General features: G+C 63.7%; 45 protein-coding genes and 1 tRNA gene. 17 read left to right on the top strand and 29 right to left on the bottom strand.

Annotated features, from left to right (window positions below):
- From cas8c to BLEFHOIH_RS24685, 10 genes are all read right to left on the bottom strand, one after another.
- A partial coding sequence (gene cas8c, locus BLEFHOIH_RS24730; RefSeq protein WP_088348737.1) for a type I-C CRISPR-associated protein Cas8c/Csd1 occupies positions 1-1,243 on the bottom strand: 1,243 nt, incomplete at its 3' end.
- Positions 1,240-1,905, bottom strand: a complete 666-nt coding sequence (gene cas5c, locus BLEFHOIH_RS24725; protein WP_088348715.1) for a type I-C CRISPR-associated protein Cas5c — start codon at positions 1,903-1,905, stop codon at positions 1,240-1,242. The genes cas8c and cas5c, both read right to left, overlap by 4 nt.
- A 20-nt stretch (positions 1,906-1,925) precedes the next feature.
- On the bottom strand, positions 1,926-4,172 hold the full coding sequence (locus BLEFHOIH_RS24720) for a CRISPR-associated helicase/endonuclease Cas3 (protein ID WP_088348714.1): 2,247 nt from the start codon (positions 4,170-4,172) through the stop codon (positions 1,926-1,928).
- Positions 4,173-4,653: 481 nt separating this feature from the next.
- Positions 4,654-4,743: transfer RNA gene (locus BLEFHOIH_RS24715), tRNA-Ser, on the bottom strand.
- Between the two features lie 86 nt (positions 4,744-4,829).
- Complete coding sequence (rpe, locus tag BLEFHOIH_RS24710; protein WP_088348713.1) at positions 4,830-5,510, bottom strand: ribulose-phosphate 3-epimerase; 681 nt, start codon at positions 5,508-5,510, stop codon at positions 4,830-4,832.
- Positions 5,511-5,518: 8 nt separating this feature from the next.
- Positions 5,519-6,589 carry a class II fructose-bisphosphate aldolase gene (gene fba, locus BLEFHOIH_RS24705; protein ID WP_088348712.1) on the bottom strand — a complete coding sequence of 357 codons (1,071 nt, stop codon included), beginning with the start codon at positions 6,587-6,589 and terminating at the stop codon, positions 5,519-5,521.
- A gap of 11 nt (positions 6,590-6,600) precedes the next feature.
- Positions 6,601-7,833: a phosphoglycerate kinase gene (locus tag BLEFHOIH_RS24700; protein ID WP_088348711.1), complete on the bottom strand. Its 1,233-nt coding sequence runs from the start codon at positions 7,831-7,833 to the stop codon at positions 6,601-6,603.
- Between the two features lie 417 nt (positions 7,834-8,250).
- Positions 8,251-9,594, bottom strand: a complete 1,344-nt coding sequence (locus BLEFHOIH_RS24695; RefSeq protein WP_088348710.1) for a TRAP transporter large permease subunit — start codon at positions 9,592-9,594, stop codon at positions 8,251-8,253.
- Positions 9,594-10,133, bottom strand: a complete 540-nt coding sequence (locus BLEFHOIH_RS24690) for a TRAP transporter small permease subunit (RefSeq protein ID WP_088348709.1) — start codon at positions 10,131-10,133, stop codon at positions 9,594-9,596. Before BLEFHOIH_RS24690 ends, BLEFHOIH_RS24695 begins: the two co-directional genes overlap by 1 nt.
- A 141-nt stretch (positions 10,134-10,274) precedes the next feature.
- On the bottom strand, positions 10,275-11,351 hold the full coding sequence (locus BLEFHOIH_RS24685) for a TRAP transporter substrate-binding protein (protein ID WP_088348708.1): 1,077 nt from the start codon (positions 11,349-11,351) through the stop codon (positions 10,275-10,277).
- A 224-nt stretch (positions 11,352-11,575) separates the two neighbouring features.
- On the opposite strand from BLEFHOIH_RS24685, the gene BLEFHOIH_RS24680 reads away from it, so the two are divergent.
- Positions 11,576-12,196 carry a methyltransferase domain-containing protein gene (locus BLEFHOIH_RS24680; protein WP_088348707.1) on the top strand — a complete coding sequence of 207 codons (621 nt, stop codon included), beginning with the start codon at positions 11,576-11,578 and terminating at the stop codon, positions 12,194-12,196.
- Positions 12,197-12,875: 679 nt separating this feature from the next.
- Here the strand turns inward: BLEFHOIH_RS24680 and mltG are convergent.
- The 5 genes from mltG to fabD all read right to left on the bottom strand — a co-directional run bounded on the left by mltG (position 12,876) and on the right by fabD (position 17,902).
- Positions 12,876-14,216, bottom strand: coding sequence for an endolytic transglycosylase MltG (mltG, locus tag BLEFHOIH_RS24675; protein ID WP_088348706.1), 1,341 nt, complete (start codon positions 14,214-14,216; stop codon positions 12,876-12,878).
- 105 nt (positions 14,217-14,321) lie between these two features.
- Positions 14,322-15,587, bottom strand: a complete 1,266-nt coding sequence (gene fabF / locus BLEFHOIH_RS24670) for a beta-ketoacyl-ACP synthase II (RefSeq protein WP_088348736.1) — start codon at positions 15,585-15,587, stop codon at positions 14,322-14,324.
- Positions 15,588-15,707: 120 nt separating this feature from the next.
- Positions 15,708-15,950, bottom strand: coding sequence for an acyl carrier protein (locus tag BLEFHOIH_RS24665; RefSeq protein ID WP_088348705.1), 243 nt, complete (start codon positions 15,948-15,950; stop codon positions 15,708-15,710).
- A 230-nt stretch (positions 15,951-16,180) separates the two neighbouring features.
- Entirely contained in the window at positions 16,181-16,915 is a 735-nt protein-coding gene (gene fabG, locus BLEFHOIH_RS24660) for a 3-oxoacyl-[acyl-carrier-protein] reductase (protein WP_088348704.1), read from the bottom strand.
- Between the two features lie 30 nt (positions 16,916-16,945).
- Positions 16,946-17,902: an ACP S-malonyltransferase gene (gene fabD / locus BLEFHOIH_RS24655; RefSeq protein ID WP_088348703.1), complete on the bottom strand. Its 957-nt coding sequence runs from the start codon at positions 17,900-17,902 to the stop codon at positions 16,946-16,948.
- Positions 17,903-18,284: 382 nt separating this feature from the next.
- On the opposite strand from fabD, the gene rpsF reads away from it, so the two are divergent.
- The 4 genes from rpsF to rplI all read left to right on the top strand — a co-directional run bounded on the left by rpsF (position 18,285) and on the right by rplI (position 20,803).
- Positions 18,285-18,821 carry a 30S ribosomal protein S6 gene (rpsF, locus tag BLEFHOIH_RS24650; RefSeq protein ID WP_088348702.1) on the top strand — a complete coding sequence of 179 codons (537 nt, stop codon included), beginning with the start codon at positions 18,285-18,287 and terminating at the stop codon, positions 18,819-18,821.
- On the top strand, positions 18,818-19,066 hold the full coding sequence (gene rpsR, locus BLEFHOIH_RS24645) for a 30S ribosomal protein S18 (RefSeq protein ID WP_088348701.1): 249 nt from the start codon (positions 18,818-18,820) through the stop codon (positions 19,064-19,066). Before rpsF ends, rpsR begins: the two co-directional genes overlap by 4 nt.
- A 141-nt stretch (positions 19,067-19,207) precedes the next feature.
- Positions 19,208-20,212 (top strand): DUF2232 domain-containing protein, encoded by a 1,005-nt coding sequence (locus BLEFHOIH_RS24640; RefSeq protein WP_088348700.1) that lies wholly within the window; start codon positions 19,208-19,210, stop codon positions 20,210-20,212.
- 12 nt (positions 20,213-20,224) lie between these two features.
- Positions 20,225-20,803 carry a 50S ribosomal protein L9 gene (gene rplI / locus BLEFHOIH_RS24635; RefSeq protein WP_088348699.1) on the top strand — a complete coding sequence of 193 codons (579 nt, stop codon included), beginning with the start codon at positions 20,225-20,227 and terminating at the stop codon, positions 20,801-20,803.
- Between the two features lie 374 nt (positions 20,804-21,177).
- Here rplI and BLEFHOIH_RS24630 read toward each other — a convergent pair whose 3' ends face one another.
- The 6 genes from BLEFHOIH_RS24630 to BLEFHOIH_RS26960 all read right to left on the bottom strand — a co-directional run bounded on the left by BLEFHOIH_RS24630 (position 21,178) and on the right by BLEFHOIH_RS26960 (position 25,512).
- On the bottom strand, positions 21,178-22,749 hold the full coding sequence (locus BLEFHOIH_RS24630) for a GMC family oxidoreductase (protein WP_088348698.1): 1,572 nt from the start codon (positions 22,747-22,749) through the stop codon (positions 21,178-21,180).
- A gap of 23 nt (positions 22,750-22,772) precedes the next feature.
- Positions 22,773-23,306 carry a twin-arginine translocation signal domain-containing protein gene (locus BLEFHOIH_RS24625; RefSeq protein WP_088348697.1) on the bottom strand — a complete coding sequence of 178 codons (534 nt, stop codon included), beginning with the start codon at positions 23,304-23,306 and terminating at the stop codon, positions 22,773-22,775.
- A gap of 31 nt (positions 23,307-23,337) precedes the next feature.
- A complete protein-coding gene (locus tag BLEFHOIH_RS24620; protein ID WP_088348696.1) occupies positions 23,338-23,733 on the bottom strand; it encodes a VOC family protein in 396 nt (131 codons plus the stop codon).
- A gap of 27 nt (positions 23,734-23,760) precedes the next feature.
- Complete coding sequence (locus BLEFHOIH_RS24615) at positions 23,761-24,120, bottom strand: c-type cytochrome (RefSeq protein ID WP_088348695.1); 360 nt, start codon at positions 24,118-24,120, stop codon at positions 23,761-23,763.
- 197 nt (positions 24,121-24,317) lie between these two features.
- Positions 24,318-25,349: an SGNH/GDSL hydrolase family protein gene (locus BLEFHOIH_RS24610; protein ID WP_088348694.1), complete on the bottom strand. Its 1,032-nt coding sequence runs from the start codon at positions 25,347-25,349 to the stop codon at positions 24,318-24,320.
- Between the two features lie 13 nt (positions 25,350-25,362).
- Complete coding sequence (locus BLEFHOIH_RS26960; protein ID WP_088348693.1) at positions 25,363-25,512, bottom strand: DUF5989 family protein; 150 nt, start codon at positions 25,510-25,512, stop codon at positions 25,363-25,365.
- Between the two features lie 189 nt (positions 25,513-25,701).
- On the opposite strand from BLEFHOIH_RS26960, the gene BLEFHOIH_RS24600 reads away from it, so the two are divergent.
- The 7 genes from BLEFHOIH_RS24600 to BLEFHOIH_RS26955 all read left to right on the top strand — a co-directional run bounded on the left by BLEFHOIH_RS24600 (position 25,702) and on the right by BLEFHOIH_RS26955 (position 33,543).
- Positions 25,702-27,093 (top strand): glycosyltransferase family 87 protein, encoded by a 1,392-nt coding sequence (locus tag BLEFHOIH_RS24600; protein WP_170937366.1) that lies wholly within the window; start codon positions 25,702-25,704, stop codon positions 27,091-27,093.
- A gap of 14 nt (positions 27,094-27,107) precedes the next feature.
- Entirely contained in the window at positions 27,108-27,494 is a 387-nt protein-coding gene (locus BLEFHOIH_RS24595) for a hypothetical protein (protein ID WP_125461883.1), read from the top strand.
- 390 nt (positions 27,495-27,884) lie between these two features.
- Positions 27,885-29,834: a hypothetical protein gene (locus BLEFHOIH_RS24590; RefSeq protein ID WP_088348690.1), complete on the top strand. Its 1,950-nt coding sequence runs from the start codon at positions 27,885-27,887 to the stop codon at positions 29,832-29,834.
- Positions 29,835-29,839: 5 nt separating this feature from the next.
- Positions 29,840-30,406 carry a hypothetical protein gene (locus tag BLEFHOIH_RS24585; RefSeq protein ID WP_088348689.1) on the top strand — a complete coding sequence of 189 codons (567 nt, stop codon included), beginning with the start codon at positions 29,840-29,842 and terminating at the stop codon, positions 30,404-30,406.
- A gap of 13 nt (positions 30,407-30,419) precedes the next feature.
- Positions 30,420-31,802 (top strand): DUF1501 domain-containing protein, encoded by a 1,383-nt coding sequence (locus BLEFHOIH_RS24580; RefSeq protein WP_088348688.1) that lies wholly within the window; start codon positions 30,420-30,422, stop codon positions 31,800-31,802.
- A gap of 367 nt (positions 31,803-32,169) precedes the next feature.
- Positions 32,170-33,396, top strand: coding sequence for an MFS transporter (locus tag BLEFHOIH_RS24575; protein WP_088348687.1), 1,227 nt, complete (start codon positions 32,170-32,172; stop codon positions 33,394-33,396).
- A gap of 9 nt (positions 33,397-33,405) precedes the next feature.
- Complete coding sequence (locus BLEFHOIH_RS26955; protein WP_170937365.1) at positions 33,406-33,543, top strand: hypothetical protein; 138 nt, start codon at positions 33,406-33,408, stop codon at positions 33,541-33,543.
- A 67-nt stretch (positions 33,544-33,610) separates the two neighbouring features.
- Here BLEFHOIH_RS26955 and BLEFHOIH_RS24570 read toward each other — a convergent pair whose 3' ends face one another.
- Complete coding sequence (locus BLEFHOIH_RS24570) at positions 33,611-34,324, bottom strand: hypothetical protein (protein ID WP_088348686.1); 714 nt, start codon at positions 34,322-34,324, stop codon at positions 33,611-33,613.
- Positions 34,325-34,509: 185 nt separating this feature from the next.
- Positions 34,510-35,565 carry a MaoC family dehydratase gene (locus BLEFHOIH_RS24565; protein ID WP_088348685.1) on the bottom strand — a complete coding sequence of 352 codons (1,056 nt, stop codon included), beginning with the start codon at positions 35,563-35,565 and terminating at the stop codon, positions 34,510-34,512.
- A 144-nt stretch (positions 35,566-35,709) separates the two neighbouring features.
- On the opposite strand from BLEFHOIH_RS24565, the gene BLEFHOIH_RS24560 reads away from it, so the two are divergent.
- Complete coding sequence (locus BLEFHOIH_RS24560) at positions 35,710-36,426, top strand: GH25 family lysozyme (protein WP_170937364.1); 717 nt, start codon at positions 35,710-35,712, stop codon at positions 36,424-36,426.
- A 2-nt stretch (positions 36,427-36,428) separates the two neighbouring features.
- Here the strand turns inward: BLEFHOIH_RS24560 and BLEFHOIH_RS24555 are convergent, their stop codons facing one another.
- The 5 genes from BLEFHOIH_RS24555 to BLEFHOIH_RS24535 all read right to left on the bottom strand — a co-directional run bounded on the left by BLEFHOIH_RS24555 (position 36,429) and on the right by BLEFHOIH_RS24535 (position 42,424).
- On the bottom strand, positions 36,429-37,829 hold the full coding sequence (locus tag BLEFHOIH_RS24555) for an MATE family efflux transporter (RefSeq protein ID WP_088348683.1): 1,401 nt from the start codon (positions 37,827-37,829) through the stop codon (positions 36,429-36,431).
- Positions 37,830-38,032: 203 nt separating this feature from the next.
- Positions 38,033-39,286 (bottom strand): L,D-transpeptidase family protein, encoded by a 1,254-nt coding sequence (locus tag BLEFHOIH_RS24550; RefSeq protein WP_170937363.1) that lies wholly within the window; start codon positions 39,284-39,286, stop codon positions 38,033-38,035.
- Positions 39,287-39,761: 475 nt separating this feature from the next.
- Positions 39,762-40,214 (bottom strand): winged helix DNA-binding protein, encoded by a 453-nt coding sequence (locus BLEFHOIH_RS24545; RefSeq protein ID WP_245297183.1) that lies wholly within the window; start codon positions 40,212-40,214, stop codon positions 39,762-39,764.
- A gap of 168 nt (positions 40,215-40,382) precedes the next feature.
- Positions 40,383-41,285 carry a 3-hydroxyisobutyrate dehydrogenase gene (mmsB, locus tag BLEFHOIH_RS24540; protein ID WP_088348680.1) on the bottom strand — a complete coding sequence of 301 codons (903 nt, stop codon included), beginning with the start codon at positions 41,283-41,285 and terminating at the stop codon, positions 40,383-40,385.
- Positions 41,286-41,338: 53 nt separating this feature from the next.
- Positions 41,339-42,424: an enoyl-CoA hydratase/isomerase family protein gene (locus BLEFHOIH_RS24535; protein WP_088348679.1), complete on the bottom strand. Its 1,086-nt coding sequence runs from the start codon at positions 42,422-42,424 to the stop codon at positions 41,339-41,341.
- 151 nt (positions 42,425-42,575) lie between these two features.
- Here BLEFHOIH_RS24535 and BLEFHOIH_RS24530 point away from each other — a divergent pair, with 151 nt between their 5' ends.
- The 4 genes from BLEFHOIH_RS24530 to BLEFHOIH_RS24515 all read left to right on the top strand — a co-directional run bounded on the left by BLEFHOIH_RS24530 (position 42,576) and on the right by BLEFHOIH_RS24515 (position 47,278).
- On the top strand, positions 42,576-43,520 hold the full coding sequence (locus BLEFHOIH_RS24530; RefSeq protein WP_088348678.1) for an extensin family protein: 945 nt from the start codon (positions 42,576-42,578) through the stop codon (positions 43,518-43,520).
- 376 nt (positions 43,521-43,896) lie between these two features.
- Positions 43,897-44,898 carry a porphobilinogen synthase gene (gene hemB / locus BLEFHOIH_RS24525; protein ID WP_245297182.1) on the top strand — a complete coding sequence of 334 codons (1,002 nt, stop codon included), beginning with the start codon at positions 43,897-43,899 and terminating at the stop codon, positions 44,896-44,898.
- Positions 44,899-44,945: 47 nt separating this feature from the next.
- The gene (locus BLEFHOIH_RS24520; protein WP_088348735.1) at positions 44,946-46,187 is read left to right on the top strand and encodes a threonine ammonia-lyase; all 1,242 of its coding nucleotides are present in this window, start codon (positions 44,946-44,948) and stop codon (positions 46,185-46,187) included.
- Between the two features lie 308 nt (positions 46,188-46,495).
- Positions 46,496-47,278 (top strand): arginyltransferase, encoded by a 783-nt coding sequence (locus BLEFHOIH_RS24515; protein ID WP_088348676.1) that lies wholly within the window; start codon positions 46,496-46,498, stop codon positions 47,276-47,278.
- Positions 47,279-47,349: 71 nt separating this feature from the next.
- On the opposite strand, the gene BLEFHOIH_RS24510 is transcribed toward BLEFHOIH_RS24515, so the two are convergent.
- The gene (locus BLEFHOIH_RS24510) at positions 47,350-48,600 is read right to left on the bottom strand and encodes a glycosyltransferase family 61 protein (RefSeq protein ID WP_170937362.1); all 1,251 of its coding nucleotides are present in this window, start codon (positions 48,598-48,600) and stop codon (positions 47,350-47,352) included.
- Between the last annotated feature and the right edge of the window lie 332 nt (positions 48,601-48,932).

The raw sequence follows: 48,932 nt of genomic DNA, 5'->3' as shown, positions 1-48,932 counted from the left end.
GGCAGGCGAAAAAGCGCGCCGGGCAAGGGTCAATTTTGCACGCCGATTGGGGGTCAAAGTTCGGCGCCGATTGACAGGCAGTTTCAGCCAGGAAGCGCCACAGCGGAGGATTGCCGCCCCTCGGCGGCGGTTCGATCGTCATGTCGTCGGCGAAGCGGCGGTAATTCTCGGCGAGCCGGCCGAACTCGTCTTCGAGCCAGAAGCGGACCGAGAGGCGGGCTGCGTTAGGCGCGAGGCCTAGGACATGAAAGCGCACGCCTTTGGCGAGTCCTGGCGCGAAATCTTCGAGCCTCTCGCCGTTGCGAATCTTGGCAAGGATCGCGCCTACCTTTTGGCCGTCGGCGCTCTCGTCGATGCCGTTGAACATGGCGAGGAAGGCGTCTTCCGCGATGCTAGTCGGGTCGGCGTCGACGCACGATGCGTCGGCCCAGAACACCGTCGATGCGTCGCCGATCTGGATGCGATTCCGGCTGCCGGTTTCGAGGAACTTATTCAGCGCAGCTGTGTAGGCAAATGCCGCCGCTTCTGAGACTGGGGCATTGTCGCCCTGTACATGGCAGTAAGATTCAGACGCCTCCAGATTAAACGATACGATGGATGCGCCAGCTATCTGCGCACCCCAAACGCTCTTGATTGCGGGGTGCAAACGGGCAACGGGCGCATCGTCTCCCGAGATCATGCAGACCGCCTTGGACTTGTCGCCATCCGCTAGGAGGCGTGCCCAAAGCGACCGCGCCGCCGGACGGTCATGGATATTGATGCCGCTCAGCCGCTCGCTATTCAACGCGAAGACAACATTCAAGTCTTTCATTTCATCAGGCCAGCCGAGACGGAGGAAATCCTCTGGGCGCCAAGCCTCGATAAATCGAAGGAATGCCTTTAAGCCGGGGTCGTCGGCGTCTCGCAACGCTCGGGCATGCAACTCAAGAAAGGCCTGGAATCGAGAAGCGGCGTCCTTGCCTTCTTTTGCGCTTACGCCAAGCGCAAACGCTGTATTATCCCAGAGAAAAAAGGCTCTTGGTGTTATTCCTGGCCGCTTGAAGGAGGCAGGGACCGATAAACGTCGGCCTCTTAGTCTCTTTCCGGCGGTCGCGCGAACATCAATGGGTAGTCCCGCAGAGGTTCCGTCCTCATTAAGTGAGATCACGAATCCAATTTCTTCACTGGAATACCCAAACGGCGGCACTTCGTGGCGATCGGCCATGCGGTCATAGGCGCGCACGAGCGACGCGAGCACACTCATCGGCGGATCTCCGCAGAGTCGGGAGCGGGCACTCTCATAACGCCATTCTCGAGGCCAGCTCGAAAGAACATCGAAGCGCGGTCACCGGCATGGTCGATGTCCCAGAGCATGAACCCCAGATCGCGCGTCTCCGCGATGGATGCCGGCAAGGGCGCATCCGGCGACAGAAGCTCAAATCTGGCGGCGAATTCCCGCGTGCCAAGGCAAGGCTGCTGAAAGCATTGGCCTTTGGCGGCCCGGCGATTGAAGGTATCGAGATGCTTGCCCTCATTGTCGTCGGGGCCGGCCTTGGGCGTCAGCTTAAAATGCGCGGCGATGACATAGGCGACATCGATGAGCACGGTTGCCGCCCGCTGCTGCCGGTCTTCGTCTACGAGAAGCTGTAGTCCTTCAAGGCTGCCCGATCGCATAGCGGACTTAATCTTGCCGGCTGGAGCCTTATTGCCCACCTCATTTCGCCGGATCGACTGAAAGCGAATGGGCTTCAGCACATGGATTTCATCGATCACCCAGCGGATCGCCGGCTTCCAATGGATCGCCTCCAAAAGGCCCCGCGCCGCCGAAGGTGTCATCACATCGTATGAAACACGCTCGACCTTCATCTCCGGCCGAGTAAAGCAGGCGTAATCGCCCGAGACTTTCAGTCTGATGCCATAGGGCATGGCGGTTCGTTCCTTCGCAATCAGTAAATCGAATTTTCGATGTCAATATAATCAGCATTCTCCCAGAGGAGACCTTCCTCGGGTTTGTATAACCTCTCGGTCCGCAACACGGCGAACTGATCGCCGAACTCACGCTCCTGCGCAAAAGCCACGTGCCCGCATTTCCAGAGCAGCGCGCGGGCTTTGGGAGGCACTTGCACCACAAAGGTCTGAAGTTCACGCGCGACGGTGCCGGCGTGAACACCTTCCGATCCCAATCTCTCCAACGCGCGCCGCGCCGGTGGGTCCCTGGCGATGATCACCGGGGCCATGCCGCTGTTGATCATCCGGAAATCGTCGGCGGCGCTGCGATAGGCAAAGTTGGTCTCGCCGCCGCTGATCTTGAAGCGGCCAATGATGTCCCGCGCGTCGAGCCCTTCGCCCTTGCGCCAATAGACCTCGCGGAAATAATCCGTCATCGCCTCCGGCGAGAGCAGATCGTCATGTTTTCCCGCCGTCCGGGTGAAATCGCCTGCAAGCTGCGCGATCTCCCGAGGCGGCGGGTTATCCCGAGCCTTGAAGATCGTGACGATGCTGGCCTCCAACGACCGGTTGCCCTCGCGATTGCAGCGCCCCGCCGCCTGGGTAATCTGATCGAGTCCCGCCTCCGCCCGCCATAGCTTTGGGAAATCCAGATCGACGCCCGCTTCCACCAGAGATGTCGCGATCAGTCGGCAAGGGCGCCCATCCTTCAGCCTATGGCGAATCTCGGCCAATATGGTCCGTCGGTGAGCCGCATATTGGCGTGTCGTGAGGTGAACGGCGCCGTCGAGTCCAGCCGCCCTTACCTTGCGGAAAAGCGCCAGGGCATGGGCGCGACTGTTGACGATGATCAGCCCTTGGTCTTCGGCGGCAAGCGCATCCATCAGCTCGTCGTCGCCGGTCTCGCCGCGCCTATTGATCCGCACACGTTTCAGCTCACGCGCGAGGCGGGCCGGATCGGGTGCGAGTTCACGGCCCTCGAGCTTCAGTCCAATCAAATCGTCTCCTGCAAAATGCCGGGCATCCAGCGCTGGCTGCGTGGCGGTGCAAAGCACGATCGTTGTGCCATAGTTGCGGGCCAGTTCGTCGAGTGCTGCCGCACAGGGCCGGAGGAAGGCAAGCGGGATTGTCTGCGCCTCATCCAACACGATCACGCTGCGGGCGAGATTATGCAGCTTGCGGCAGCGTGAGGGGCGGGCGGCGAACAAGCTTTCGAAAAGCTGGACATTGGTAGTGACGACGATCGGGGCGGCCCAATCCTCCATTGCCAGTTTCAGCTTGTCGCGCCCGGTGCGTTCGCGGTTGTTTTCCTCCTCGATCGCCGAGTGATGTTCGAGCACGAACTGATCGCCCAGAACTTCGCGGAAAATGGCGGCCGTCTGATCGACGACGGAGGTGAACGGTATCGCATAAACGATCCGCTCCAGCCCATGCGCTTTGGCGTGGTCGAGCGCGAATGCCAGCGAGGCCAGCGTCTTGCCGCCGCCCGTTGGCACCGTAAGGGTGAACAGCCCGGGCTTCCGGGAGGACTGTCCACGCATATGGCTCAATATCTCGCGGCGCAGGCGATTCACCAGCGTGTCGCCGGCCGTCGCTTGCTTGCGAGCCATATAAGCGCCGAGACGCTGGATCAGCCCGTCCAAACTCGCTGACAGAGCTGGCCAGTCGCGATCGACCTCGGAGCCTTGCGCACGAGCGTAAAAGGCTTCGGTGTCGCGAAAATCGGCATCCACTAAGCAGGAGAAAATCATCCGGCCCAGGAAACCGAGCTGAAAGGCTGCCCGCTGTCGGTTTAATGAATCTGGTTGGATTTTGGGCCAAAGCCCAGTGGCATCGGGGGCCGTCGCGTCACGCCAACTGGGGGCAAGAGGCTCAAGCGGTTTCTTCAGCCGATCTGCTAGCGAACTCGGCCCCCCAATCTTGTCGGGCAGACCGGCATGATGCCCCGCGACGGCATAGGCGATTAATTCGGCTACGACTTTATCTCTCGGCGCGCATGGGAGGAGGCCAACTTCACGGGCTCCTGCTGTCGCGTGATCCACGGAGATACCATTCTTCATCAAGCGCGCCTGGAAGGTATCCGTGTATTTTCCGATGTCGTGCAATAATCCGGCTAATACGGCGGCACGCCGTCCACCGAAAATCTCGGCAAATTCGCCAGCTAACGTGGAAACTTGCTTTAAATGATCGTCAAGCGGCTGCCATTCTTGCTGCGGCCGATCTTGCAGTGAATGTGCGAAATACATACTCCACCCCTCACGCCGAGAGAAGCAGCAATTATTGGCACGAATCAAGGGCCGCGTTTGCCATCGGCCAGCGGACTGTGGAAAAGTGCCAAAGAGTTCGGCTCGCCAGGACAAGTATAGAGCGTCACTGTTGTCCAACCCGGCCCGATGTTATCGATGATAGGGCGCTCACAATTCTGGAAATGACCGAAGCGCCGGTTCGCCTTGCAAGAAGGCGCGGGCCTTCAGGCGTTCCCAACCCCCTGAGCGACAAACGCGGACATCAATAGCGCGGCATCAAGGGCTTGCTGCACAAACCAGAGCTTCTGAAGCAAACCCCTCGCGTAACGAACCCCGAAATCGAAAGTAGAACCCAAGCGGCCGAGCGCGGACAACTAAATGCGATACGGCTGTGCCACGAATTTAATCAATTTGAGAAAGTGAGTCCATTTGTGAGTCCGGGACAATATACCTCAAAAAACCATTGCTAGGCATAGCCATCTGGCGGAGAGGGAGGGATTCGAACCCTCGATACGCTTGCGCGTATTCCGGTTTTCGAGACCGGCCTATTCAACCACTCTAGCACCTCTCCGGAGCGGCTTATGTATCGCGGCAAGCCGCCGACTGCAAGCGTGGGAGCGAGCCAAATGCCCATCTCCACGCAATTTCTGCTGCCGCTCAGACCATGATGCCGAAGGCGTTCTCGGCGTTGCGGCGGATGGCGGCGATGTTGCCGGCATAGTCGCCGCCTTTGAACACACCGGAGCCGGCAACGATGGCGTTGGCGCCGGCGCGCGCGACCTGGTCGACCGTGTCGGCGTTGATGCCGCCGTCGACTTCGAGGTCGATGGGGCGGTTGCCGATCATCGCCCGGATGCGCCGGATCTTCTCGCATTGCGCCGGGATGAAGGCCTGGCCGCCGAAGCCGGGGTTGACCGTCATCACCAGGATCAGGTCGAGCCGGTCAAGAACGTATTCGATGGCGCTTTCGGGCGTCGAGGGCGTCAGCGCGACGCCCGCTTTCTTGCCAAGCGCGCGGATCGCCTGCAGCGAGCGGTCCAGATGCGGACTCGCCTCGGCGTGCACGGTGATGATATCAGCGCCCGCCTTGGCGAAGGCTTCCAGATAAGGATCGCAAGGCGCGATCATCAGATGCACGTCGAAGGGTTTGGGGCTGTGCGGCCGCAGCGCCTTCACCACATCGGGGCCGATGGTGATGTTCGGCACGAAATGGCCGTCCATCACATCGACATGCACCCAGTCGCAGCCCGCCGCGTCGATGGCGCGGACTTCCTCGCCGAGCCGGGCGAAATCGGCCGAGAGGATCGACGGGGCGATGACGACCTTGCGCTCGCTCATGGCTCCGCTCACGCTGCGCCGATGCGCGGGTCGAGCGCGCCGGAGGCATAGCGCTTGGCCATCTCGGCCAGCGGCATCACCTTGATCTTGGCGGCGCGCCCGGCGGTGCCGAACTGCTCGAAACGCTCCTCGCAGACCTTCTGCATCGCGGCGATGGCGGGTTTCAGATATTTGCGCGGGTCGAACTCGCCCTTGCTGCTGAACAGCACCTTGCGGATGGCGGCGGTCGCGGCGAGGCGCAGGTCGGTGTCGATATTGACCTTGCGAACGCCATGCCGGATGCCGCGCACGATCTCCTCGACCGGCACGCCGTAGGTCTCGCGTATCTCGCCGCCATTCTCATTGATGACGTCGAGCAGATCCTGCGGCACCGACGACGAGCCGTGCATCACCAGATGCGTGTTCGGGAGCCGGGCGTGGATCGCCTCGATGACGTTCATGGCGAGCACGTCGCCGGTCGGCTTGCGGGTGAATTTATAGGCGCCGTGCGAGGTGCCGATGGCGACGGCGAGCGCGTCGACCTTGGTCTCGGCGACGAACTCCGCTGCCTGCTGCGGGTCGGTCAGCAGCATCTCCTTGGAGAGCTTGCCTTCAAAACCGTGGCCGTCCTCCTTCTCGCCTTCGCCCGATTCCAGCGAGCCGAGACACCCCAGCTCGCCCTCGACCGAGACGCCGGCCCAATGCGCCATCTTGGTCACTTCGCGGGTGATGCCGACATTGTACTCGTAGGATGCCGGCGTCGAGCCGTCCGCCTCCAGCGAGCCGTCCATCATCACGGAATCGAAGCCGATGCGGATGGCCGAGGCGCAGGTCGCTTCATTGTTGCCGTGGTCCTGATGCAGGCAGATCGGGATGCCCGGATACTGGTCCTCGAGCCCTTCGACCAGCTTGGCCAGCAGCAAGTCGCCCGCATAGGAGCGCGCGCCGCGACTGGCCTGGATGATGACCGGCGAGTCGGTCTTCTTGGCCGCCTCCAGGATGGCGAGGCCCTGCTCCATATTGTTGATGTTGAAGGCCGGCACGCCATAGCCATGCTCGGCCGCGTCGTCCAGAAGCTGTCTGAGGGTAATCCTTGCCAACTCAAATCTCCTTATAGAGCCGGGGCCCGCGCCTGCGCCAGCGCGACGACGCCCGGCAATTCGCGCCCCTCGAGCCACTCCAAAAACGCGCCGCCTGCTGTGGAAACATAGCTGAAGCTTTCCGTAACGCCAGCTTTGTTCAGCGCCGCGACCGTGTCGCCGCCACCCGCGACGGTCACCAGATGGCCCGATTGCGTGCGCTCGGCGGCCAGCCGGGCCAGTGCGAAGGTACCTGCCTCAAAAGGCGGGGTTTCGAAAGCGCCGACCGGGCCATTCCACAGAAGAGTTTTCGCCGACCGGATGCGGTCGCCGAAATCGGCGATGGATTTGGGACCGATGTCGAGGATCATGCCGTCGGCCGGAATATCGGTCACCGCATAAACGGCGCTCGGCGCGTTCGGTTCAAATTTCGTGGCGACCACGGCGTCGGTCGGCAGCACGATGCGGCAGCCGGTTTCCGCCGCGCGCGACATGATCTCCTCGACCGTGTCGGCGAAGTCGGGTTCGCACAGCGACTTGCCGATCTTGTAACCTTGGGCGTGCAGGAAGGTGTTGGCCATGCCGCCGCCGATGATCAGCATGTCGACCTTGGGCGCTAGATTGGAGAGCAGCGGGATCTTGGTCGAGACCTTGGCGCCGCCGACGATGGCCGCGACCGGGCGCTTGGGCAATTCCAGCACCAGCTTGAAGGCTTCCAGCTCGGCCAGCATCTGCGGTCCGGCGAAGGCCGGGAGCTGATGTGCAATGCCATAGACCGAGGCGTGGGCGCGGTGCGAGACGGAGAAGGCGTCGTTGACAAAAATATCGCCGAGGCTTGACAGCTCGGCGACGAAATCGGCTTCGTTGCTCTCCTCACCGGGATAAAATCGTAGGTTCTCCAGGAGCACGATCTCGCCGGGCTGCATGGCGGCGACGGCGGATTTCGCCACCGGCCCGATGCTGTCCTCGACGAAATTCACGGCTTTGCCGCCCATGATCTCGCTCAGCTTGCCCGCGACGGGGCGCAGCGAATATTTCGCATTGCGCTGCCCTTCGGGGCGGCCGAGATGCGAGAACACGATCACCCGCGCGCCGCGCCGGGAGAGGTTTTCCAGTGTCGGAACAAGCCGTTCGATCCGCGTTGCGTCGCTCACCTGGCTGCCCGCCAGCGGCACGTTCAGATCGGCCCGGACGATCACGCGCCGGCCAGAAACGTCGACCTCATCGATACCTTTGTAACTTCCGTTGGAAATGATCGTCGGCATTGCTGCGTTCCAATTCTGTCTAAGGTCGGAGGCCGAGGCTTGGCGCGGCCCAGTTACAGGCTGTTTTCTGCTGAACTTGTCATAAGTCGCGAGCGGTGAGCTTCTATTCTACTTAAGCCATGTCCTATTTGGGAAGGGTTGACCATATGAAATGCAGTCGCGGCTCTATACTGCCTGCTTCCGCGCCAGTTTTCGACAGAAATAGAGATTCGCGAAAGCAGCCATTGAGTCGCAGGACAGCCGCCCGGGATCGCTCCAGCGGAGACGTCTAGGAATTTCGGATAATTCCTCCGTCGCCCCGGCCGTCGGAGCCGGGCCTACTCGCCACTCCGCTTGCCGCAGTGCCCGCGGGATCAGGGATTGGGTGCCGGCTTACCGTTGCGCGGTGGCCGGGATGACGAAGGTGGGTGACTGCGTCTAGAACCGCCCGAAGACCGCGACGCTGGTCGAGACCATGCCGGGGAAGAGGATCACCAAAAGCACCATCACCAGCATGATGAGCACCCAAGGGATCGAGCCGAGCAGGATGTCGGAGCTCTTGATCTCGGGCGGCGCGATCGATCGGAGATAGAACAGCGCGAAGCCGAAGGGCGGATGCATGAAAGAGGTCTGCATGTTGACGCCGATCAAGACGCCGAACCAGATCAGGTCGATGCCCATCTTCTCGGCGACCGGCGCCAAAAGCGGGATGATGATGAAGGCGATCTCGAAATAGTCGAGGAAGAAGGCCAGGAAGAAGATGAAGACGTTGACGAAAATCAGGAAGCCGATGACGCCGCCCGGCAGATTGCTGAGCATGCTCTCGACCCAGAGATCGCCGTCGACGCCGCGGAACACCAGCGTGAACACCGTCGAGCCGACCAGGATGAACATCACCATGGTGGTCAGCTTCAACGTCATGTCCATCGACTCTTTCAGCACGGACAGCTTCAGCCGGCCATGCGCGATGGCGAGGCCAAGCGCGCCGACAACGCCCATGGCGCCGCCTTCGGTTGGCGTCGCGAGCCCGACCAGGATCGTGCCGAGCACCAGGAAGATCAGCACCAGCGGCGGCACCATCGAGATCAGGCAGCGGACGAGAAGCTGGCCGGTGCTCATGGTGCGGGCCGACAGCGGCAGCGCCGGCACCCATTCCGGCTTCAGGATGCTGACGGCGAAGATGTAGAGGCAGAACAGCCCGACCAGGATGAAGCTCGGGATGAAGGCGCCGGCATACATATCGCCGACCGACTTGCCCATGGCGTCGGCGAGCACGATCAGCACCAGCGAGGGCGGGATGATCTGGGTGATGGTGCCCGACGCCGCGATGACGCCGGTCGCCAGCTTGGCGTCATAGCCGTAGCGCATCATCACGGGCAGCGAGATCAGCCCCATGGCGATGACCGAGGCCGCGACCGTGCCGGTGATGGCGCCGAGCAGCGCGCCGACGAAGATCACCGCATAGGCAAGGCCGCCGCGCACCGGGCCGAAAAGCTGGCCCATGGTGTCGAGCAGATCCTCGGCGAGTCCGCTCCGCTCCAGTATTGCGCCCATGAAGGTGAAGAACGGGATCGCCAGCAGGAGCTGGTTGGAGGCGATGCCGTAAATGCGCTCGGGCAGCGCCTGCAACAGCGTCGTCTCGAAATAGCCAAGCTCAATGGCGACGGCGCCGAAGAACAGGCCGACGGCGGAGAGCGAGAAGGCGACGGGATAGCCGAGCAGCAGGACGAGGATCAGCGCCGCGAACATCAGCGGCGCCATGAGTTCGAAGGAAAGTCCCATCACTGTACCGGCCGCTCATAATGTTTGACGGGCGTGCGCAGCCCTTTGACGATGGCGATCTTCTTGATCAGCTCGGCGACGGCCTGGATGGCCAGCAGAATGAAGCCCAGCGGGATCAGCAGCTTAACCGGCCAGCGCAGGAGGCCGCCGGGATCGGAGGACATTTCGTTGATCTTGATGGAGTTGACGATCATCGGGATCGACATGTCGGCGATGACGATCGCGGTCGGCAGCAGGAAGAAGATCAGGCCGAAAATGTCGACCATGGCCTTGCGGCGCACCGAGTAATTGGTGAAGAGCACGTCGACCCGCACATGCTCGTCATGCTTCAGCGCGTAGCCGGCCGCGAGCAGGAACATCGCCGCGAACATGTACCACTGCGCTTCCAGCCAGGCGTTCGAGCTCTGGTTGAAGCCGTAGCGGATCAGCGCATTGCCGGCGCTGACGAGGCTGGCGATCAGCACCAGCCATTTCAACACCTGGCCGATCCATTCGGTCACCGCATCGATTGCGTCCGCCAAAGCCAAGGCTCTGCGCATAAATCATCCCTTCCGCTGTCGGGGCCGGCATCGCGCCGGGTCGGACGCGGGTGTACGACAAGGCCGGCGATCCCGGCAACCGGGAGGCTTCGCGGCCGGATGCGGCCGAAAAGCGCTCCCCGCGCCTGGATCGCCGGAGTGCTACAGATTCTTGGAGTAGAATTCGGAGATGCCGAATTCGCTGAGCGCGAACCAGTCGGCCTCCTCCGCGCGGAAAACCTTCCAGACGTCGTAGATCTTCTTGAATTTGGCGTTCTTGGCCGCCTCCTCCTCGTAGAGCGCGGTCGATGCGGCGTAGGCGCCTTTCATGATCTCGTCGGAATATTTGTGCAGCTTGACGCCCGCCGCCAGCAGCCGGGTCAGCGCCAGCCGGTTCTTGGCGTCATATTCGGCGACCATGTCGATATTGGCTTCGCGCGAGGCGGAGATGATGGCTTCCTGATATTGCTTGGGGAGGCCGTTCCATTTCTCCAGGTTGACCATGATGTGGTACATGGAGCAGGGCTCCCACCAGCCCGGATAATAGTAGTTCTTGGCGATCTTGTAGAAGCCGAGCTTCTCGTCGTCATAGGGGCCGACCCATTCGGTGGCGTCGATGGTGCCGCGCTCCAGCGCCGGATAGATGTCGCCGCCGGGCAGCGCCTGCGGCACCGCGCCGAGCCGCGCCATGACCTGACCGCCAAGGCCCGGAATGCGCATCTTGAGACCCTTGAGGTCCTCGAGCGTGTTCACCTCGTTGCGGAACCAGCCGCCCATCTGCGCGCCGGTATTGCCGGCCGGGAAAGCGATGGCGTTGTAATCCTTGAAGAACTCGTTCATCAGGTCGATGCCGCCGCCATGATACATCCAGGCATTCTGCTGCCTTGTGTTCAGGCCGAAAGGCACCGCCGTGCCGAAGCCGAAGGTCAGATCCTTGCCGACATAATAATAGGCGGCGGTGTGGGTGACTTCGACCGTGCCTTGCTGCACGGCATCGAGTGCCTGAAAAGCGGGCACGAGGTCGCCGGCGGCGAAGGGGCGGATGATGAACTTGCCGTCCGTCAGCTTGGCCACGCGGTCGGCGAAGACTTCGGCCCCGCCATAGATGGTCTCGAGGCTTTTCGGGAAGCTCGAAGTCAGCCGCCAGCGAATCGTCGGGGCCGTCTGCGCAATGGCTGGGGCGGCGAGAGCGGTGGCTGCGGCGGCGATACCGGACGTCAGGACTGTGCGGCGTTTCATCGTTCTCCCCATGGCTGCCGAAGGCATTTTGCCTGCGAGATTGTATGCAAGGAGTATGCCATTGCATCCCGTGGCGGGGCCAGCGCTTCGGCTAAACCCTTATTTCCATTGGGCTGATGACCGGCGCGCGGGCTGCCCGGCGCGCTGTTATCGAACTGTCTTACGAAGCCGCTACAAAAGCCGGATGTCTGCCTGCCGCCGACCTCTCCCGCCGATGAGTGCCGATGACCAAGAACGATCAGCTTGCCGATCTGGCGGCGCGCGCTGAAGGCCCGCTGCTGCTCTGGGGCCGGTCCTTGCAGAACTTCCGCCAGGTATGCAGCCTGTTCCCGTCGAGCCCTTTCGTCGGACGCGCCATGGGCTGGGCCATCGCCGAGCGGCCGGCCGGCCACGTCGTCGAACTCGGCGCGGGCACCGGCGCGGTGACACGCCAGCTTCTCCGCCATGGCGTGGCGGACGAACAATTGACGCTGGTGGAGATCGACAGTCAGCTCGGCGGCCATCTGCGCCGCAGCTTTCCCGGCATGGACGTCATCATCGCCCCGGCGCAGGATCTCGCGGAGCTTTGGCGGGAGCGCGACGGGCCGCCGGTCGGCGCGGTGGTCTCAACCATGCCGCTGCGGCTGTTCGATGAGGAGACCATCCTCGCCATCATGCGCAGCAGCCTTGCCGTGCTGGAGCCGGGCGGGGTCTTCGTGCAGTTTACCTACCGGCAGCGCAGCCCGGTGCCCGAGCATATTTGCGACGCGCTCGGCCTAGCAGCGGAGCATTATTGCCGGGTCTGGATCAACCTGCCGCCCGCCGGGATCTGGGTCTACCGCAAGCGCCCGGAATCAGCCCTTTAACGGGCGCTTCAGCGCCTCGCAATCCGCGAATGGTCAGCGAGCGGCGCGCGACGATTGGGCTAATCGGGGGTGCTGAAACGCGCCGAAGGTCGTAACCACCTGCTGAGCGGCAGATATCCGACTTCGGATCGTCGAGGCATTTGCCTCTCTCCCTCGTCCCGGGCGGCCGTCAGGCCGGACCGCGACCCACTCGCGGATCCAGCAAGCACTGCGGCAAGAGGCGACCCGAGTAGGCCCGGGTTCTGGCGGCCGGGGCGACGGGGTGAGAGTGTCGAAATTGCCGAAGTTCCCTCTCGCAGTGGAGACCTTTGCGTATCGAAGGTCCTCTCCCCGTCGTCCGGACGGCCGTCAGGCCGAGCCGGGACCCAATCATATTTCCGCTATTGCTGCGGCAAGTGGAGAGGCGAGTGGGCCCCGGCTCTAACGGCCGGGGCGAAGGAATCGAAGTTTTGCAAAGGTCTTCTTGGGGAGAGGGTGGCGCGCGTCAGCGTGCCGGGTGAGGGGTTACAAACGATCGGATAGGCATTACCCCCTCACCCTAACCCTCTCCCCGTGGGAGAGGGCACCCGGCTGCGGAGCGGATGTAATGGCGGTTGTTCCCGGCTCCGCCTCAACGAAATAGCCTTAGCCGCGGGGCTGGCTGCCGCTCAACCGGCGCGCCGCCTTCACGCGCCTTGCGCTACAGCTTCGGCTTGCGGACGGGGATCGGCACGGTGCCGTCATCGTCGCCGCCGCCGGGCTCGGTGGAGACGGCGGTGATGGCGATGCCGGGGACGACAGGGCTGCCAGCATCCGTCGCCGTGCCACCCGGCGGGTTCGCCGCGGCGGTCTGCTGCGCGGCGGCGGCCTTGGCGGCCGCCTCCTGCTTGGCGCGGATCTCCTTTTCGATGATCCGCCACTGGGTCACGCCCTTCTTGTGGTCGTCATAGGTCTCGGAGAAGGTGTGGCCGCCGGTGCCGTCGGCGACGAAGTAAAGGTCGGAGGTCTTGGCCGGGCGCAGCACGGCTTCGAGCGCGGCGCGGCCCGGATTGGCGATCGGCGTCGGCGGCAGGCCCTTGATCGTATAGGTGTTGTAGGGCGTCATCTGCTCGATCTCGGTGCGCAGGATCGGACGCCCGAGCGTGCCCTTGCCGCCAGAGAGGCCGTAGATGATGGTCGGGTCCGACTGCAGCCGCATGTTCTTCTGCAGCCGGTTGACGAACACCGCCGCGACGCGCGGGCGCTCGTCGGCGCGGCCGGTCTCCTTCTCGACGATCGAGGCGAGGGTGACGGCCTCCTCGCGGGTCTTGATCGGCAGGCCCGTCGCGCGCTTGGGCCAGATCTTGTCCATGAACTTGCGCTGCTCGCTCTGCATCCGGGCGATCAGCTCCTCACGGTCGGTGCCGCGCGCGAAACGGTAGGTGTCCGGCAGCAGGCTGCCTTCGGCCGGGATCAGGTTGATCTTGCCGGTGAGTTCGGGATGCGCGTTCAGCCGTTCGACAACCTGATAGCTGGTCAGTCCCTCCGGCAGCGAGACGCTGTGCAGGAAGGTCTTGCCTTCGACCAGCGCGTCCAGGACGTTGCGCATGCTGGCCTGCTTCTTGATCGCATATTCGCCGGCCTTCAGCCTGGACTGGGCCTGGAAATAAACGAGCACGGCAGCAACGAAAATCCGCTGATCGGAGATCACGCCTTCGCGCTCGAGCCGGCTGGCGATTTCGCGCACGCCCTCGCCCTTGGGGATCACCACGACGGTTGAGAATTCGAGCGGCCCGGGCTGGTCGAACTGGGTGCGCACGAAATAGAACAGGATCGCAAGACCAATCACCCCGACAAAAGCCAGGGTGATGACGTTGTTCAAGATGCGAACGATCGGCCGCTGCCGCCAGCTTGCCGGATCGACCGGCGGCTCGGGGGCATGGTCGGGTTCAAGCGCTTCAGCCGGGCTGCGGGGCAAGGCGCCGTAATCGCGGTGGGCGCCGTAATAGCCTCCACCTTGATACCCGCGATCTTGCTCCCATTGACGATTATCGCCCGGCATAGTGGATACGCTCTCCGACCCCAAAAACACGGCAAGAATGAGCAACCAATTATGGCGAAAGCTAGGTTAGACGCCTTGCCGAACCGTTGCAATGCCTAGCCGCGTCTATTGCGTAACACGCCGAAAAATCAGCGATGCGTTCGTGCCGCCAAAGCCGAAGGAATTGCTCAGAACGATATTGACCTGCTTAGACCGTGCCTTATGCGGCACGAGATCAATGCGCGTCTCCACCGAAGGATTGTCGAGATTGAGCGTCGGGGGCGCAATATTGTCGCGAATGGTTAAGACCGAGAAAATCGACTCGACCGCTCCGGCCGCCCCCAAAAGGTGCCCGATGGAGGATTTGGTCGACGACATGGTCAGCCCTTCGGCGGCGTCGCCGAACAGCCGTTCCACCGATTGCAGCTCGATTTCGTCGCCCATCGGCGTCGAGGTGCCGTGCGCGTTGACATAGTCGATCTGCGACGGGGTGATGCCGGCGCGCTTGACCGCCATCGTCATGCAGCGATAGGCGCCGTCGCCATCTTCCGCGGGCGCGGTGATGTGATAGGCATCGCCCGACAGGCCGTAGCCGATGATTTCGGCATAGATCTTCGCGCCCCGCGCCAGGGCGTGCTCATATTCCTCAAGCACCACGACGCCGGCGCCCTCGCCCATGACGAAACCGTCGCGGTCGCGGTCATAGGGCCGCGAGGCACGCGTCGGCTCTTCGTTGAAATGGGTCGACAGCGCCCGGCAGGCGGCAAAGCCGGCCAGCGCCAGACGGCAGATCGGCGATTCCGTGCCACCCGCGACCATCACATCGGCATCCCCAAGCGCGATCAGCCGCGAGGCATCGCCGATAGCGTGCGCGCCGGTCGAGCAGGCCGTGACGACCGCATTGTTCGGCCCCTTGAGGCCGTGGCGGATAGAGACGTAGCCGCCGGCCAGATTTATCAGGCGGCCGGGGATGAAGAACGGGCTGATGCGTTTGGGGCCTTTTTCGGCCAGCAGGATCGCCGCCTTCTCGATGCCCTGCAATCCGCCGATGCCAGAACCGATCAGCACGCCGGTCGAGGCCTGATCCTCGTAGCTCTTCGGATGCCAGCCGGCATCGTCCAGCGCCTGATCCGCGGCGGCGACGGCATAGACGATGAAATCGTCGACCTTGCGCTGCTCCTTCGGCTCCATCCACTCGTCGGGATTGTATTTGCCGTCGGCATAGTCGCCGCGCGGCAGGGAACAGGCGACCTGGCAGGTGATGTCAGAGACATCGAAATCGGTAACCCGGCTCGCGCCGCTCTCGCCCGCGATCAATCGTTTCCAACTCGCCTCGACCCCGCATCCCAGCGGGGAAACCATGCCAAGGCCAGTAATCACGACACGCCGCATCATGCCTCCCGTATGCATCACGAATGCGCCCGTTCCTTGAGCTTGGCCGCGATCACGGTTCTGATCGGGAGGACCCCCCGGCCCCTACCGACGAAGCCTTGCTCAAGAAAGGACGTCAATTTAAGCGCTGGCGTGCTGTTCGAGAAACCGAATCGCATCGCCGACGGTCTGGATCGTCTCGGCGGCGTCATCGGGGATCTCGCAGCCGAACTCTTCCTCGAACGCCATGACCAGTTCGACCGTATCGAGGCTGTCCGCGCCGAGATCGTCGATGAAGCTGGCATTGTCCGTCACCTTGTCGGCCTCGACGCCCAGATGCTCGACGACGATCTTCTTCACACGTTCAGAGATATTTTCGCTCATGCTATTGCCTCACCATTGCTCCCAAATAATCCGGTTCGGAGATTTCCGATCACGAAACTCAACGCGTGCTACCTTTGCCAGGCTGTGATCTAAAGCACTGGAACGCGACGATGCGGCTGATATCACAGATGAAAGGCCGGAAATGGCATTTCAAGTCCCTGTGATGGCTCCGCCAAGTAGCACAGTTTCCGGTGGCTGACCATCGCCCGCACACCGGAATTTCCAAAGCCCTACATCATCGCCATCCCGCCATTGACATGAAGGGTATCGCCCGTGACGTAGCGGGCTTCGCCGCTGGCCAGATAGACGACGGCAGCGGCGATGTCTTCCGGCTTGCCGAAGACGCCGGCCGGGATCGCCGCGGCAATCGTCGCGACCTGCTTTTCGTTCAGCACATCGGTCATCGGCGTCTCGATGAAGCCCGGCGCGATGCAGTTCGCCGTGATGCCGCGCGAGGCGACTTCCCTCGCAAGCGATTTGGTCATGCCGACCATGCCCGCCTTCGAGGCGGCGTAATTGCTCTGGCCCGGATTGCCGACGACACCGCTGATCGAGGCGATGTTGATGATCCGGCCGTAACGGCGTCTCATCATATTACGCACAGCCGCGCGACAAAGCACGAAGGTTGCGGTGAGATTGACGGCGATGACATCGTCCCACTCTTCGTCCTTCATGCGCATGAACAGATTGTCGCGGGTGATGCCGGCATTGTTGACGAGAATGTCGAGCGTGCCGACCGCGGTCTCGGCCTGCGTCGCCAGGGCGGCGACCGCGTCGCGATCCTTCAGGTTGCACGGAAGCGCGGTGACATCGCCGATCTCGGCGGCGAGCGCTGCCAGCCGGTCCTCGCGGGTGCCGGAGATAGCGACGCGCGCGCCCTGCGCCTTCAGCGCCTTGGCGATTTCGCCGCCGATGCCGCCGGTCGCTCCGGTCACAAGCGCGCCTTTTCCGGTAAGATCAAACATGCCGCGATCCTGTGTTGAGGCTTGATATGCTTATTGCGCCGCGACGGCGGAGGCCGCAACGGCCTCGACGTCATCGGCCGTGCCGATGGCCTTGCCGGTGAGCCGCTCGTCGATACGGCGGGCCATGCCGCTCAATACCTTGCCGGCGCCGATCTCGTAAAGGGTGGTGACGCCCTCATCGGCTATGAAGGCGACGCTTTCGCGCCAGCGCACGGTGTCGGTGACCTGCTGCACCAAGAGGCGGCGGATGGTCTCGGGATCGCTAACCGGCGCGGCGGTGACATTGGCGATCAGCGGCACGGCGGGCGGGTTCAGCGTAACCTCGCTCAGCGCCTCGGCCATGCGGTCGGCGGCGGGCTGCATCAAGGCGCAATGGAAGGGTGCGCTGACCGGCAGCGCGATGGCGCGGCGCAGACCGTAATCCTTGCCGATCTCCCCGGCGATCTCGACGGCGCCCTTCGCCCCGGAAATCACCACCTGGCCGGGGGCGTTGTCATTGGCGACCTGGCAGACGAGGCCGGTCGCGTCGCTGGCCTCGGCGGCGATCTTGGCGGCGACCTCGAGATCGACGCCGAGCAGCGCCGCCATGGCGCCCTCGCCGACGGGAACCGCGACCTGCATCGCTTTGCCGCGAATGCGCAACAGCCGCGCCGCGTCGGAAATGGAGAGCGTGCCGGCGGCGGCCAGCGCCGAATATTCGCCGAGCGAATGGCCGGCGACGTAGCGGGCGGCCTTGATATCCCAGCCCTTTTCAGCCTCGAGCACCCGCAGCACGGCGAGCGACACGGCCATCAGGGCAGGCTGGGCGTTTTCGGTGAGGGTGAGGCGTTCGGCCGGTCCGTCCCAGATGATCTGGGTCAGCTTCTCGCCGAGCGCGTCGTCGATTTCGGCGAAGACGGCGCGAGCCGCCGGATAGGCCGCGGCAAGATCCTTGCCCATCCCGACAAACTGGCTGCCCTGCCCGGGAAATGTGAAGGCGATGTCCATATAGAAACGACAGAACCCTTGAGCGAATACCGATGCTTCGATGCCGTCTCTCGCGACATTGCGCGCCAAAGACAACTATTGCATCGGCAATGTCAAGCTTTCGTTCATGTTTGGCGAGGGCCAATACCGCGTTTTGTGGCTCCCCCTTAGACGCCCCCGCGCTTCCCCTTGCCATCCGCGCAAAATCGCCTATAAAGGCCGCTCACCGCTTCGGTTGGAGGCTGAACGGGAACCGCATGGGGCTGCTCATGCGGTCGCTTGTGTTTTTGCAGGCGAATTCCCGGTGTTTCCGCTCTTTCGAGACTTCCGCTTGAGCTTTTCCCTAAGGGCTCAAAGGGGCTTCGCGCCGAGGCATATTGTGGACCATGGGAAAGGCGCAATCATGCCGCTTTACGAACATGTCTTTCTTGCGCGCCAGGACATCACGGCGCAGCAGGCTGCGGCCTTGCAGAAGACCTATCAGACCGTCATCGAGGAAAATGGCGGCAAGGTCGGCAAGGTCGAATATTGGGGTCTGAAATCCCTCGCTTATAAGATCAAGAAGAATCGCAAGGCGCATTACGCGCTGATGAATATCGACGCGCCTCATGAGGCCGTGGCCGAGATGGAGCGCCAGATGGGCCTCTCCACCGACGTCATCCGCTTCATGACCATCCGCGTCAAGGAACTGGACGAGAAGCAATCCGCGCCGATGAAGCGCTCCGACGACCGCGAGCGCGATCGCGGCGACCGGGGCGATCGCGGCGGCGACCGTGGCCGTGGGCCGCGCCGTGACGACCGCGGTGGCGGTGGTGGTGGCGGCGGCTATCGTGGCGATCGCGACCGCGAACCGCGCGGCGATCGTGAGCCCCGCGGTGACCGCGACAGCGGCCCGCGCTTTGCCCGCACCGAAACCGCTCCCGTGGGAGACGACGCATGAACGGCACCTCTTCTTCTCCCGCGCGCAAGACGTTTCACCGCCGCCGCAAGACCTGCCCGTTTTCGGGCGAGGGCGCTCCGGTCATCGACTATAAGGACGTCAAGCTGCTGCAGCGCTTCACCTCGGAGCGCGGCAAGATCGTCCCGAGCCGCATCACCGCCGTTTCCGCCAAGAAGCAGCGCGCCCTGGCGCAGGCGATCAAGCGGGCACGCTTTCTCGGCCTGATCCCCTATCTGGTGAAATAGGCCGCTCCGGTCCGGTTTCGGCCGGACCGCATCGACGTAAATATCAGGATTGGCGGGCGGCCTTGTCGCCTCCCGCCGCGAACCCTGGGTTGAGGCGTCCCTCGGGAGCCTCTAACCGCCTCGCAGCGGGACAGCAAAGTGATGGCATCGCCTCGATTGATCGGCATTGGCTCAGGGCTGGTTGCGGCCGTCCTGTTCACGTCGCTCGCCAATAATTCGGCGCTGGCGCTAATGCTGTTCTATCTGACGCCGCTGCCGGTGCTGCTGGCCGGCATCGGCTGGGGCCTGCTTGCCGCACTGATCGCGCTGGTGACCGCGACGCTGATCGTCAGCTTTGCGCTCGGCATCCAGACCGCAATCGCCTTCATCCTCTATGTCGGCCTGCCCGGCGTCATCCTCTCCTATCTGCTTCTGCTGCATCGCGAGGCCGCGCCTGCGGGCGGACCCGGCGGGACGGTCGCGGCTGGCGGACCTGCGATCGAATGGTATCCGCTCGGCCGCATCATCGCCTGGGCCGCCGTCATGGCGGGCGGGCTGGTGGCTCTCGGCCTCGTGCTGCTCGGCGGCGACGGCGAGGGCTATCGCGCCGCCGTGCGCTCGATGTTCGACGACAATGCGCTGACGCAATTGCAGGGCATTTTCGGCGCCGAATTCGGCCAGGTCGAGTTCGACCGCTTCATCGAGCGCTTCACCCGCTACATCCTGCCCGCCTTCGCCGCGACCTTCTGGCTCTTGGTGATGATCGGCAATCTCTGGCTCGCGGCGAAAAGCGCCTCGATCTCCGGACAGCTCAACCGCCCCGTCCCCAGCTTCAGCCAGATCAACTATCCGCCGCTCTTCGTCGCGGCCTTCTTCGCCGCGCTTGGCCTCAGCTTTTCACCCGGCGGCCTCGGCCTTGCTGGCATGGCCTTTCTCGGCGCCTTCGGCTGCGCCTTCCTCATTCTGGGCGTCGCCGTCGTGCACTCGCTGGTCGCCGGGACTCAGCTCAAGCCTGCACTGCTCGTCATCCTCTATGCCGGACTGCTGCTGACGCCGTGGTTTGCACCCATCGTCACCGCGCTCGGCCTCGCCGAGCCTTTCCTTCACCTGCGTCAGCGCGTTCAGCGCCCCACCCCTCCCGCCGGCGGCAGGGGACCCAACTCTTAAGGAGCCTAAAACATGCAGATCATTCTTCTCGAACGCATCGGCCGGCTCGGCCAGATGGGCGACGTGGTCAAGGTCAAGGACGGCTATGCCCGCAATTTCCTGCTGCCGAAAGGCAAGGCGATGCGCGCGACCAAGGCCAACCTCGCCCATTTCCAGACCCAGCGCGCCCAGCTCGAGGCTCAGAATCTTGAGCTGAAGAAGGAAGCCGATGCGGTCGCAGTGAAACTGAACGGCAAGAGCTTCATCGCCCTGCGCCAGGCCAGCGACAGCGGCCAGCTTTACGGCTCGGTCTCGACCCGCGACATCGCCGACCTCGTCACCGAAGGCGGCTTCACCGTCGCCCGCACCCAGATCCTGCTCGACCGCCCGATCAAGACGCTCGGCCATCACCCGGTGCGCGTCAGCCTGCACCCGGAAGTGTCCAGCTCGATCAGCATCAACGTCGCCCGCACCCTCGAAGAGGCCGAGCGCCAGGCTCGTGGCGAGAACGTCACCCAGTTCCGCGACGATGACGAGGAAGACGCCGAGGCCGCCCGCCTCGCCGCCGAGGCTCTGTTCGAGCCCGACGCCCAGATCGCCGACGCGGAATAAGGATGGCGAAGCGGTCGCGCTGATTGCTGCGACGGCCCGGCCCGGTTGGTTCAGGCACCGATTTTGTGACGGCACGCGCCGACGCTTGCTGCGGCCATGCCGCTTTGCCCAGGCGGGCCTGTTGCGCACCGCGTTAGGGCTCTTTCCTACCGTCGTCCCGGGCGGCCGTCAGGCCGGACCGGGACCCAATCATCTATCCGCGAATGCTGCGGCAAGCGGAGATGCGAGTAGGCCCCGGCTCTGACTGCCGGGGCGACGGTGCGTGGTGCTGGTTGGGTCAAAGACGACCGCTTGAGGGCCGCGCGGGGGCCATTGCTGCGGCAGATCCCGTTCAAAAGTCCTGGGCGGCCCGTGCCGGAACCCGCCCAAGCGCATCAAATCGTCTTCTTCGCCATCATATCCGCGATCGTATCGGCCTGCCTGAGCGCCAGCGTGACGATCGTCAGCGTCGGGTTCTCGGCGGCGCCGGTGGTGAATTGACTGCCGTCGGAGATGAACAGGTTCGGGATGTCATGCGTCTGCCCGAACTTGTTCACCACGCCGTCTTTCGGCTTCTCGCTCATGCGCGAGGTGCCCAGATTATGCGTCGAGGGATAGGGCGGCGTCGGCATGGTCCGCGTCGCACCGATGGCGTCATAGACCGCCTGCCCCTGCTTCCAGGCATGGTTGCGCATGGCGATGTCGTTCGGGTGATCGTCGAAATGCACATTGGCGACCGGCATGCCGAGCTTGTCCTTTTCGGTGGCGTGCAGCGTGACGCGGTTGCTCTCCTGCGGCATGTCCTCGCCGACGATCCACATGCCCGCCGTGTTCTCATAGGCATCGATCGCCGAGGTAAAGCTGCGGCCCCAGGCGCCCGGATTGAGGAAGGCCGCCATGAAGGGCAGGCCGAGCGACAGCGTCTCGAATTCATAGCCGCCGACGAAGCCGCGCGCCGGGTTGTGCTTCGCCTCGTCGGAGATGACGCCGGCCATCGTGGTGCCGCGATACATGTGAACCGGCCTGTCGAAAATGCCGTAGACCGAGGCCGTCATGTGCCGCATGTAATTGCGCCCGACCTGGCCGCTGGAATTGGCGAGCCCGTCCGGGAACAGCGAGGAAGCCGAGTTCAGCAACAGCCGCGGCGTCTCGATGGAATTGCCGGCCACCGCGACGACGCGGGCCTTCTGCTTCTGCAAATTGCCCGCCTTGTCGGCATAGACGACGCCCGTCACCTTGCCCTTGGCGTCGTGCTCGATCTTGACGACATGCGAGTTCGACCGCACTTCCAGCTTGCCGGTGTCCTCGCCCTTGGGGATTTCCGCGATCAGCGTCGACCATTTCGCGCCCGACTTGCAGCCCTGGAAGCAGAAGCCGATCTGCTGGCACGAGCCGCGCCCGTCGCGCGGGGCGGAGTTGATCGCCATGCGCCCGGTGTGGACCTCCGTGTAGCCGAGCTTCTTTGCGCCGGCTTCGAACACCTTGTAATTGTTGCTGCCCGGCAGGCCCGCGATGCCGTTGGTGCGGGTGACGCCCATGCGGCTCTCGGCCTTGGCGTAATAGGGCTCCAGCTCGGCGAGCGTCAGCGGCCAGTCGAGCAGGTTGGCGCCCTTGACGTCGCCATAGACGGTCTTGGTCTTGAACTCATGCTCCTGGAACCGCAGCGACGCGCCCGCCCAATGCACGGTCGAGCCGCCGACCGCCTTGACGATCCAGGCCGGCAGATTGGCGAAATCCTTGGCGACGCGCCAGGAGCCGGAGGTGGTGCGCATATCCGTCCAGGCGAGCTGGGTAAAACTGTCCCACTCGTCATTGACGAAATCCTCCATCTCGTAGCGGCCGCCCGCTTCCAGGATCACCGTGTTGATGCCCTTCAGGGCAAGTTCGGTGCCGAGCGTACCGCCGCCCGCGCCCGAGCCGACGATCACGACGACGCTGTCGTCATTCAGATCGAATTTGCCAGCCATGTCCTATCCTCCCTGCCACCCGGTTAGATCCAGGTGATGTCGTCGAAGCCGCGCTTGATGTAGCCGCCCTTTGAGGCCGACTCGCCCTCATAGCCGAACAGCGGCCAGACCTCCTTCTGGTTGTAGAGGCCGGTGACGAGGCCGCCGCGCAGCGTCTTGAAGAAGGGCGTGCCCTCGATCTTGCGCAGCAGCGCCACCCGCTCCTCCTCCCAGCCGACGCCGACATAATCGGTGCCGTGCGCCTGCTTGGCGGCGCTGTTGAGCTCGGCGATGCCGCCCTCGATCAAAGTCTTGATCTTGGGGTCGGTGGCCGCCTTGACGTCGTAATCCTTGATGGCGACGGCGTAGAAGCGATCAGGCACGCGGTCATGCGGATAGATGTCGCGCGCGGCCTGGATCAGCGCCTGCACGGTTTCCGGCGCGAGACCCTTGGTTTCCATGCCCCAGGCCTCGATCGGATTGATGACCGCCTTCGCGGTCAAGACCAGCGCCGCCGCCGAGGCGGCCTTCACGAAGCTGCGGCGCGAAACGCCGTCTCCAAATCTGCTGTCGGTCATGTCCTCCACTCCCTGTTTTTCTGGTTGCGGCTCATTGGTACCGGCCATGTTTTTGAAGCACTTCGATTTTGTAGCCGTCCGGGTCCTCGACGAAAAAGAACTTGGCCATCAGCGCCCCATCACGCTGGAACTCCTTGATCGGCTTCGGATTAAGGCCCGCCGCTGCAAAGCGCGCGTGCTCGGCATCGAGGTTGTCGACCGCGAAGGCGATGTGGCCGTAGCCGTCGCCGAGCGCGTAGGGCTCGGTGCGGTCATGATTGATGGTGAGTTCGAGTTCGAAATCGGCTTCGGAGTTGCGCAGGTAGACCAGGGTGAAGGTCTCGAAGGGGAAGCGGTCGGCGATTTCGAGGCCGAATGCCTGCTGGTAGAACGCGACGGATTTCGCCTCGTCGAGAACCCGGATCATGCTGTGGATCGCTTTTGCCATGTCTGCCTGATGTGATGTTGCTTTGCGTTACGGAGTGAGCGTTTTCAGATAGTCGATGATCAGCCGGCGTTTTTCCGGGTCGGCCTGCCGGTAGGGCATGGTGCTGCCGGGCACGACGGATTTGGCGTCGGTCAGCCAGCGCTCGAGCGTTTCCTCGTTCCAAACCACGTCCGACGCGCCGAGCGCCGGCGAATAGGCGAAGGCCGGCTGCGATCCCGCCTTGCGGCCGAAGACCCCGCTGAGATTGGGGCCTTGCCGGGGAGGAGCACCGAGATCGGTCGCGTGGCAGACGCCGCAGCTTTTGATGAATTGCGCCTTGCCGGCCTCGCTGTCCGGCATCGCCGCGCTGGCGCTCCAGATTGCGCCGAAGAAGACAGCCGCGCTCACGGCGTGAAGCCACGCAATTTCCCTGTGCAAATATCGCTCCCGACTTTGTCTTTATTTACAGGCAGTCTAAGCCCCTGCCGGGAGCAGCGGGTAGTATTATCGTGTTACGCGGGGGGGTGTGAGGCGCGGGGGCTTTTAGTCAGTGAAGCGGGCCGAAGCCCGCTCTACCGACCTGCAAGAATATCGGCCCGGCCCGGCTACTGCACCGTGATCGGCAGCGCGGCGCCTTTTTGGCTGTCCGGTGCCGGCTGGGCTTCGAGGCGCTGCAAGGCGCTGAACAATCCGGCCGCGATCAGTTCATTGGCCAGCGCATTCGGATGCGGATCGGGCGGCGTCACCCACAGATCGGCCGAAGGCCGGGACTGCAAATTCGGCAGCAGGTCCACGAAGGGCACCTGATTTTCCACCGCCGCCTGCTGGACCAGATCCGTCACGAGCCCGAAGCGATAGTTCTGCACGTCGTGCAGCTCGGGCAGATGCGCGACCAGGAGCTTGATGTTGTTGGCCTTGCAATAATCGGCGAGGCGCTTGATCGCGCCCTTGGCCGCAAGCCAGGTCTCCGACTTGCCCCCATCATAGAGGCCGAGATAGTAGTCCGCCCAATCCTGCCGCGTCGACATCTGGCGCAGGATGGTGTCGATCCGGCCTTTGACGAAGACGCAGGAATAGCAATATTTCAAGAGCCAGGATGGCTCCTTGCGGCGTTCCGGCGTCGGCTCGGCGTCGTTGACGAAATAATTCAGTACGACGATGTCGGGCTTGTATTGGAAGCCCTTGGTCAGGAAGTACTGCACCTCCTGGACGGTGTTCCAGTTGCCGACGCCGAGATTGACGATTTCGGCCTTGCTGCCCGCCGCCTCGTACAGCCGCTCGATGCGCTTGGAGAAGGTGTCCTCAAAGGGCACGCCCCAGCCTTCGGTCAGGGAATCACCGACCATGGCGATGCGCAGCACGCCGGGGGTGCGCTCATAGGGGATCTCGCGGTCGCGCTGGCCCTTGGAATTGGTCGCCACCTCGACGCCCATCAGCTTGGCCTTACGGTCCGGACCGTGCTCGTGGCCGAGCAGCGGGTCCGGCGAGACGACTTTCACGTCCCGCGCATATTTCCACATTTCGAGGTCGAACTGCATGCCGTCATCGGCGACGAGACGGACGGCGATCTCGGTGAACGCCGCCGTCAGGACGAGGCAGAATGTCAGCAGCAGAGCCGGAAACAGGACCTTCTTCATCGGCCACGCGCTGCTAAAACAGGGTGTAGATGAACGGCGCCACGGCGGAGCCCTTCGTCAGCACCAGCAGGCCGCCGACCAGGATCATCACCATGAAGACCGGCAGCAGCCAGAACTTCTTGCGGACCCGCATATAGTCCCAAAATTCAACGATAAACCCCATCCTCGCCACGTCCTCATATGGTTTGTGAGCTTCCTACCACAGCCATTTGCGGCAGGTCTATATTCCGATGCCAAAGGTTGACGCAGATCGATACATTTGCGTTCGGCCGGCGGCGGCATGGCGCTTGCGTCAGCGCCGCCCGCCATCGTAACACTCTGGCACCGGACAAAATTCGCCGTGAGAGCTCCGATGAAGGACGACAATCCGGACCACCCCGAAGCCCTCGCCCGGCATCATGCCGCCTCGATCCTGAACGGCTTCACTCTGCGGCTGGCGCTGTTCTTCATCGCCAATCTCGGCCTCGCCACGGCGCTGGTGTGGTGGCTCTCGCCGGGCGGATTTGCCGATACCGGCCTCGCCCAGAGCTGGGACGTGCTTCGCGGCGTCGGCGGCGACGATAGCTGGGGGCCGATGAAGGCGGCGCTCGATTATCTGCATGGCGCCGAGACCAAGCCGCTCTATTCGGCGGTGTTCTTCGACCAAGGCATCAAGTTCCAATACCCGCCCTCCGCTTTGTTCGGCCTCGAAGCCATGCTGGCCTTCGGCGAGGACCGGGTGCGAACATTTGACGAAATGGTGTTTCAAATCCCGCCCGTTAACGATTTTCTCGGCTGGGGGTTCATTCTCGTCACCGCGATTTCGACCTTTTTTCTGATGGAAGCCGGACTGCGCCGCCGCGCCGGCGCGCGCGCTAGCCTCGACGCCTGGACGGGCCTGCGCTTCGTCCTGGTCAGCGCCATGACGCTGACCTTCTATCCGGTCGCCAAATCCTTCACGCTCGGGCAGATCCAGCTCTGGATCAACTCGCTGTTCGCCCTCGCACTTTTGCTTTGGGTGCTCGAGCGGAAGGCGGCGAGCGGCGTGCTGATCGGCCTGATCTGCCTGATGAAGCCGCATTACGGCCTGTTCGCGGCCTGGGGCCTGCTCAACCGGGAGTGGCGCTTCACGCTCGCTTGCATCGTCGTTGGCGCAACAGGATTAATTTTTTCTGTCTGGGCCTATGGCTGGGCGAACCATTTGGACTATCTGCGCGTCTTATCGTTCATGTCCGAAAGAGGAGAATCCTATTTCGCGAATCAATCGGTCAATGGCCTCCTCAATCGCCTGGCCAGCCTGTCCGCGCCGGAGCTCTATAACAATGTCAGTTTCGATGCCTTCCGCTTCCCGCCCTACAGCGCCTGGGTCTATTGGGGGACGCTGTTGAGCAGCCTCGTCATATTGCTGACAGGGACGCTGCGTAAAATGTCACCCGAGCGTCGCGGGCTGGCCTTCTCGATCGTCGCGCTGAGCCTCACCCTCGCGGCGCCGATCGCCTGGGAGCATCATTACGGTGTGCTGCTGCCGATCTTCGCCTTCGCCGCAGGATGCCTTGTGGGCGATCCGCGCAAACTGCTTGCGCTGGCGCTGTGTTACGTATTTGTAAGCAATTATATCCCGCTCTTCAACCAGCTCGCCGAAACACCACTTAATTTCCTGCAGTCCTATATGTTCATCGGCGGCCTGCTGTTCTTGATGCTCATGCATCGATACCTATCCGAAACTCAATTTGCATATACACCCGCAACGCAACCTCAAAAATAGACACGGAGAATGAAATGAAGACTTTTCTTGCAACGACCGCTATTTGCGCTCTCCTGACCATGCCGGTCTTTGCCCAGGCCGCCAAGCCCGAGGCCGAAGAGCCGGTGACGCCGCCGACGGCCGCGGAAGTCGATTCCGCCGTGAAGGAGATCAACGCGCTGGTCGCCGATGACAAGAAGGTCGCGGGTTATTGCGCGATCCAGAAGGAGCTCGCCGCGGTTCCGGAAACCGACGAGAAGAAGGCCGAGGAAGTCGGCACCAAGATGGATACCTATCTCGCCAGCCTGGGCGAGCCCGTCACCGAGGCCTTCGGCGTCGCCGAAGTCGTCGACCCCGCTTCCGAAGACGGCAAGAAGATCGACACCGCTTTCGGCGCTCTCGAAGCGAAGTGCGGTTCGTAAGCGCGGGCTCCTACGCGTCAATTCTTTGACCTTTTAGTGGAACTATTGCTTGGGGGCGGGCTTCAATCCATGAAGCCGGCCCCTTTGCCGTGCTCGCGACTTGCGGTTCGGTTCAATGGCATAAGGCGATACAATTTAACGGAACACCCGACTTGCCGATGCGCCATCTCCATGTCAGGATCCGCCCTCACAAAAGGTCACGGCCCTCTATCAACGGCGACCGGTCCGGAAAGCGGCACGGGGGCGAGGGCTTTGGCGTGTTGGTGACATGCGGCGAAATCGGCGGCCGCGAGGGATGCGCGGCCCGCATCAACATGAGACATTTGTAGGCGAATGAAGCTTGCAGGGGGAGTGACATTGCGCATCCTGGCCGGTTGCGCAATTATTGCTGTGACGGCGCTGGTTGCTGCCGGCGTATCGGCGCTGACGTCGAATGCTGCGCCGGAAATGCTGGCCCAGCCCCGGCCGCAACCCGCCGCAAAGCCGGGCGACGCTATCCAGCCCTTGCCATTGATCCGTGCGGACGACGCCCCGCTCTCCGCTTGGGAAAAGCGCTGGTGGATCGACAAGACCGCCCGACTGTTCCGCGCCGGCCAGGGCCTCAGCCCGCAGGACGATATCGAGCGCCTGTCGAAGCTGTCGAAGCCGGAGATCGTGCGCGAGTTCATGGACGACCCGCGCTTCGGCGACACTGTGCTCGATTTCAACATGTACTTCCTCGGCTTCAAGATCGACGATCTGAAGGAGGACGGAGCCTATGCGCCCAGCGCCTATGATTTTCCCAATGCCATCAGCTCGGCCAAGGCGCTGCTCACCAATGGCGACTATCTGAAGATCTTCGACCTGGAAGGCGATTATTATCCGGCGCCGCTCAACGTGACGCCGTCCGAGGAGGATTTAGGCCCCGAGGACGCCAAGCTGACGGCGAGCCAGTTGCGCGAAAAGGCGATCGGCGAGTTCCAGGCGCGGCTGAAGGCGCTGCGCACCTTGCGGGAAGGGCCGAACCCCATGCCCGCCTACGCCTTTTGCGACAAGGTCGGCGAGGTGGTGGACCAGCAGAGCGAGATCAGCGCGAAGCTCTTCCGCGCTTTCACCGATGCCGAGATCTTCACCATCATGCGCGGCGGCATCCCGGAATTCGTCTTCACGGCGCTGGAAAAGACCGTCGACGACGAATGCGAAAAGCCCGAAGCGCAGGTCGATACGCAGCGCGTCGTCGAGACCATTAATACAGTCTCGACACAAGTGAAGAGCGCGTTCGATGCGGTGCTCGCCTTCGAGCCGACGAAATACGAGCCAAGCTCCGTCGCCGAGATGAAGCCGATCGACCGCTCGGCGTTCCCCGAGGGCAAGAAATGGGTGGCGTTCGGCCTGGAACAGGGCACGGCCCTGGCCAATTCCTCCACCAATTACAACCGCAAGCGCGCCGCCTACGTGCTGAAGCGCTTTTTCTGCGACGACCTCACCCCGGTCGGCTTCGAGGACCCCGCGGAGCATGTCAGCGGCGCCCACGGCTCGCAGACCTCCTGCTATGCCTGCCATTATAAGCTCGACCCGATGGCGGGCTTCTTCCGCAATCTCGGCGCGCTGTTCGGCGACGCGTCCTCGACGCCCGATATCGTTTTCGACGACCTCGCCAGCATGGACCGCAAGACCTATCAGGCGACCTGGAGCGCCCCGCCCGGCTCGGGCCGCGCCTGGAATGTCGGCTATGTGCGCTCGCCGCGCTGGCCGGAGCAGAACAGCTATGGCGAAAATCTCGGCGATCTCTCGAAGATCATCCACGAGGCGCCCGAGGCCAAGCGCTGCCTGATGAAGCGCCTCACCGAATATATGCTCGGCGAGAGCCAGACCGTCGATGGCGGCTATCTCGACAGCCTGACCAAGAGCTTCGAGCAGGAAGCTTCGGAGAACTCCTCGGTCGCGCTAAAGAACGCCATGTTGCGCATCGTGCAGACCGACAGCTTTCAGACCCGCAATCCCGACCCGCAGCAGTGCTACGACTACGCGCCGGGCACCCGGCCGGAGAACCGGCCGCCCTGCCGCGTCGCCTACATTCTGGAGAAAAACTGCGTCTCCTGCCATTCCGGCAAGGACTTCCTGAACACGCTCGACCTCAGCAAGTGGATCGCCTCGCCCGACGGCAAGGGCAAGACCTTCCCGCATCTGACCACCAAGAACGCCCAGATCCCGGCGTCGCAGACCCTGGAGCAGATCGCCAATCGCGTGTCCTCGAGCGACCTCAAGATCCGGATGCCGAAGAACAAGCCGATGTCGAGTCAGGAGCGCCAGGAATTGTTCCTGTGGGTGCAGAAAGAGCTGGCGAAGGTGAAGGACTAGCGCCGATGGCCCGGTTCCCGATCATCGTTGCGGCCTTGGCTTTGCTCGCCGCGCCCCCGGCCCATGCCGCCGCGGCGCAGTTCAAGGGGCTGAGCGTCATCTCCAAGGAGCTGTCCGCGCGCATCGCGCCGGAGGAAGGGCCGATCGAGCTCGACCGCTACATGCCAGCCGACGGGCTCGACGATCTCGTCGGCACCTGGGCGGCCTTCGGCACCGAGCACAAGTTCCAGAACGGCCAGCCGAACGCGGTCAACATGGTGCTGCTGAGGCTGACCTTCGCCGGCTTTGCCCAGTCCCTGGCGCAGAGCTGCAAGTCGCCGCAGCTCTTGCTCAACGACAGTTTTTTCGACACGCTGGAGGCGCTCTGCACCTGGCCGTCCGACGAAGCCAAGAACGAGCAGGTGCTGACGGCTTTCTGGCTCGGCATCATGGGTTACAACGCGCCGGAGAGCGAGTTCGCCGTCTGGCGCGATTTCGTCCTCGGCACCTATGGCGAGAAGCCGGCGCTGGAGGCCATCGAGGGCATGACGCTCGCCTTGATGCTCAATCCCTATTTCCTGCTGGAACAGTAAAAGGCCCGGCGACATGATCCATACCAGACGCGACATTCTCCGCTTCGGCCTCGCCGGCGCCGCGACGCTGGTCCTGCCCAATGCCGGCTTCATGGACCCCGCCGAAGCCGCCGCCCTCGCCGAAGATCCGCATTTCTTCGTTATGATCGTGCTCAGCGGCGGCGCCGATTCCTCCTATATGTTCGACGCCCGGCCGCTGTCGATGACGGCCGCCGGCAAGATCCAGAACTATCTCGGCAAGGACCCCGACCCCTGGGCCGGCAGCAATGGCATCGTCTCCGCCGCCACCAGCCTCATCAAGCCGCTTAGCCCCTTCAAGGACCGCTTCAGCGTGATGAACGGTGTCGTCATGACGCCGAGCTTCGACGGCCACGCCCAGAACATGAACTTCCTGTTCACCGGCGATCCCTTCGGCGGTGACAGTTTCATCCCGCATCTCAACCTCGCGGAGACCGGCCGCGAGCCGGATGCGGTCGATGCCATCATCCCGGCCGAGCGCGAGGACAATTTCACCGCGCACAACCATTCCGGCGTCATCCCGCTGGAGCCGAAAGTGCTGCGCGGCCTGCCCGAGCGGCTGCGCCAATTGCCGCCCGCCCATGCCGGCGACCCGATCACTGAATTCGTGCGCTCCCGCCTCGACGCGGTGGCGCAGGGCGATGGCCGCCTGTCCGGTGGCGCCAGCCTGATGCGCACCGCGCTCGACAATTCGCCGAATGTACACCGCAAGCTCGCCGCGCTGTCGCCGAACAACCCCAATGACAGTACGGAGAAGCAGGCCATCGCGCTGATCGCGGAATGTTTCCGCCTGTCGCTGTCGCGCGCGGCGATCTATGTGCTGCCGGAACAGTTCGACGTGCACGCGCCCGATCTGGCCAAGGGGCAGCCAAAGCTGTTCAGCGGCGCCATCGACAAGGTCGCCGCCCTGCTGCATGGCCTCGCCGAGACGCCCTATGACGCCAAGCGCTCGATGTTCGACGTCACCACGGTGATGCTGGCGACCGAATTCGGACGCACCCTGCGCGCGCCGGACATGGCGATCGATGCGACCGGCACCAATCACAATCAATATTCCAATTCGATCCTGATGGGCGGCAAGGGCATCCGCGGCGGCATGGTGATCGGCGCCTCTGACATGGCCGACCCGAACGCGCCGATCTCCAAGGCGCATTTCGCCGTCGATCCGGTGCTGGAGAAAACCGTCGGTATGCCCTTCGACTTCAAGACCATGCGTCCGCGCACCGACCTGCCCGAAGCCTTCGACGTGGACGATTACCTGACCATCGGCTCGGTGGTGAACACGCTCTACGCGCTATTCAATGTGCCCACGAGCTACCACCGCAAAATGGGCCGCGACAAACAAACCGCGCCGGTGCTGAACAAGCTGCTGACTTAGGGCAGGCACCGATACGCGGACAGCTCACGCGCCCGAACATCCAAAGCCAAGTTCCCTCTCCCCGTGGTCCCCTGTGTTGTCATTCCCGCCTTCACGGGAATGACAAAAGCGGATGCGTCGCGGCTGGCCTATCCGTCCAGAATGAACCCCTTGAGGCTGCGGCGGTTTGGGCGCTGAGAAGGATCACTACGCTCTTACCTTCGAAGCCATCCCCGCTCTAAGCGCTCGGCGCGGCAGGTAATTGCGCTGACTGATGCAGTCATCACATTTGCTTATGGCTGCGATGCAAAATCCTCGTTGGACACAATCGCGCTTAGCCCGGATCCTACCCGTTAATTCAAAAATATCCGGACGCGCGGGAGTGCCGATGCAGAAGACGGTCCATCCGATCTGGTGGCTTGTGCTGGCCGCCAGCATCATCCTCGCCATCAATATGGGCATCCGGCAGACCTTCGGCCTGTTCCTGAAGCCGGTCACGCTCGATCTCGGCGTCAGCCGCGAGGCCTTCGCCCTCGCCATCGCGTTCAGCAACCTGCTTTGGGGGCTCGGCTCTCCCTTCGCCGGCGCGCTCAGCGATAAATATGGCGCCCGCTGGGTGGTGGCCGGCGGCGCGGCGCTCTATACCGCCGGTCTGGTCATCATGGCCAATTCGGCGGGCGAGACCGGGCTCCTGATCAGCGGCGCGCTCATCGGCCTCGGCGTCGCCGGCAGCGGCTTCACCGCCGTGCTCGGCGTGGTCGGACGCGCGGCGCCGCCGGAAAGGCAATCGCTGGCGCTCAGCCTGACCAGCATGGGGAGTGCCGTCGGCCAGTTCGTCGCCCTGCCCTTTACCCATGTGCTGATCGGCGATGCCGGCTGGATCGTCACCCTCGCCGTGCTCGCCGTGACGACGGCGGTGATGGCGCCGCTCGGCTTCGCGCTCGGCAGCGGCCCGAACGGCGCGCGCGGCGCTGCGGCGACCGCGCCGCTCGGTGAGCAGGGGCTCGGCGCGGCGCTGAAGGAAGCCCTGAGCCATCCCAGCTTCCTGCTGCTGACGGCCGGTTTCTTCGTCTGCGGTTTCCAACTCGCTGGCGTCGTCGTGCATCTGCCGGCCTACCTCACCGACAAGCATTTCGACCCCAGCCTCGGCGTCATCGCCCTGACCACCATCGGCCTCACCAACATCGCCGGCACCTATGTCTGCGGCCGGGCGGGCGAGATCATGCCGAAGCGCGTCGCGCTGACGCTGATCTATCTGGGGCGCGGACTCGTCTTTCTCGCCATGCTCTATCTGCCGCTCACCGAGACCGCGGTCATCATCTACGCCGCCGTGCTCGGCTTCCTCTGGCTCGGCACCATCCCGCTGACCAGCGGGCTGATCGTCACCTTTTTCGGACCGCGCTGGCTGTCGACGCTCTACGGCATCGTCTTCGTCTCGCACCAGATCGGCGGCTTTCTCGGCGCCTGGCTCGGCGGATGGGTTTACGACCGCTACCAGTCCTATGATATGCTCTGGTGGGCTGCCATTGCGGTCAGCCTGATGGCCGCGCTCTGCAACCTGCCGATCCGCGAGCGGCCTGCGCCGCGCATGGCCGGGCTCGTCCCGGCGGAATAGGAGGGATCGATGCCCTTTAGCGCACGTATCGTCATCATCACCAGCCTGACGCTGCTTTGCGCCGCCGCGGCCTATCTGATGGTCATGCGGGGGCCGGCGCTGCTGATCGACCTTTCGGCGACCGCCTCGCGGCTGATGTGCCTGTAAGCCGGACGCACCGGCTCGGCCGGCGGAGCGGCGAGTCGGTCCCGGCTCTGTCGGCGCTTTGGCGGCCTCAAAGATTCTGCTGCGTCAGCTCCCGCAATACCGCCATGCCCTCGATGCGGAAGCGCTTGCCGGCCGCGTCGGTCTTGATGATCTGAATATCGCGTGGATAGTTGCGCTCGCGCACGACGCGTTTCAGCAGCCAGCCGGGCACGCCCGCGCCGGGCGGGAAGCCCGTCTTGGGATCGAATTTGGCAAAGCCTACAAGCTCGTAGATGCCGGGCGCGATGTAAGGCGGCGTGCCGCCATTGTTCAGCGTCTCGGCGAAAATCTTGCTCTGCGCCGCGCCGATGCTGGCCTCGTAGATCTCGCGCAGCAGGAAAGCCGTGATCGAGGCCTTGCCCATCGTCGTGCCCTTGCCGCCGAGATCCTTCTCATTGGCCTGGATCAGCTCCTGGGCGGCGTTGCGGAAGCCCTCGCTTGAGCCGAAATTGCCGTATATCGGGTAGGGGCTCGGCGTGATGACGCCGAAGGAATCCGGCGAGGGCGGCGGCGGCAGAAAGGACTGGATCCATTCGCGCCGCTCGGCCACCTTGCCTTTGCGCCCGCCGTGCTCCAGGCCGCCGCTGAGCAGATTGTTGAGGTCGCGCTCCGCCAGCGTCAGATAGGTGGCGATCCGCCCCTTATCGCGGTCGAGAAACCATTGCAGGATGGCGTAGGCGACCAGCAGCACAAGCAGGATCAGCGCGACGGCGTTCGCGAGGGTATTTTCATACTCGACCATGACCGGTACCCGTGACTTTGAGCGTTCACAATCGGTTGCCAGCCGCCTGCGGGACAGGGGCCTCGATCATGTTACTCTGTCAACGCGGGGCGTCGATGGGAAAATCTTTCCTAATCAATGGTAAATAGCCGTGCCGGTTCGCGTCGTGTGTGAACGCGAGGGATGGATCGATCCCATCCCCTGGTCTAGCGCGGGATCAACGCCCAATAATCGAGATCGAGGATAACGCCATCTTCGGGCGTATTCTCGTCGGCCATCAATGGGAAACCCGCGGCCGAGCGGTTTTTCAGGCCGATGGTGCGGATGCGCAGCGCGCCGAGATCGTCGCGGCCCGGCAGCTCGGCCTTCTCCAGAACCTCGCTCCAGGCATAGACCGTATCGCCGGCGAAGGTCGGGGCAACATGGCGGCCGCCATTGATCGCCGCGATGTGGAAGGCGTTGGCGAGACCGTTGAAGCTGAGCGCGCGCGCCAGCGAGATGATCTGGCCGCCATAGATCAGCCGCCGCCCGAAGCGGCCCGCGCCTTCGACATGCTGGTTGAAATGGATGCGGGCGGTGTTCTGGTAGAGCCGGGTCGCCATCTGGTGCTCGGCTTCCTCAATGGTGATGCCGTCGATGTGGTCGATGCGCTCGCCGACCTCGTAATCGCCCCAGCGCGCCGGGCTTCCGGCAAGATCGTAATCATAGGCCGCTGCCGTGATCGGCGGGACCGCGCCGCCGAGCGCCGAGGCTTCGACCTTCGCCGGCAGCTCAGGCACGTGCGACTCTGTCACGGTGGCGGCTTCGTCGCGCTTGCGCACCATCACCCAGCGCGCATAATCGAGCACGGTGCCGCCATGCTGGTTACGCCCCGTCGAGCGGACATAGACGACGCCGGTCTTGCGGTTGGAGTTCTCGCGCAGGCCGATGACGGTCGAGGTCGCGCTGAGCGTGTCGCCGGGGAAGACCGGCTTCAGAAAGCGGCAATCCGCGTAGCCCAGATTGGCCACCGCGTTCAGCGACACGTCCGGCACGGTCTTGCCGAAGACGACGTGAAAGACCAGGAAATCGTCGAGCGGCGCCTGCGGATAGCCGATGGCCTGGGCGAAAGCGTCCGACGACTGCACCGCGAAGCGCCCGCCATAGAGCGCGGTATAGACCGAGGCGTCGCCGACGGTCAGCGTGCGCGGCGTGGCGTGCTTGATCACCTGCCCGAGGCTGAAATCCTCGAAGAAATGTCCCCGGCTGGTTTTCGCGCTCATGGTCCCCTCGCATGTCTCCGGCGCCGGCCGCGCCAAGCCTTAGCAACCTATCTGAATCCAAACGCGCGGGCAGCGCAAGTGGCTCCGCGGCGGGTGGCGCGACGGGTGCGCTTCGTATATGCGTTTGCCGGGGGAGGCGGCTGCATGTCGATCAGGGCAATTGCGCGGGTGGGCTTGGTGCTGGGGGCGATCATCGTCGGCGGCTGGCTGGCGGTCGATTACGTTTACCCGTTGATCGAGCCGGCGGCCTTCACGCATGAGATCCGCGGCGTCGATGTCTCGGCGCATCAGGGCGTGATCGACTGGGACCGGCTCAAGGGCGCCGGGGTGCAGTTCGCCTATATCAAGGCCAGCGAGGGCGAGAATTTCAACGACCCGCGCTTTTCCCGCAATTGGTACGCGGCGGAGCAGGCGGGCATCCTGCGCGGCGCCTATCATTTCTTCACGCTCTGCCGTCCGGGCAAGGTGCAGGCCGCCAATTTCATCCGCGTCGTGCCGCCGGACCCGAACGCGCTGCCGCCGGTGATCGACGCCGAGCATATGGGCCCATGCAAGCAGAGCACCGCCGTTGCGGACGTGGCGGCCGAGATCGCCATCATGCTCGACGCGCTGGAAGCGCAGTACAAGATGCGGCCGATCCTCTACACCACCCGCGAATTCCACGACGCCTATCTCGCCGGGAAATTCCCCAAGGAGCGGTTCTGGATCCGCAGTCTCGTCCGGCAGCCGCGCTTCCGCGAGCAGCAATGGGTTTTTTGGCAATATCACAATCGCGGCTCGCGCTCTGGCGTCAGCGGGCCGGTCGATCTGAATGCCTTCCGGGGGACGCGGGCGGAGCTGGAAGCGCTGCGGACGCGGTGACTTCAAACCAAGCCGAACCGTTCCCGCAGGCTGAAGCGCACCGACAGGATCAGCGCCACTGAAACGAGGCCGCTGGCCAGCCCCAGCCAGACACCGACCCCGCGCAGCTCGAAGCTGAAGGCGAGCAGATAGGCGACCGGCAGGCCGATGCCCCAATAGCCGGCAATGGCGATTACCATCGGCATGGCCGTATCGCTGAGCCCGCGCAGCACGGCGCCGGAGACAACTTGCGCGCCGTCGGCCAGTTGGAAGATCGCGGCGACGCCGAGATAGGAAACGGCGAGGGCCAGGGGAACCTGATTCTGCGGGTCGGCAGGGTCCAGAAACAGGCCGAGCAGCGGTTCCGGCGCGAACCAGAACAGCGTGCCGGTCAGGGCCATAAAGCCGGTGCCCATCATCAGCGAGACCCAGCCGGCCTTGCGCACGCCCTCGGCGCTGCGCCGCCCATGCGCAAGGCCCACCCGCACCGTCGCGGCGTGGCTTAGGCCCATCGGCACCATGAAGGCGATGGCGGCCAGTTGCAGCGCGACGGCATGGGCGGCCAGCTCATCCGTGCCGAGCCAGCCCATGAACAGGGCCGCGACCGCGAACAGGCCGACCTCCGCCATCATCATCAAGCCGATCGGCGTGCCGAGGCGCAGGATGGTCCAGAAGCGCGACCAGTCGGGGCGCCAGAAGCGGACAAAGAGCGTATAGGCGCGATAGGCGGGCCGGGTCAGCGAATAGGCCAGGAGCAGGAGGAACATCAGCAGATTGGCGAGCGCCGTGCTGATGCCCGACCCCATCAGTTCCAGCCGGGGAAAGCCCCAATGGCCCAGCATCAGCGCATAGTTCAGGGCGGCATTCGCGACGACGCCGACCAGTGTGATGACGAGGAAGGCCGAGGTGTCGTCATGGGTTGCGAGCAGCGCGCGCAGCACGATGAAGCCGAGGGCCGGAGGGAACAGCCACACCGCGGCCCGCGCATAGCTTTCGGCGAGCGATGAGAGTTCGGGGGATTGGCCGAGCAGGCCGAAAATCGGTCGCGCATTCCAGATCACCGGCAGCATCGCGAGGCTGACCGCCAGCGCCACCCAAAAACCCTGCCGCACCGAGCGGCGCAGGCTGGCGGCATCGCCCGCGCCCTTGGCCTGCGCGATCATCGGCGCGACGGCGGAGAGAACGCCGATGCCGAACAGCAGGAACGGGTGCATGAAGGAAACGGTCAGCATCCCCGCCGCGAGGAACTTTGGACCGAGCCAGCCCATCATGACGATGTCGGTGGTGAACAGCGCCATCTGTGCGAGCTGTGCGATGATGAGCGGCAAGGCGAGGGTGAGCGTGGCACGCAGTTCCGCGCCCCAACTCAACTCGAGCGGAGACCGAAGCGTGCCGATATCCGGCGCCTGCGTGCCCGTTGCCATGATCGATCTCTGTCGCCGGGGTACGTTCCGCTTTCGCCATAGGGGCGGGGAACGCTCTGCCCGCTATCTGGGCAGCAAAGGCTGAAAACGAAGCATCCATCGCCGGGCGGCAAGCCCTTGCAGCGCCGATCGCAGCCGAAACGAAAAGCGGGCGTCAGCCGGAGCTGCGCCCGCGAAGTCGAAGACAGAAAGCAAGTCGTCGATCAGTAAGCCGTTGCCGTGGCCCCGACGCCGTCGCGATTATAGAGGTCGCGGCGGAAATGGGCCTGACCGTCGGGCGTCGCCCAGGAGGTCACATAGGCGAAATAGAGTTTGATCTTGCTCTTCACCGCCACGTTCAGCACTTCGCCGGTCTGCTTCATCGCGGCGACGCGCTTCAGGTCCCAGCCGTTCTCCTCCAGGATCCACGCTGCGAGCGCCGGGATGTTCTGGATGCGGACGCAGCCGGAGCTTTCGGCGCGGAAATTGCGCGCGAAAATGCTCTTGGACGGCGTGTCGTGCATATAGACCGAATAGGGGTTGAAGAAGTTGATCTTCAGGAAGCCCAGCGGATTCTCCTCGCCCGGCTTTTGCGCGTAGAACAGGTTATTGGCGCTCGGGCTCGACCAATTCACCGTCTTGGGGTCGAGCGTGCGGCCCTTCTGATAAGCGGCGTAATCCTGGTAGACGTCGACGCCGTAGCGCGAGAACACTTCATAGCCATTGGGGCCGCTGCGCGCCTTTGGGACCAGATCCTCCTTGATCACGGTCGGCGGCAGGATCCATTCCTTGTTGAAGTTGATCTCGTGGATGCTGGATTGCAGGATCGGCGTCGGCCGGTCGACCTTGCCGACGACGCCGGCGTGACGCGAGACCACCTGATCGTCCTGGACCGCCTCGATCTGCGCCGCCGGGATGTTGACGACGATATAGCGGCCCTTGGACGGCGCGGCGAGGCCCTGGATGCGGACCAGATTAGTCTGCAACTGGCGCAGGCGCGCGCTGGCGGGGACATTCATGGCGGCGATGGTCGGCTTGTCCACGATACCGCTCGGGGCGAGGCCGTTGCGCTGCTGCGCGGCCTTGACCGCCTTCTCCACGTAGCTGTCGAAAATCTGCGGGTAGCCGCTATCGGATTTCAGGTCGCCCTCGGCGCGCAGGCGCTGGCGCAGCGCGACGACGGCCGGGTCGGTCTTGCCGAGGCGCAGTTCCACGTCCGGGAGGCGGTCCCAGCCGCCATTGGCGACGATGTCGGCATAGCGTTTGATCGCCGCCTTCATGTGCCCGATATTGGCCTGCGAAAGCGTCGGGAAACCGCGTGCCGGCTGCGTTTCCCAGGTTTGGGCGAACGAGCGGTCGAAACCTGGATCCCAATTGCTGCCGTCGTCGAATTTCATCCAGTCGTCAGCCGACGCCATCTGCTGCGCCTGCGCCGGCACGGCAATCGCCACCCCGGTCAAGGAGATCGCAGCCGCCATCATGGCTGCACGGACAGAATGGCCCCCGAATCCACGCTTTACTTTCACCTGTCGCACTCCCGTCAGCTTTCCGCTTTGCCGAACTTCTATGCCCCGCATGGCCGGAAAATATTCGCCCCAAAAATCCGGGCAAAATGTGACATCGCCACAGTTTCGCCCTCGATTCGCATGCGATAAGTCGGTGCTATTCCGAGTTGGATGAGCCGACAACTCACATTGCGTTGAGTTCGATTTAAATTTCCGTCATCCGCCGGGTGCCGCATGCACCGGCGAGGCGCCCCCCCGAGGAGATACCATGTTTCCCGGCATGTGGTTAACAAAGTGTGGGAAAAATCGGGATAAAGCAAGCGTTGCAGGGGCTCGGACAACTTACGCTGGCCGGCGTTGAATTCATGCAACGATCAGTGCGGGAAATAGGCAGTGGGGAGGCCGCCAGGTGGTTGCGGCTGCTCCCCTCGCCGATGGACAGACGTACTTACAGACGGTAGCGGATCTGGTCGCCCCAGAAGCGCTCTAGGCGCGACAGGCTCTGGTTGAGGGCCTTCAGATCGGCGACCGAAAGGCCGGCGACTTTCTCGATCATGGTGAGCTGGCGCTCGAACAAGCCGTCCACGACATTGTAGACGTCCTTGCCCTTGGGCGTCAGGCGGACCCGCACCGAGCGCCGGTCGGTTTTCGAGCGCTGGTGATGGATGTAGCCGTTATCGACCAGCTTCTTCAGGTTGTAGGAAACGTTCGAGCCGAGATAGTAGCCGCGCGTGCGGATCTCGCCCGCGGTCAACTCGAAATCGCCGATATTGTACAGGAGAAGCGCCTGGACGCCGTTGACATCCGTGCGGCCGACGCGCTCGAACTCGTTCTTGACCACGTCCAGCAGCAGCCGGTGAAGCCGCTCCAGGATTTTCAGGGTCACCAGATATTGGGTCATCAGCGGGCGGTCATCCGGCCCCGCTTCGTCCCTTGTGTAATCCAAGACTACGCTCATTACGCGCCTCTCAAAGGTTGATCCCGCCGAATGGACACTACCCTAGCGCGCAATTTGCTAAATTGAACTTAATTATACAAGCTAAAATTGCGTGTCGGCCGCCGAAACACCCTATGAAGTTGCAGATTTTTGCTCGCGGAGGAAATTGACGATGCCCGAAAAGTCGGTCGCGCCGCCGCCGCCCTCGGCGAACTGGCGATAGATCTCGGCCGCCTCCGCCCCGAGCGGCGTCGCGGCGCCCCCTGCCCTGGCCGCATCCTGGGCGAGGCAGAGATCCTTCAGCATCATCGCGGCGGTGAAGCCGGGGGCGTAATCGCGGTTGGCGGGCGAGCTCGGCACCGGCCCCGGCACCGGGCAATAGGTGGTCAGCGACCAGCATTGGCCGGAGGCCCTGGAGGAGATGTCGAACAATTTCTGCTTGTCGAGCCCGAGCGTCTCCGCCAGCACGAAAGCCTCGCTGACGGCGATCATCGAGATGCCGAGGATCATGTTGTTGCAGATCTTGGCCGCCTGACCGTTACCGGAGCCGCCTGCATGGACGACCGCCTTGCCCATCGCCGATAACACCGGCTCAGCCTTGGCGAAGGCATCCGCGCCGCCGCCGACCATAAAGGTGAGCGTTCCCGCCTCCGCACCGCCGACGCCGCCTGACACCGGAGCGTCGACCATCAGCATGCCGGCCTTCTCAGCCTCGGCCGCGACCTCTCGCGCGCTCGCGACGTCGAGGGTCGAGCAATCCATGAACAGCGTGCCGGGCGCGGCGGCGGCAAGCACGCCGTCCGGCCCGAGATAGACGGCGCGCATCTCGGCCGCCGCCGGCAGCATGGTCACCACCGCCTCGACGCCCGAGGCCGCGTCGGCGACATTCGCCGCCGCCTGCGCTCCAAGACCTGTCAGCCGCGCGACGCCCTCCGGCATCAGGTCGAACACCTTGAGCGCGTGTCCGGCCTTCACGAGATGGGCCGCCATCGGCGCGCCCATCCTGCCAAGTCCGATAAATCCGATCGCGGCCATGCTTCGTTTCCTCTCCCTTGCGCTTTGCGCGCGCTTTGTCTCTATAACGCCGGTCAGTCGACCAGGGTCCAATGATCCTTCAACTTGAGCTCGTCCGCACCGAGCGGGGCAAAACAGGCGTCCACCATCGCGTCGGTGACGTCGGCGAGCGTTGCGGGCTGCCATTTCGGCGAACGGTCGCGGTCGATCAGCGCGGCGCGCACGCCCTCGCGCAGATCGCGCCCCCTCAGCATGTGCCAGGTGAGCCGGAATTCCGCCGTCAGCTCCTCCCGAAGCGACGGCATCGCCCGGCCCTCGCGGAGCTGGCGGAAGGCGACTTTGACGCTCAGCGGCGCGCGCTGGCGGATGATGGCGGCGGTCTCGCGCGCCCAGTCGGCATCGGCGCCGCTCTCGGCATCGAGACGGGACAGGATCGCCTCGACGCTGTCGGCGGCGAAAATCCGATCGATCGCGGGACGGTGCCGCGCCAGCTCGCCTTCGCCCGGATCGCGGTGCAGCGCGCCCAGCACCGCATCGATCGGGTCGCCTTCGATCATGGCGCGGCGGATGGCGTCGAAATGCGCCGCGTCGATGCAATGGGTGGCATAGCCGAGCTGGAAGGCGTCGGCCCGCCCGATGCTGGCGCCTGTCAGCCCGAGATACATGCCGGTCTCGCCGGGAAAGCGCGGCAGGAAATAGCCGGCGCCGATATCGGGGAAGAAGCCGATATTGGTCTCCGGCATGGCGAAGACCAACTTCTCGCCGGCGACGCGGTGCGTGCCGTAGATCGAGATGCCGACGCCACCGCCCATGACGATGCCGTCCACCAGCGCGACATTGGGCTTGGTGAAGCATTCCAGCGTCCAATTATGCTGGTATTCGTCGCGGAAGAATTGCGCCACGGCGTCGAAATCGGTGTCGACGACGTCGTTGGTCGCCCGGATGTCGCCGCCGCCGCAAAAGGCGCGACCCGGAACCGCGTCGAGTATCACGCCGTAAATGCGCGCGGTGCCCGCCCATTTCAGGCGCTGTGCTTCCAGCGTCCGGATCATGGCATGGGTGAGGGCATTCAGCGCCTTGGGCCGGTTGAGCGTCAGAAATCCGGCGCGGCCCTCCTCGCGAATGATGATGTCGGCGGTGGGGCTGGACGGCTCGGTCATCTTAACTCCTGAATGGGCGGGAAAAATCCTGTGCCGATCGTCGCCCGATCGGACAGGCGGGGAATTAATCCGCGCAGGCTATACATGGCGATTGAGGGTGGGCAAGTGAAACGATCGCCCTGCTGAACCGTTAGCAGCCGGGAGTTTTACGATGTCCGCACGACTAAGCCTCGTTCTCGCCGCGCTGATCCTGCCCTTGTTCGCCAGTCCTCCTCAGTCCATTGCCCAAGACCGCTCGCTTCCGGGAAAGCGTCCCCACAATCTGTCGGGGGCCGAAAAAGCCGGGGCCGCGAAGAAGGCGGTGGATGATGATGACGACGACGATGATGATGACGATGAGGAGGAGGGCGCCGTAACGGCGCCCGCCGAGCGCGACAAGCCGAGCGGTGACGACCCGCTGGAGGCGACGTCCCGCGAGGGCGAGGTGGAGGGCATTCCGCCCTTGCCGAGCCGCGCGCTGGCGCCGTCGCTGCGCGCGCCGAAAAAGGCCGATGCCCCGCTCGGCCCCGAAGCGCCGCCGGAAAGATGGAGCGACGGCGAAATCGCCGAGGCCAAGGTGCAATGCGCCAAATTGCTGCCCGAAGGCGGCTTCGAGCTGAAGGTGCTCGCGCCGATCCGCGAAGGCATTTGCGGCAACCCCGCGCCGGTCGCGCTGAAATATATCAACCACACGCCGCGCACCGAGCTGCGCCCGGTCGCCACCACGAGCTGCGGCCTCGCCGCCGCGCTCGACCGCTGGCTGGAGGAGGTGGTGCAGCCACGCGCCAAGGCGTTATTGCAGGCCAATGTGATCCGGCTGATGCATCTGTCCGCCTATGTCTGCCGCAGCCGCTACAACGATACGACCCAGCGCATCAGCTACCACGCCTTTGCCGACGCCATCGACGTCTCGGAATTCGTCACCGCCAAGGGCGAGCATATCAATGTGCTCGAGCACTGGTCGGCGGGCGACGAGCGGGCGCAGTTCCTCCGCGAAGCGCATGACGGGGCGTGCAAGGTGTTCGGCACGGTGCTCGGCCCGGAAGCCAATGCCGCGCATAAAAACCACTTCCATCTCGACATGGCCAAGCGCCGCCACAGTGCCTTTTGCCAGTAGCCCTGGCGCGCGATATTGCGCGGCATATATATGGAGTGTGAAAGCCGCGCCGGCGCCTCGCCGCAAGGCCGCCGCAGATTCGGGTAAAAAGCCGCGACAACGCCATTTTAATTTCCTGCCCCGACCATGATTGGCGCGCAGGGTGGCGGGGCCTGTACTGCCTTTGCCCGTAGATAATGCATCCAACCGGCCAAGCAAAGCCTGGGTCAAGGCGGCAGTCGAGAAAAGCTATTCGCGGTTTGCGACTTCGAATTGCCCCGCTGGCGGCAAGATGATAGGAAATGGCAAGCCTGTTTCGAGGGGATGTTCGACAATGGATAAGAAGATTGCCGGTGACGAGAGCGTCGCCAAACACCGTGTCGCCGAAGCGCCCTACATGCCACTGCCCGGATTCCCCGCCACCCGAATGCGCCGCGCCCGCCAGACCGAATGGTCGCGCCGCCTCGTGCGCGAGAACCGCCTGACCACCGACGATCTGATTTGGCCGCTGTTCGTTGCCGCCGGCGAGAACCAGCGCGTGCCGATCGGCTCGATGCCGGGCGTCGAGCGGCTGTCCGTCGACCTGATCGTCGCCGCCGCCGAGGAAGCCGCCAGCCTGTCGATCCCGACTATCGCGCTCTTCCCCTATACCGATCTTTCGCTGCGTGACGAGCGCGCCTCCGAAGCCGTCAATCCGGACAATCTGGTCTGCCGGGCCGTGCGCGCGATCAAAGCCGCCGTGCCGCAGATCGGCGTGCTCTGCGACGTCGCGCTTGACCCCTATACCTCGCACGGGCATGACGGCATCATGCGCGGCAGCGAGATCGTCAATGACGAGACGGTGGAGATGCTGGTCCGCCAGGCGCTGGTGCAGACCGAAGCCGGCTGCGACGTGCTCGCCCCCTCCGACATGATGGACGGCCGCATCGGCGCCATCCGCCAGGCGCTCGAGGATGGCGGCCACACCAATACGCTGATCATGTCCTACGCGGCGAAATATGCCTCCGCCTTCTATGGTCCGTTCCGCGAGGCCGTCGGCTCGTCCGGCACGCTGAAGGGCGACAAGCGCGCCTATCAGATGGACCCGGCCAATTCCGACGAGGCGATGCGCGAGGTCGAACTCGACCTCTCGGAGGGCGCCGACATGATCATGGTCAAGCCGGGGATGCCTTATCTGGACATCGTCCGCCGGGTCAAGGACCGCTTCGGCGCGCCGACCTTCGTCTATCAGGTGTCGGGCGAATATGCGATGTTGATGGCGGCCATCAACAATGGCTGGCTTGACAAGAACCGGGTGATGCTGGAAAGCCTGCTCGCCTTCAAGCGCGCTGGCGCCGACGGCATCCTCACCTATTTCGCCCGCGATGCGGCACGGCTTTTGCTAGAGCAGCGCGGATAATCGCCCAAGGGTCGCGCACGGCGCCCTTGCGGCACAGGGACATGTGCATGACCTTGGCAGCGCCGGACGTGACTGAGCCTGAATTCGCGCTCAGCTATCGGGATATTTTTAAGGCAACGAAGCTCATCAGTGGGCGCGTTTTGCGCACGCCCACGCTGCCGGCGCCAAAGCTGTCGCAGATGAGCGGCGCGCAGGTCTTCGTCAAATACGAAAACCTGCAAGTCACCGGCTCCTTCAAGGACCGGGGCGCGCTGGTGAAACTCCTCTCGCTGAGCACCGCCGAGCGCAAGCGCGGCGTCATCGCCATGTCGGCCGGCAACCATGCCCAGTCGGTCGCCTATCATGCGCGCCGGCTCGGCATTCCGGCGCTGATCGTGATGCCGGAGCAGACGCCTTTCGTGAAGGTCTCCAACACCGAAGGTTTTGGCGCCGAAGTCGTGCTGGCGGGCGAAACGGTCGCCGAGGCGCGCGAAATGGCGCTGACCCTGGGCGCCGAACGCGGCCTGACCTTCGTCCATCCCTATGACGATCCTTATGTGATCGCCGGCCAGGGCACGCTCGGCGCGGAATTCCTGGAAGACCAGCCGGATCTGGATTGCGCCATCCTGCAGATCGGCGGCGGCGGCCTGATCGCCGGCTGCGCCATCGCGATGAAGAAGCTGAAGCCCTCGATCGAGATTTTCGGCGTCGAGACCGAGCTTTACCCGTCGATGAAGGCCGGGCTCGCTGGCGAGACGCCCATCTGCGGCGGCCAGACGCTGGCGGAAGGCATCGCCGTCAAATCCGCCGGATCGCTGACCCTGCCCATCGTCGCCAAGCTCGTCTCCGACATCATCCTGGTCAGCGAGCAGCAGATCGAGCAGGCCGTCTCGGCTTTCCTGGTGCAGCAAAAGACCATGGCGGAGGGCGCGGGCGCAGCCGGACTTGCCGCATTGCTCGCCGAGCCCGAGCGCTTTCGCGGCCGCAAGGTCGGGCTGGTGCTGTCGGGCGGCAATATCGACGTGCGGATGCTGGCCTCGGTCCTGGTGCGCGGCCTCGAGCGCGAGGACAAGATCATCTCGCTCCGCCTCGTCGTCGACGACCAGCCAGGGATGCTCGGTCGCGTCGCCACATGTCTGGGAGAAGCAGGCGCGAATATTCTCGAAGTTTCCCACCGCCGGATGTTCCTCGACATCCCAGCCAAGGGCATCACCCTCGATGTGATGATCGAGACCAAGGACGCCAAGCACGCGGCCTCGATCATGGCGATGCTCGAAGCCAAGGGGTTCAGCGTCTTCCGGCTCGACTAGATGTTGTGCGCGCGAGCTGGTCCGAGGGACCGCCGCGCGCCGCCCGCAATCGCGTGCAACAAATCCTTTCAACACGCGTCCAGAGGCCTTACAATCGGTGGAAATCGAGAGTTTTCGCACTGCCCCCAAGCCCATGTAATCAAATTGGATACATAAGTAAAAATATCAGTTTGTAAATTGTCTGAGCAGTTATAGCTTTCTCCGCATAAATTTCAGGCACTTGATTTCACTGGCAACTGTCACTTAAGCTGAACCGTTGAGAGTGTTCTTATGTGCGGCAAGCCACAGGTGAGGAGTGAGGGTCTGACGTGACAGAGCAGAGTCGACGCTTTCCGGAATTCTACGTTACGGCTCCGCAGCCCTGCCCCTATCTTCCTGGGCGTCTGGAACGGAAGATTTTCACCCATTTGACGCCGGACAAGTCTACCGCGATGGTGGATAATCTTCTGAAAGGCGGCTTCCGCCGCAGCCAGAACATCGCCTATATGCCCTATTGCGACGGCTGCCAGGCCTGCGTTTCCGTGCGCATCGTCGTCGACGAATTCACCCCGACCCGCTCGCTCCGCCGCATCAGCCGCCGCAACGAGGATCTGCATACCAAGCGCGTCGCCGCCATCGCCACCTCGGAGCAATATTCGCTGTTCCGCGATTATATCGCCGCGCGCCATTCGGACGGCGGCATGGCCGATATGTCGGTTTTCGACTATTCGATGATGGTCGAGGACAGCGCCGTCGAGACCTTCATCACCGAATACCGGCGCAAGCCGGCCTCGCGCCTGCTCAGCAGCGCGGTGACCGGCGACCAGCCGCTCGCCGCCGCGGTGCTCTGCGACCGCCTCAGTGACGGCCTCTCGCTGGTCTACAGCTATTACGACCCCGCGCTGATCGACCGGAGCCTGGGCAGCTACATCATTCTCGAGCATATCGAGCACGCGAAAAATCTCGGCCTGCCCTATGTTTATCTGGGCTATTGGATCGAGGGCTCGCGAAAGATGGCGTATAAATCGCGCTTTATGCCGCAAGAGCGCCTGACCCGCCATGGCTGGATCCGCGCCGCCACCCCGGCCGCCGCCGGAGGCACGAGCCGCTAAAGCGGAACGTTTTTCAACGCAATCCACGGTGGAGAGCGCCGAGATCGCGGCGGCAATTCGGCATTCGCGCCTTAACCGGTGGCGCGGCGCAGGGGCAGGCCAAGCGGCGATAAGGCCGGCTGGCGCTCGAAGCGCTCCTGACGCGAGCGGCTTGCGTCCTCGAGCGCGGCGGCGAATTTTCCCGGCGGCAAGCGGAACGCCTGATGGTAATCTCCGGGCTTGCCGAGCACGGCGCGGTAGTCGAGCCCCAGCTTCAAGGCGAGCCAGAGATAGGTGCTCTTGACGCAATTTTCGGGAAAGATCTCGATGACCGTGGTGCCCGGACGGGCGAAGAGGAGATTGGTCAGCCCGGCGCCATGCACCGCAACGATCATGTCGCTGTCGCCAAAGGCGCGGACCTGCTCGCGATGATTGCCGGCATGCGCCTCGAAGCGCGCAAAACCCTTGGCGGCGGCGACCGCCTCCAACTCCGCCTCGTTGAGCAGGCGGCGCTGCTTGGCGTCGCCGCGGCTGAAGAACATTTGGCCGCCGCCGCGCGGCTCGGCGAGCCCGTAATGCGCCCGGACCAGACCCGTGAGCCTCGCCGCCGCCTTGCGGTCGACCGGCAGCCATTCCGCATTGTCGCTGGCATGGTGCAGCCAGAGATAGCGCGAGACCTCGGCCCGCTCGCCCTTCCCCAGCCCCTCGAACCGCACCGCCGGATAGGCGGCGGCGACCGCCGCGCACACCTGCCGCTGGAAGAGCGGCCCGTCGGCGGGAACGAGCACGGTCAGCGGCTCGCTGGCGGCGTGCTCGCGCTCGAGATAGGTCAGCAGCGGCAGCAGGCTGGCGAAGAAGTGGAAATAATGCCCGGCGCCTTCGAGCCAGGTCACCAGCCCGTCATCGAAGGCGCGTGGCGCCAGCCGCCTCGGGCGCGCCTGATTGCGGTTCGGCACGGTGTGGCCGCGCAGGGACAGCATCCGCCCATCGGCGGCACTGATCACCGCTCCGACATGGCCGAGCACGGCGCAGCGCGGGATGACCGCCATCTGCCGGCGGAACAGCCGCTCGCGGCGGGCATCGGACGGGCCGACGATCTTGTCGTTGCGGCGCGCCCCGCGCAGGATCTCGCCATGCCGCGCATCGTCGAACGCGGCATCGGCGAAGGAGACCACATCGTCGATCTTTTCCGCCGCGATCGAAGAGGCGGTTACGCTCGCCAGCGGAAACGACCATTTTTCCGCGACCGGCACGACACGGAAGATGGTGCGCCAGAGGGCCCAGCGCAGCCAGCGGCCGTTGAGGCGCCTGCGCCAACTGCTCTTCTGTGAGGGCCAAGCCATGCCGTCCATCCGGATGCCGAAATCTCCTGCAAGGGGTATCGTCAGGCCGGACTCGCGTCAAGGCTGCATTTCTCTGTAAGTAAAACCATGGATTGTAGCGCGCCCTGATTTGGTGGAAAAAACACCCTCGCTAAAATTGCGCGGCGGCTTTCGGCCCGCTTTCGCTTTTGGCGCTTAAGCCTTTCGAATTAAGGCGCTTTCGCGTCGGCCCGGCGCGGCCGGGAGGGACGGGCGGCGAAAAGGTCAACCTTAATATCGGGGGCTGGTTCAGATTTTGCGGTCAGGCTTAAACCGGAATTTACTTTTTCGGGCCTTGAATATGGGAGACAGGT

Source organism: Rhodomicrobium sp. R_RK_3 (assembly GCF_002198715.1).
GTDB lineage: Bacteria > Pseudomonadota > Alphaproteobacteria > Rhizobiales > Rhodomicrobiaceae > R-RK-3.
The sequence above is the reverse complement of the archived record's forward strand: the minus strand, read 5'-3'. Positions and strand labels throughout refer to the sequence as shown.

Excerpts from the sequence above, each read along its gene's own strand:
- BLEFHOIH_RS24665 (WP_088348705.1), bottom strand. The coding sequence starts at position 15,950 with ATGAGCGAAAATATCTCTGAACGTGTGAAGAAGATCGTCGTCGAGCAT.
- fabD (WP_088348703.1), bottom strand. The coding sequence starts at position 17,902 with ATGGACATCGCCTTCACATTTCCCGGGCAGGGCAGCCAGTTTGTCGGG.
- BLEFHOIH_RS24520 (WP_088348735.1), top strand. The coding sequence starts at position 44,946 with ATGACCTTGGCAGCGCCGGACGTGACTGAGCCTGAATTCGCGCTCAGC.
- cas5c (WP_088348715.1), bottom strand. The coding sequence starts at position 1,905 with ATGCCCTATGGCATCAGACTGAAAGTCTCGGGCGATTACGCCTGCTTT.
- BLEFHOIH_RS24580 (WP_088348688.1), top strand. The coding sequence starts at position 30,420 with ATGATCCATACCAGACGCGACATTCTCCGCTTCGGCCTCGCCGGCGCC.
- BLEFHOIH_RS24510 (WP_170937362.1), bottom strand. The coding sequence starts at position 48,600 with ATGGCTTGGCCCTCACAGAAGAGCAGTTGGCGCAGGCGCCTCAACGGC.
- BLEFHOIH_RS24680 (WP_088348707.1), top strand. The coding sequence starts at position 11,576 with ATGACCAAGAACGATCAGCTTGCCGATCTGGCGGCGCGCGCTGAAGGC.
- BLEFHOIH_RS24685 (WP_088348708.1), bottom strand. The coding sequence starts at position 11,351 with ATGAAACGCCGCACAGTCCTGACGTCCGGTATCGCCGCCGCAGCCACC.
- BLEFHOIH_RS24695 (WP_088348710.1), bottom strand. The coding sequence starts at position 9,594 with ATGGGACTTTCCTTCGAACTCATGGCGCCGCTGATGTTCGCGGCGCTG.
- BLEFHOIH_RS24700 (WP_088348711.1), bottom strand. The coding sequence starts at position 7,833 with ATGCCGACGATCATTTCCAACGGAAGTTACAAAGGTATCGATGAGGTC.
- BLEFHOIH_RS26960 (WP_088348693.1), bottom strand. The coding sequence starts at position 25,512 with ATGGGGTTTATCGTTGAATTTTGGGACTATATGCGGGTCCGCAAGAAG.
- BLEFHOIH_RS24690 (WP_088348709.1), bottom strand. The coding sequence starts at position 10,133 with ATGCGCAGAGCCTTGGCTTTGGCGGACGCAATCGATGCGGTGACCGAA.
- BLEFHOIH_RS24625 (WP_088348697.1), bottom strand. The coding sequence starts at position 23,306 with ATGACCGACAGCAGATTTGGAGACGGCGTTTCGCGCCGCAGCTTCGTG.
- mltG (WP_088348706.1), bottom strand. The coding sequence starts at position 14,216 with ATGCCGGGCGATAATCGTCAATGGGAGCAAGATCGCGGGTATCAAGGT.
- mmsB (WP_088348680.1), bottom strand. The coding sequence starts at position 41,285 with ATGGCCGCGATCGGATTTATCGGACTTGGCAGGATGGGCGCGCCGATG.
- fabG (WP_088348704.1), bottom strand. The coding sequence starts at position 16,915 with ATGTTTGATCTTACCGGAAAAGGCGCGCTTGTGACCGGAGCGACCGGC.
- BLEFHOIH_RS24560 (WP_170937364.1), top strand. The coding sequence starts at position 35,710 with ATGTCGATCAGGGCAATTGCGCGGGTGGGCTTGGTGCTGGGGGCGATC.
- BLEFHOIH_RS26955 (WP_170937365.1), top strand. The coding sequence starts at position 33,406 with ATGCCCTTTAGCGCACGTATCGTCATCATCACCAGCCTGACGCTGCTT.
- BLEFHOIH_RS24575 (WP_088348687.1), top strand. The coding sequence starts at position 32,170 with ATGCAGAAGACGGTCCATCCGATCTGGTGGCTTGTGCTGGCCGCCAGC.
- hemB (WP_245297182.1), top strand. The coding sequence starts at position 43,897 with ATGCCACTGCCCGGATTCCCCGCCACCCGAATGCGCCGCGCCCGCCAG.
- BLEFHOIH_RS24630 (WP_088348698.1), bottom strand. The coding sequence starts at position 22,749 with ATGGCTGGCAAATTCGATCTGAATGACGACAGCGTCGTCGTGATCGTC.
- BLEFHOIH_RS24550 (WP_170937363.1), bottom strand. The coding sequence starts at position 39,286 with ATGGCGGCTGCGATCTCCTTGACCGGGGTGGCGATTGCCGTGCCGGCG.
- BLEFHOIH_RS24585 (WP_088348689.1), top strand. The coding sequence starts at position 29,840 with ATGGCCCGGTTCCCGATCATCGTTGCGGCCTTGGCTTTGCTCGCCGCG.
- BLEFHOIH_RS24640 (WP_088348700.1), top strand. The coding sequence starts at position 19,208 with ATGGCATCGCCTCGATTGATCGGCATTGGCTCAGGGCTGGTTGCGGCC.
- rpsR (WP_088348701.1), top strand. The coding sequence starts at position 18,818 with ATGAACGGCACCTCTTCTTCTCCCGCGCGCAAGACGTTTCACCGCCGC.
- rplI (WP_088348699.1), top strand. The coding sequence starts at position 20,225 with ATGCAGATCATTCTTCTCGAACGCATCGGCCGGCTCGGCCAGATGGGC.
- BLEFHOIH_RS24565 (WP_088348685.1), bottom strand. The coding sequence starts at position 35,565 with ATGAGCGCGAAAACCAGCCGGGGACATTTCTTCGAGGATTTCAGCCTC.
- BLEFHOIH_RS24620 (WP_088348696.1), bottom strand. The coding sequence starts at position 23,733 with ATGGCAAAAGCGATCCACAGCATGATCCGGGTTCTCGACGAGGCGAAA.
- BLEFHOIH_RS24600 (WP_170937366.1), top strand. The coding sequence starts at position 25,702 with ATGAAGGACGACAATCCGGACCACCCCGAAGCCCTCGCCCGGCATCAT.
- BLEFHOIH_RS24570 (WP_088348686.1), bottom strand. The coding sequence starts at position 34,324 with ATGGTCGAGTATGAAAATACCCTCGCGAACGCCGTCGCGCTGATCCTG.
- BLEFHOIH_RS24555 (WP_088348683.1), bottom strand. The coding sequence starts at position 37,829 with ATGGCAACGGGCACGCAGGCGCCGGATATCGGCACGCTTCGGTCTCCG.
- BLEFHOIH_RS24530 (WP_088348678.1), top strand. The coding sequence starts at position 42,576 with ATGTCCGCACGACTAAGCCTCGTTCTCGCCGCGCTGATCCTGCCCTTG.
- rpsF (WP_088348702.1), top strand. The coding sequence starts at position 18,285 with ATGCCGCTTTACGAACATGTCTTTCTTGCGCGCCAGGACATCACGGCG.
- BLEFHOIH_RS24610 (WP_088348694.1), bottom strand. The coding sequence starts at position 25,349 with ATGAAGAAGGTCCTGTTTCCGGCTCTGCTGCTGACATTCTGCCTCGTC.
- fabF (WP_088348736.1), bottom strand. The coding sequence starts at position 15,587 with ATGCGGCGTGTCGTGATTACTGGCCTTGGCATGGTTTCCCCGCTGGGA.
- BLEFHOIH_RS24720 (WP_088348714.1), bottom strand. The coding sequence starts at position 4,172 with ATGTATTTCGCACATTCACTGCAAGATCGGCCGCAGCAAGAATGGCAG.
- rpe (WP_088348713.1), bottom strand. The coding sequence starts at position 5,510 with ATGAGCGAGCGCAAGGTCGTCATCGCCCCGTCGATCCTCTCGGCCGAT.
- BLEFHOIH_RS24545 (WP_245297183.1), bottom strand. The coding sequence starts at position 40,214 with ATGACCCAATATCTGGTGACCCTGAAAATCCTGGAGCGGCTTCACCGG.
- BLEFHOIH_RS24595 (WP_125461883.1), top strand. The coding sequence starts at position 27,108 with ATGAAGACTTTTCTTGCAACGACCGCTATTTGCGCTCTCCTGACCATG.
- BLEFHOIH_RS24535 (WP_088348679.1), bottom strand. The coding sequence starts at position 42,424 with ATGACCGAGCCGTCCAGCCCCACCGCCGACATCATCATTCGCGAGGAG.